The sequence below is a fragment of the Rhodococcus sp. PSi06 genome, assembly GCF_054960675.1.
This window is the reverse complement of sequence record NZ_JBHNYO010000006.1, coordinates 115344-172760: the sequence shown is the minus strand read 5'-3', so window position 1 is coordinate 172760 and position 57417 is coordinate 115344. Positions and strand designations below refer to the sequence as shown.

Genomic DNA, 57417 nt, shown 5'->3' with positions numbered 1-57417 from the left:
AGGGTCACCTAGTTCGGTGATCACCTTCAGCAGCTCGTCGTGAACCCCGGGTCCGGCCGCGAGCACCGACCTCGAGTCGACCGTCCAGGGTTCGCCCGCGAGATCGGTCACGATTCCACCGGCCGCGCGCACCAGCAACGCACCGGCAGCGTTGTCCCAGGCCCGATGACCGAAGACCACCGCACCGCCGAGTACACCGCTGGCCGTGTACGCCAGATCCACTCCGGTGGCACCGTGCATCCGTAGTCGGGAGGAGTGCATGGACAACTCTTCGAGAATACGGAACCTGAACCGCCCGGGCAGAGCGCCGCGACTGGCGACGTTGAAGGCACCGAAGCCGATCATGGACTCGCGCAATCCCTTCGGCTGCAGCGCCGGCAGCGGAACACCGTTCAACAGCAGCGGGCCACCTGCCACGGCAGCGAATCGCTGATCCACCAGCGGCAGCCACGTGAGCCCGAGGACGGGTTCCCCATCGGCGAGCAGCGCCAACAACGTTCCCGCCGATGGCAATCCAGACGAATAGTTGAACGTGCCGTCGATGGGGTCGAGCACCCAGACGAGGCCGGCGTTCAGATCCGGTCCGCCGAATTCCTCACCGTGAACGGCAATCCCGGTCGAATCGAACAGCTCCGCACCCAGCCGACGTTCGAGTTCGAGATCAACCGCGGTGGCGAAATCGTCCGGTCCCTTCTGCACTGCGCTCGGTGCGCCGACGCCCGCGACGAACCGATCGTGGATGCCGTCGAGCAATCCACCGGCGATCTCGAGCAGACGAGTCGGTTCCTCGGGGAGGGTCATTCGTTGTTACCGAGACACCGCAGCGAGGGCATCGGGCAGCGTGAAACGTCCGGCGTACAACGCCTTTCCGACGATGGACCCTTCCACGCCGCGATCGACCAGTCCTGCGATCGCCTCGAGGTCGGCAATGGTGGACACGCCGCCCGACGCGATCACGGGCTTGTCGGTCTTGGCGCACACGTCCGCCAGCAGTTCCAGATTGGGCCCCGTCAACGTGCCGTCCTTGGTCACGTCCGTCACCACGTAACGCGAGCACCCGTCGCGCTCGAGCCGTTCGAGCACCTCCCACAGGTCACCGCCGTCGCTGACCCAGCCGCGGCCGCGGAGTCGCGGAGCTCCATCGACGATGAGCACGTCCAGGCCCACTGCGACACGATCACCGAACTCGCCGATCGCACGGGAGCACCACTGCGGATCCTCGAGGGCTGCGGTGCCGAGATTGACTCGCGCACAACCGGTCGCCAACGCCGCGCGCAGCGACTCGTCGTCACGGATGCCGCCAGACAACTCGACCTTCACATCGAGTTCGCCGACGACCGAGGCGAGCAGATCACGATTGGACCCCCGCCCGAACGCGGCGTCGAGATCCACGAGATGAACCCACTCCGCGCCGTCGTTCTGCCACGCCAGGGCAGCATCACGAGGCGACCCGTACTTCGTCTCGCTCCCGGCTTCTCCTTGAACGAGACGAACAGCTTCGCCGCCTGCGACATCGACAGCAGGCAATAAGACCAGGCTCACGTGCGAATATGCTACGGGCCGACTCGTACCGAATTCAAAACGGGTGCCCGCTGCCTCGTCCGCAGGCCGTCACGACGGCCGTCGGATATCGGGACCGAGTTCTTTGCGCGTCATGCGAGTGGACACCACTGCCATTGCTGCGATCGCGCCGACCACGCCGGCCAAGGCTATGCACAGAGCCACGCCGGCGCTCGGCTGCACGGTAGCGATCAAGGCGGTGGCGATTGCCAGCACCGCGACGGCAGCACCGAGTGATCGAAAGGCCAGCCGGCCGAGCGAGAACTCGCGCTCGCTCACACCGACCGAACCCAATTCTCGAGCAACGCGGCACCGGCGTCTCCAGATTTCTCCGGGTGGAACTGCGTGGCCGAGAGCGCGCCGTTCTCCACGGCGGCGAGAAAGCGGCCGCCGTGATCGGCCCAGGTGAGCAACGGCGCGGCGATGGTATCGCCGGGTGCTAGTTCCCATTGTTGCGCGGCGTAGGAATGGACGAAGTAGAACCGGGTCTCGGGATCGATGCCGTCGAACAGCACGCTTTTCTCCGGTGCCTCGACGGTGTTCCATCCCATGTGGGGCAGCACGTCGGCTTGTAGCCGCTCGACCGTTCCCGGCCACTCCCCACACCCATCGGCCTCGACGCCGAACTCGACCCCGCGGTCGAACAGGATCTGCATTCCGACACAGATGCCCAGGACAGGACGTCCACCGGCCAAACGACGCCCGATGATGCGGTCGCCCCTCACTGCCGACAGACCTTCCATGCATGCGGCGAACGCGCCGACACCGGGAACGACGAGGGCCTCGGCATCGAGCGCTTCGTCGAAGTCCGACGTCACGGTCACATCGGCACCGACCCGGGCGAGCGCCCTCTTCGCCGAGTGCAGATTGCCCGAGCCGTAATCGAGCAACACCACAGAAGTCATGTGGCAAGTCTATCGGGGCGCGGTCTGGCGATGAGTGCCACCGCCGCGACGACGACCACCGTGGCAGCGGCAGCGGTGAATCCCGCGGTGTAGCCCACACTCGTCGCCAGGACACCGAGGGCCAGGGCACCCGCCCCGGTGCCCGCGTCGAAGCTGATGTTCCAGACGGCGCTCGCGCTGCTGTAGCGGGCGGGACCGGCTGCGTCGAACGCCATCACGAGACTGTCGTTCTGGCATGCGCCGTAGCCGATTCCGAACAGGACGGCCGCGACGAAGAACAGCGCCGCGGACATGCCGCCGAGTGCAGCGATCGCGAACAGAGCGATGCCGATCGCCGACGACACCAGCGCCGGAAACACCGATCGTCCGATTCCGATTCGGTCGGCCACCGACCCCGCGGTGTAACGCCCGACGAGCATCGAGGCACTGACGACGGCCAGTGCGAGTCCGATCATCGCGGCTCGGTTCGATTCGGCGATGGGCAGCAGACTGGTGATTCCACCGTAGGCCGCGGACACCGAGGCCACGACGAGGCACGGCACGAGGAACTGACGCACGTCCAGGCGCAGCCGCTCGAGCGGCTGCGGCTGCGGCGCGGGTCGGGTGGGCGGCAACAGCGCCACCCCGATCAGGCCTGCTGCGGGCACCAGTGCACCGAGTACGAACACAGCCGTCGGATTCGCCGCAAAAATCACCAGACCCAGTGGCAGCGTGACCATCTGAGCCAAAGCGACGGCAATGCCCTGCGCGCCCGTTGCCCGGCCGAGCAACGCTGTCGGAGCGAGTTCGGCGACGATGGCGGCACCGGCGACCGTCAACATCCCGAATCCGGTGCCGCGCAGCGCGGATACCGCCAGCGCCGGTACGGACTCCACCGAGACGATGAACAGCAGTGCAGGTAACCCGAGGAGCAGACACCCGGCAGCCAGAACCGCGCGGTGCCCGACTCGCATCAGCATGCGCGGCACGAACAGCTGAGTGATCACCGTCGTCGCCATGAAGATCGCGGTGCTGGCCGCGGCCACCGCGTCGGACGCCCCCGACTGGGACACAGCGAGTGGAACGACGGGGAGCAGCAAACCCCAGCCGCCGAACGCTGCCGCACCCATGGCCATTGCGGCGGGAAGGCCACGGATCGAGCTCAGACCACTCAAGACACGAGCACCGGTCGACCGGTCACAGACTTCCCTTGGTGGACAGAATTCCGGTCACACGCGGGTCGTACTCGGTGGCCTGCCGTAGCGCCCGCGCGACGGCCTTGAACTCGGCCTCGGTGATGTGGTGCTGGTCGCGGCCGTAGATCACTCGCACGTGCAGGGCGATGCGAGCGTTGGACGCCAGCGTCTCGAACACGTGCTTGTTGATCACTGTGGAATACGGAACGCCCGGGTAGCCGCCGATGACCGAGTGCACCATGTAATCGGGCTCGCCGGTGTGCACACAGTACGGACGACCGGACACGTCGACGGCCGCGTGCACCAGCGTTTCGTCCATCGGGATGAACGAGTCGCCGAACCTGGTGATGCCGGACTTGTCACCGAGAGCCTGACCGAGGGCCTGCCCGAGCACGATCGCGGTGTCCTCGACGGTGTGATGTGCCTCGATCTCGATGTCGCCCTTCGCCCGAACCGTCAGATCGAAACGCGCATGAGTACCGAGCGCAGTGAGCATGTGATCGTAGAAGGGAACACCGGTGGAGATGTCGACGATGCCGGTGCCGTCGAGGTTGAGCTCCACCGAAATGTCGGATTCCTTGGTGGTGCGTTCGATCTTGGCGATGCGGGGAGCGGGTGTGGTCACTTCGAGGCCTCTGCTGTTTCGGTCGATGCGAGTGCTGCGCTGACGGTGAGGAATCGGTCGTTCTCGTGCGCCAGTCCGATGGTGACGCGTAGATATCCGGGAATGCCCACGTCTCGGATGAGGACGCCGTCGTCGAGGTACCGCTGCCAGGTTGCCGGCGCATCGAAGAACCGTCCGAAGAGCAGGAAGTTGGCGTCGGACGACACCACGTGATAGCCCTGGCTGCCGAGTGCCTCGGCCACCCGATCGCGTTCGGCAGACAGTTCCGCCACGCTGCCGAGAGTGTCCGAGGCGTGCCGTAGCGCCGCCCGCGCAGCTGCCTGCGTGACTACCGAGAGGTGATAGGGCAAGCGCACCAACAACATTGCGTCGACGACGGCCGGGGCAGCCACCAGATATCCCAGCCGACCGCCGGCGAACGCGAACGCCTTGCTCATGGTTCGACTGACCACAACCTTGCTCGGGTAGCTCTCGATCAGTCCGATCGCGCTGGGCGCAGAGGAGAACTCGGCGTAGGCCTCGTCGACCACGACGATTCCCGGTGCGGCGTCGAGGATTCGGCGCAGATCCTCCTCGGCGATGCTGTGGCCCGTCGGATTGTTCGGGCTGGTGACGAACACGACGTCGGGCTTACGCTCCTCGATCGCCTGCACCGCGTAATCGACGTCGAGCGAGAAGTCTTCCCGACGCTTCGCGGGAATCCATTCGGTCTGAGTCCCCGAGGAAATGATCGGGTGCATGGAGTACGACGGCACGAACCCCAGAGCAGTGCGATCCGGTCCGCCGAATGCCTGCAGAAGCTGCTGCAGAATCTCGTTCGAGCCGTTGGCCGCCCACACATTGGCGGTCTCGACTGGAAAGCCCGTCTGGTCGGTCAGGTAGCGCGCCAGGTCGGCGCGCAACTCCTCGGCATCGCGATCCGGGTAGCGGTGCAGTTGCCCAGCGGCGACGCGAACCGAGTCCGCAACGTCGTCGATCAAGGCCTGCGTCGGCGGGTGTGGATTCTCGTTGGTGTTGAGCTGGACCGGCACCGTGAGCTGCGGCGCGCCGTACGGCGACTTGCCGATGAGTGCCTCACGCAGGGGGAGGTCGTTCAGTGAAATCGACTGCCCCAGAGCATCACTCATGACGTAGCACCGGAAGGCAAGCCCTCGAAGCGAAGCCGAACGGCTTCGCCGTGGGCCGGCAGATCCTCCGCGTTGGCCAGTGCAATCACATGCGCTGCAACATCTTTCAGTGCAGCTTCGCTGTAGTCCACCACGTGGATGCCGCGCAGGAATGTCTGCACGCTCAGACCGGACGAGTGCCGAGCGCACCCGGCCGTCGGAAGCACGTGATTGGACCCGGCGCAGTAGTCACCGAGGCTGACCGGCGACCAGGCTCCGACGAACACGGCACCGGCGCTCCGCACCCGAGCTGCGACGTCGGAGGCGTCTTTCGTCTGGATCTCGAGGTGTTCGGCCGCATACGCGTTGACCACTGCCAACCCTTGCGTGATGTCGTCGACGAGAACGATGCCGGATTGGCTACCGTTCAGTGCCGTTGCGACGCGTTCCGCATGCCGAGTGGAGGCCATCTGTGCGTTCACGGCCTCATCGACCGCGTCGGCGAGCTCGAGGCTGTCGGTTACCAACACACTGGCGGCCATGACGTCGTGCTCGGCTTGGCTGATCAGATCTGCCGCCACGTGGATGGGGTCTGCGGTGGCGTCGGCGAGAATTCCGATCTCTGTGGGGCCCGCCTCGGAGTCGATTCCGACGAGTGACCGGCACAGCCGCTTCGCAGCGGTGACGTAGATATTGCCGGGACCGGTGATGAGATCGACCGGAGCAAGTTCACCACCGTCGGTGTCGACACCGCCGTAGGTGAGCAACGCAACGCCCTGACCTCCGCCGACAGCCCACACCTCGTCGACGCCGAGTAGCTGAGCTGCAGCCAGAATCGTCGGGTGCGGCAAGCCGCCGAAATTCTTCTGCGGCGGTGAGGCCACAACCAGGGACCCGACGCCGGCAATCTGTGCAGGCACCACATTCATCACGACCGACGACGGGTACACGGCGTTGCCGCCGGGGACGTAGAGCCCGACGCGATCGACGGGAATCCAGCGCTCGGTCACGGTGCCGCCGGGCACCACCTGGGTGGTGTGGTCGGTTCGGCGCTGATCCGAATGCACCAGCCGAGTTCGCTCGATCGCTACCTCGAGCGCAGCCCGAACCGCCGGATCCAGCTCGTCGAGTGCGCGCACCAACTCCTGCTGCGGAACTCGAATGCGGTCCGGTCGAACGCCGTCGAACTTCTCGCTGAACTCGAGGGCAGCCTCGGCACCGCGGTCCTTGACGGCGTCGACGACGGGGCGGACCTGATGTAGCACCGAATCGACATCCACTCCGCCTCGGGGAAGTGCGCCGCGTAGTTCGGCGGTGGATGGAGTTCGTCCGCGTAGATCGACGCGGGCGAGCTCGATGCGGGCAGGCATAGTGGGCCCCTTCGTGGAGTCGGTTCGGTGCCGGGGTTCGGTCGAATCAATGTTGTCCGAGCTCCCAGGATAGTTCCACCGAATTCGGCTCAGCCCCGCACGTCCCACAGATGATGAATCGGATCATGGATGTAGTAGGCGGCAAGTGACTCGACGGAGAAGTTCGACCCGTCGCTGCGTCGACCCGTTCGGTGCCGCTGCCCGGGCGGCACGGCCGCGAAATCGTCGGCGAGCACGCGCGCGGCTTCGCCCAATTCGGCTGCCACCGACGAAGGGTCCTGGTCGTTGTAGTTTTCGGACACCGCGGTGGAGTCCTGATCCCAGTTCGCGAACTCCGGATTGTCCTCGGTGAGCACCAACTCGAGTCGGGTACGAAAGATCCGATGCGCGTCGCGAACATGTGCGGCGTATTCCAGCGCAGACCACGTCGACTCATCGGGTCGCACAGATACGTTGTCACGCTGAAGGACGGCCGTCCACCGGTCGATGTCGGCGCGGATCAGATCGGGAATGGCGTCGTATTCGACGCTGCTCGAGTCGAACCCGCAGTCCGGGCACTCTCGCTCGAGTACCCAGGTCCAGTTCTTGGTGTCGGGATCGATCGGCATGCGGGTGAGGATAGATCACATCGACTCAGCTCAGTGTCCACAATTCGCGTCGCGACATGTAATTTCCGCATCGGACGCGAATTGTGGACAGGGAGCACTGCTGCCGATGCTGTCAGGCGTAGCGCGCAGCCAGGTTGTGCAGCGTGCTCTTGATTCCCTGCGCGTTCTTCTGCGGCATCTTGAACAGCTCCAACATCTTCGGCACCTTCGCGGTGCCGTACTTGAAGCTCTCGGTGACCGTGGTCAGGCCCGGCTGCTTCTCCTCGAACTCCCAGCGCCAGCTGTGCCCCATCGGATGCTGCCACTCGACGACCTTGTGCCGATCGGCCTCGATGAACTCGGTGACCGTGCTGGTGATCTTGTAGGGCACGCCGTACTGCTTCATTCCTACCGAGAACTTGGCTCCGGTGCTGAGGCGATCGGGACCCCGTACGGTGTCCTTGACCGTGCCCGACCCATCCAGTTCACCGTGCCGGGTGGGATCGGCGACGATGTCGAACAATTCGGCTGCCGATGCGCGAACCTCTGTCTGCCGGGTGACCTGCTGAGGACCTGTGTCGATGGTTCTGATGTCTGCCATGTGTAGCGGTTACCCCGCGAACCCAGGATCGACACTCGACCGCCGAACGGCATGCGAGTTGACGCACGTAGTTCAATGAGTGCATGTCCTGGTCAGTGTGGCTTGCGTTTCTGGGTGCGAGCATCGTCATCAGCCTGTCCCCCGGTGCCGGTGCCATCGCATCGATGTCCACCGGCCTTCGATACGGCCTACGCCGCGGCTACTGGAACATCTTCGGGCTGCAGATCGGCCTGCTCCTGCAGATCGGCATCGTTTCTGTCGGGCTGGGTGCAGTCCTCGCCAGCTCTGCACTCGCGTTCACGGCAATCAAGTGGTTCGGTGTTGCGTACCTGGTTTACCTGGGTGTTCGTCAGTGGCGCGCAGCTCCTACCGACGTCGCCGACGCCCCCGCGGTGGCCGATCGGGGACCGACCATGCTGGCACGAGGCTTCCTGGTCAACGCCAGTAACCCGAAGGCCGTCGTGTTCATGGTCGCCGTCCTGCCCCAGTTCCTCGATCCGGCACGGCCACTGCTCACTCAATACCTCGTCATTGCAGCCACGATGGTTGCGGTCGACATGCTGGTGATGACCGGATACACCTCGCTGGCATCTCGGGTACTGCGACTGATGCGCTCGCAGCGCCAACAAAAGACGATGAACCGCACGTTTGCCGGCATGTTCTTCGCTGCCGCAACGTTTCTCGCGACCGTTCGTCGGGTGACACCATGAGGAAGTACCGCGTGATCATGAAGAACGCGCTCGGCGGAGACCCGATTCCGTTGGGACTGTTCGACACTCTCCTCGAGGCAAACACGTGGATACAGGATGTCGGTAAGCGGGACGAGCACGAACTCGGCACGTACACAGTGGAAGTGGAAGCAGCAGAGTGAGCAGTCGGTGTCCGTGCTCGAGCGGGGACACGTTCGACGCATGCTGTGAGCCGTACCTGCGCGGCGATGCGAGCGCGCCAACGGCCGAGAAGCTGATGCGATCTCGATTCACTGCGTTCGCCGTCGGCGATGCGACTTACCTACGCGCGTCGTGGCATCCCGCCACCGTGCCGTCCGAGGTGGATCTCGATCCCGATCAGCGGTGGTACCGACTCGATATTGTCTCGACCGACGCGGGCGGACTGTTCGACGACGCGGGAACCGTCGAGTTCCGAGCGCACTACAAGCACCCCGAGGGTTCGGGCACGATGACCGAGCACAGCCGATTCGCCCGCGTTGGTGGCCGCTGGCTCTACCTCGACGGGATTGTCTCTCCCTAGAGGTTGCGCAGCTTGGTCGGCCGGTTTCCCGCGGTGCGACGCGCTTCCTGCTTCTCTTTGATACGTTCGGCATCCTTGCGAACCTGGATCTGCGTGCGGCGCTCACGAACGAGCCACTGCGGCGGGCTGGCGATGAGCTCGTCGATGGCGTCGGTGGTCAACGCCTCGGTGACACCACCGCGAGCAAGGCCCGCGATGGACACGCCCAGCTTTTTCGCGATGACATCGCGGGGAAAGGGCCCGTTGGTCTGCAAGTCGGTCAACCACTGCGGGGGATCGTTACGCAAAGCCTCCAGGTCGGACCTGCTCACCATCGAGTTCTGAAACTCTTCGGGCGCTGCGGGAAGGTAGATGCCGAGCTTGTTCGCCGCGGTCAAGGGCTTCATGGTCTGCTGTTTGTTCTCCGGGCTCACCGGACCAGCTTATCCGGCATTCTGCCGTCTCGACGCCACCGTCCTGCACGCTGCGCGCCGTCCCATAGGCTCGACACCGTGAATATCGATGTGCAGACACTGCGCTGGTACGCCGCTGTAGCGCAACAACTGCATTTCGCCCGCGCCGCTCAGTCGCTCGGAATCTCGCGAATCCGCCTGAGCAAGACCGTCGTGGAACTCGAAGAGCAGCTCGGTGTCGACCTCTTCGTGCCAGGGGTCTCCCCCACCGAACTCACCGCGGACGGACGCGCACTGCTCGAGCGGGCTCTGACGGAGATTGCCGAAGACGACCGGTTGGCCGAGCTCGCTCAGGTTGCTGCCGCCGAGCCGACGACGTTCACCATCGGATACGCCGAAGGTGTGACGCTGACGAAGTGGACACGCATCTGGGCGGATCGATTCCCGGATGTCACGCTGTCCGTCACTGCGACCACGCCTGAAACACAGGTATCTGCCCTGCACGACGGAACGGTGGATGTGAGCTTCGTTCGACCGCCGATCGATCGCGAAGGCCTCAACGCCATCGGTCTGTATCAGGAAGTCCAGGTTGTGGTGGTCCCGAAAGACCACGCCGTCGCAGCTTTCGATTCCGTCACCGCCAGCGATCTTGCCGACGAACATTTGCTTGCCGATCCTTTGACAGTGCCCGAATGGGCTGCTGTAGCAACGGAACTGGAATCCGACAATCGTCCTGCCCTGCCCCCCATGAACAGCGTTGCGGAGACATTCGAGTACGTGGCTGCCGGACTGGGGGTGGCGATAGTGCCGCATTCGGTAGCCCGTTTCAACGCGCGCAAGGATCTCGTCTACCGACCGGTGACCGACGTCGAGCAGTCCCAGATCGCGCTGGCCTGGGTCGCCGAACACGAAGACGACCGCATCGAGGAGTTCATCGGCATAGTCCGAGGACGGTCGACCCGCAGTTCACGAGGCTCGGCCGACGACGCACCGGTCAAGAAGAAGAAAGCACACCCGTCCAAGCCTGCTCGTCCGGTTGCCAAGACGAAGACGAACACCCGCCGGAGCGGCAAGCGTCGCTGAGCCGGGGATCACCGCCCTTGGCAAGTACGAACGTGCGTTCGAATACTTGTCGGTGGGTCGCGGTAGATTTCGGTCATGCTTTCGGGGGACGGCGGATCAGGGGTGGACGGCATCGAGACGGTGCCGCCCGCCCCCGACGTGTCCGATCCGGACTTGGCGGTGTTGGTCGATGCGGTCGAGTCTGCGGTCGCCGCGTTGGCCGGCCAGGCATCGGCGGCATGGAGCAACGCCGATCGCCGTGCAGTCATCCAACGGATGGAGTCCGTGTCGCGGTCGCTGCCGGCGCATTCGCACACCTGGCTCAACGAGTTGATCGCTCAGCACGGTCTCGATGTGTATCCGGGGTCGGTGCCGTGCTCGGTGGCATGGATGCTGCGCATCACCCCACGCGCAGCCGGTGCTCGGGTGCGTCTGGCGGCGGAGTTGGGTGACCGCACTGCCTTGTCCGGTGAACACCTGCCGCCGTTGCTGCCGCACACCGCGGACGCGGTGCGGGCGGGGTTGCTCGATACCAAGCATGTGCAGATGATCCGCGAATTCTTCAAGCATCTGCCCTCGAGTGTGGACCCGCAAACCCGCGATCTCGCCGAGCAGCAGTTGGTCGGGTTCGCCTGCACCCGGCGGCCCGACGACTTCGCGCCGTTGGTGGCGAACCTGGATGCGATCTTGAACCCCGACGGCGACTTCGACGAGGACGAGGACGAGGACGGTAAGCCGCGGCCGCGGAAGCGGCGGGATGCGTTCTTCTACCTCGGTGAGCAGGGTGCCGACGGGATGTCGGAAGGCAACTTCTGCGTCGACTCCGAACTACGGGCCTACCTCGAAGCATTGTTCTCCAAAGCTGCGAAGCCGGGAGTGAACAATCCTGCCGACCCCACATCGGTGGTCCACAACGAGGGCGACGAGACCAGCAGCGACGACGAGGGCGGCTGGAGCGGCAGTGCCACAGCGCCGAAGCCCGAGCCGACCACCCACGAAGCAGGTGCCAGCGATGCCGGCTCCAGTAATGAAGGTCTGTGGGATGGAACGAACAGCGACAGTGACGACGACTGCGGTGACTGCGAAGGTGCCGACCCTGGTTGCGGCACAGCACCCGACGACACAGCTGCAGCTGACGGCAGTCCCGAACCAGGCGACACAACCGACGCAGCCGATACCGACGACGACACCGACGACGACACCGACGGATTCGATTCCGATACCGATACCGACACTGCTGCACGCGACGCTGCCGCTGCGCGTGATCGACGGACCCAGAACGAACGCCGACACGACGCCCTGAAAATGGCACTCCGGCACACCCTCGCCTCCGGGACCCTCGGCACCCACCGCGGACTGCCCGTAACCGCGATCGTCACCATGAGCTTGAAAGACCTCGAATCGGGCTGCGGCTACGCCATGACCGGCACCGGATCCCGCGTCTCGATCCGCGATGCGATCCGCATGGCCTCGCATGCGCGCCACTACCTGACCATCTTCGACGACAACGGCAGAGCCCTCTACCTCGGCCGATCCAAACGCATCGCCTCCGCCGACCAACGCATCGTCCTCATCGCCCGCGACCGCGGCTGCAGCTTCCCCTCCTGCACCCGCCCCGCCACCTGGTGCCAAACCCACCACCTCGACGACTGGACCGACGGCGGCCCCACCGACATCGACTCACTCACCTTCGCCTGCGACATGCACCACGCACTCGTCGGCACCGGCCCCGGCAAGTGGGCAACCACCAAAACCACAGCAACACACAGATATCCAGGCCGCACCCACTGGCACCCACCCACCGCAATGGACCCACGCAGGCGTGGCCTGATCAATCACGCACACCACCCCGAGGAAGTGCTCTACCCACCCGACCACCACAACGACACAGGCGACACCGGCGACGAGGAACCACGACAACCCGCATGACGACCCACACCAGCGTCAGGGCACAGCCCTGCCCATGCAGGTATTCGCGTACCTCAGCGAATCGGGCGGTGCTGTCGACTGCGCACCAGAACTGCAATTCCAAGTGCCACCAATATCAACAGAAGCGGTGAGGCAACGACGAGAGACGCGTCGACCGCCAGAAACAAGATGAGCAACAACGCTGCTGCCACGAAGTACACAGCTGCGAAACGTGGGTTCCACAGAACGGTGTCCACAGTGCATCTCCTTGCGCGTGACGGCTACTGGTCGTTACCAAAGGCAACGGAAGGAAGCCAGCTGCGCTAGAGACCCAAGCCCCGCAGCCGATCGATCTCGCGCCTGTCCCGCTTGGTCGGTCTGCCAGCTCCTCGATCACGACGTGGTACGGAGGCGAGAACTTCCTTCGGAGGCGGCGGCGGACTGCGGTCGATCAAGCACTCGGGGACGACAGCCGCACCGACACGTTTGGTGATCGCCCGGACGACCACGACGATTTTCTCCACGCCGTCGACCCGGAGCCGAACCTCGTCGTTCGGGCCGATTCGCAGACCGGGCTTGGCGGGGGTTCCGTTGACGCGGACGTGCCCGCCCCTGCAGGCAGCGGCTGCCGCGGAACGCGTCTTGAACAACCGCACCGCCCAGATCCAGCTGTCGAGGCGGGCACTCTGCGCTTCCATCTTTCGGAGAATCCTCACATCGCGGGGGCTCGACTACATGTCCAGGCCGAGATCGAGCACTGTCACCGAGTGTGTCAGACCGCCCACGGCAAGGAAGTCGACCCCCGTCCGCGCGTAATCTCGGGCCACGTCGACCGTCAGCCCACCAGAGGATTCCAGCTTGGTCTCGGGTGCGAACTTGTCGCGACGCTGCACCGCCATCTGTGTCTGCCACAGCGCGAAGTTGTCCAGCAGAACCAGTTCCACGTTCTCGGCGAGCACCTGGTCGAGTTGTTCCAGGCTGTCGACCTCCACTTCGCAGGCGATGTTCGGCGCAGCAGCCCGCACCGCGTTCAATGCCGCGACGACCGAACCGGCGGCAGCCACGTGATTGTCTTTGATGAGCGCGGCGTCGCCCAATCCCATTCGATGATTGACACCGCCTCCGGCACGCACGGCGTATTTCTGCAACGAACGCAAGCCCGGCAACGTCTTTCGACTGTCCCTGATCTTGCACTCGGTGTCTGCCACCTCCGCTACCCAGCCGGCCGTCGCGGTGGCGATTCCCGAGAGGTGACAGACGATGTTGAGCATCGTGCGCTCGGCCGTGAGCAACCCCCGAGTCGGGGCCTGCACCGTCAGAACGGCCTGTCCCGGTTCCACACTCGTGCCGTCCTCGACACGATGGACGACCGTGTATCCCTCGGGACCGATCACCTCGTCGAGGACCAGCAGGCCGACGTCGAGGCCGGCGATCGTGCCGAACTGGCGTGACACCACCGAGGCCGTTGCCACAGCGTCCTCGGAAACCGTTGCCGTGGTGGTGATGTCGGGCCCGTATCGCAAGTCCTCGTCCAGCGCGGTCCGAATCAGTGCGAGCACCTCGGCTCGGTCGACGCCAGGATTCACCTCGGTCGAGATATCGGTCATGTCAGCGTGCTCCCGTCATCACGTCGTCGTTCACGATTACCAGTTGCCCCTCGGGATCTCGACCGATCTGCAGGCTTCGACGTTGCGCCGGTGCACTGTCGGGAAAGTCGCGTCGGGTGTGGCATCCTCTGCTTTCGCGGCGGTGGGTCGCGGCCAGAACGATCACCTCGGCCGCCGCAGTCAACGCAGCATCCTCGACAGCACCCGCATCGACCGGTGGTTCCGAGACCACACCGTGAGCCAGGACGCGTTGCGCCGCAGCGAGCCCCGCTGCATCGCGAACCACACCGACATCGGCCGTCATCGTGCGCTGCAGCAGACCGCGATCGATGCGTCGATAAGTGGGCAACGTGAGGTCCGCAACCTCGACGGTCCGGCCGACCCGTTCGCCGGCAACCAACGCCGCACGCTCGCCGACGACGAGACCTTCCAGCAGACTGTTCGATGCCAACCTGTTCGCGCCGTGCAAGCCCGTGCGCGCCACTTCACCCGCGGCGAGCAGACCCGGAACCGAGGTGCGGCCGGCCGTATCCGTCACCACTCCGCCGCACGAGTAGTGCGCCGCAGGTGCCACCGGTATCAGCTCCGTAGCCGGATCGATGCCGGCCTCGAGACACGAGGCGGTCACGGTCGGGAATCGCTCGTGGAGATGCTCCACGAGGCGAGCGTCCAGCAGCACGTGCTCGTCGCCGCTGTCGTAGAGCAGCTCGGCGATGGCCCGGGAGACCACGTCACGCGGCGCAAGATCACCGAGCGGGTGCACTTCGGCCATGAAGGCACGGCCGGCGACATCGACGAGGTGGGCACCTTCGCCACGCACCGCTTCACTGATCAACGGGCGACGGCCCGTCGTATCCGGAGCGAAAAGCACCGTCGGGTGGAACTGCACGAATTCGAGATCGGCCACGCGGGCACCTGCATCGAGGGCGAGCGCGATGCCGTCGGCAGTTGCGCCGGCGGGGTTGGTGCTGCACGAGAACAGCTGTCCCAGTCCGCCGGTGGCCAGCAGAACCGTCGGGCAATGAACCACACCGAGTCCGTCGGGCCCGCGGACGAGGAGACCGGCAACCTCGCCGCCAGTGGTCAGCACGCGCAGCGCGGTCGTGTCGAAATGCACCGTCGGCACTGCGCCGTCGAGTGTGCGCTGCACCTCGGCACCGGTGGCATCGCCGCCGGCATGAATGATGCGGCGCACACTGTGGCCGCCTTCCCTGGTGCGTGCGACGGAGCCGTCGGCAGCGCGATCGAACTCCGCACCCGCAGCCTCGAGCGAGGCGATGGCCGCGCGCCCACCGGCAACGATGGAGCGCACGGCGGCCTCGTCGCACAATCCGGCACCAGCGACACATGTATCGGCGACGTGCGACTCGATCGAGTCGCCCAATTCTGCTCCGACGACGGCAATCCCGCCCTGGGCGTACTGCGTCGCGGTGTCGGTGGAGCTCCCCTTGCTCACGGTCAGCACCCGGAGTCCGCGGGCGGCAGCGGTACGAGCCGCAGTGAGTCCGGCGATACCTCCGCCGACAACGACCAGATCAGCTCCGGTCTCCCACGCGAACGACGGATTCACTCGCCGCCGCCGGGGGTGCCGATTTCGATCATCCGCTGCACCGACTTGCTGGCGATGTTCGCCGTCTCGAGGTCGACATGGACCTCGTCCCGTCCTTCGACGAGGCAGCGGAGCAGCGCGGCAGGAGTGATCATCTTCATGTATCCGCAGGACGCGCGGTCGTTGACGGCCAGGAAATCGACATCGGGTGCCGCCATCCGCAGTTGGTGCAGCATGCCGATCTCGGTGGCGACCAGAACCTGCTTCGAGGCGGTGGTGCGGGCAGCGTCGAGCATCCCGCCGGTGGAGAGGATCTTGACCTTGTCGGCCGGCACGAACCCTTCGCCGGCGAGGTAGAGAGCCGATGTGGCGCAACCGCATTCGGGGTGCACGTACAGCTCTGCATCGGGGTGGGTGCGAGACTTCTCGGCCAACTCGTCGCCGTTGATGCCCGCGTGCACGTGGCATTCTCCGGCCCAGATGTGCAGGTTCTCGCGCTGGGTGACGCGCTTGACGTGCGCACCGAGGAACTGATCGGGCAGGAACAGGATGTCGCGGCTCGGGTCGATGGACTGCACGACCTCCACGGCGTTGGACGACGTGCAGCAGATATCGGTCAGTGCCTTGATCTCGGCGGTGGTGTTGACGTACGAGACCACCACGGCGTCGGGAAAGTCTGCCTTCCACTCACGCAGTTGATCGGCGGTGATCGAATCGGCCAACGAGCAGCCGGCGCGCTGGTCCGGAATGAGGATCGTTTTCTGGGGGCTCAGAATCTTGGCCGTCTCGGCCATGAAATGAACTCCGCAGAACACGATCGTGTCCTCGGAGACCTCGGCGGCCATACGCGAGAGTGCGAGCGAATCGCCCACATGGTCGGCAACGTCCTGAATCGCAGGCAGCTGGTAGTTGTGTGCGAGCAGCGTCGCGCCGCGCAGATCGGCGAGCCGTCGCACCTCGGCCGCCCACTCCGGAGTTGCTTCCACTCCCCCGTAGCCACCTGCTCCGTCGACGATGTCGCGGACTCCGGCGAATGCCGAGTCCAAGATGTTCACCCGGGTAGCGCTGCTGGTCATGACGGTTCTCCTTCACCGATCATCCGGCCGTCGGTGACCGAATTTCCTCCGAGGGGGTTTTCGACCTATGATCGAAAACATGATTCATCGTAGCACCGTCCACGAAGTACTCATCGCGGTGTTCCAAGTTCGAGCATTTTCCGACCCGGACGTCCCCGAACTGGCGGTGCTGCTGTGGCAGCGAGCTCTGGACCCCGAGGCCGGCACGTGGTCGCTTCCGGGCGGCACCCTGCGTGACGACGAGAATCTCGCCACGTCGGCACGCCGTCAGCTCGCCGAAAAGGTCGACGTGCGCTCGGTCGCGCACCTCGAACAGCTGTCCGTCTTCAGCGAACCCGAGCGCGTGCCGGGAGATCGGCGGATCGCATCGACGTTCCTCGGCCTCGTACCGATATCGGCCGAACCGACGCTCCCCTCGGACACCGCATGGCACCCGGTGTCGGCACTGCCCGACATGTCGTTCGATCACGGAACCGTCGTCGCCCACGCCCGGCATCGCCTGGTTGCCAAACTGTCCTACACGAACATCGGGTTCGCGCTCGCTCCGGTCGACTTCGCGATCTCGTCACTGCGCGAAATCTACGGTGCGGCACTGGGGTATCAGGTGGATGCCACCAACCTGCAGCGAGTGCTGAGCCGTCGCGGCGTCATCGAACCCACCGGCCGCCGCGCACCCTCGGGCAAAGCCGGCGGCAGGCCACCGGCGCTGTTTCGCTTTGCGGACAACAGCATTCGCGTCACGGACGAATTCGCCGCGTTGCGTCCTCCGCAGGGGTGAACCCGGCCTCCGTCAATCGGCCCGATTCGAGTCGAACGACGGCGGAGGCGGGGGAAGATCGATATCCACGTCCTCCGGTTCCGGATCGGTATGTTGCAGATCGTCGTTGGGGTTCATCGCTGCCAACAGCAGAATGATCAGCGACGCCGTCAGCGCCTGGACGATCAGAACCAAGGGCGTGTCGATATTCGGTGCCACCGCGACAACAGAGCCGACCGCAGGGTCGGCCGCCTTCGGAAACCGAAGCGAGGCGATCGCATTGCCGACCACGAGGGCCACGACCGAACCGGCGAGCGCACCCACGAAGATTGCCGCGAACAGGCGCGGACCTCGTTCCGACTTCCACAGCCACCAACCGACCGGAAGTAGGAGACCGAGGGCGAACGAGACGAGGGAGAAGATCGCCAAGGCGTCGAATCGGTGCAGACTCTCACCGGTCAGTGCCGCCCCCCGGTCCTGAGCCACCACGAGCAACTGCTGCGCGGGTGCGATAAGACCCCACAGCATGCCGCCCAGCGCGGACAGTGCCACCGATATCGCTGTCACCACCGTCAGCACCCGACGGGTGCTGGGCCGCGGCGAGTCCTCGCGCAGTTCCGACATAGACACCTAACGCCTGCCCGTCGCCGTCGAGTCGATCAGACCGTGCCGCGAGCACACCGAAGACCACCCGTCGGGAACTATCTGCACCACCGTTCGGCGTCCACATACAGCGCAGAAGCGTGGGGGTTCGAGCCCGAGCCGGACGGCGAGCGACAGCGAATCGGTACCTGCTGCCGCGTCGGACGTGACAGGCCGACCGGTGTGCGGGTCGAAGTGGGTCTCGCTCGTCATTCGACCCACCCTAATACTCGCATCAGATAGTCGAGTTCAGCGCTTTGATCGGCATCTGCAGTCGACCGAGAAGATCGAGGTCCTTCTCTGCCGGACGGCCGAGCGTCGTCAGATAGTTTCCGACGATGATGGCATTGATCCCGCCGAGTATTCCCCGCTCGGCACCGAGATCACCCAACGTGATCTCGCGGCCACCGGCGAATCGCAGAATCGTCCGCGGCAGCGCGAGACGAAAGGCAGCAACGGCTCGCAGAGCATCGGACGCCGACAACACCTCCAGATCTCCGAACGGGGTCCCCGGTCTCGGATTGAGGAAGTTCAAGGGCACCTCGTCGGGCTCGAGTGCGGCGAGATCGGCTGCGAACTCGGCCCGCTGCTCGAGCGTCTCCCCCATCCCGAGGATGCCGCCACAGCACACCTCCATGCCTGCCTCCCGCACCATCCGAAGTGTGTTCCACCGTTCCTCCCAGGTGTGGGTGGTCACCACGTTGGGAAAATACGACCGCGACGTCTCGAGGTTGTGGTTGTAGCGATGCACACCCATCGCCGCCAGCTGATCGACTTGATCTTGGTCGAGCATCCCCAACGAACATGCGATGTCGATGTCCACCTCGCTGCGAATGGCTTCGATTCCCGCTGCGACCTGCGCGAGCAGTCGGGCGTCGGGGCCACGGACCGCTGCGACGATGCAGAACTCGGTGGCTCCGGTCTTCGCGGTCTGCTTGGCCGCCTCGACCAGTGACGGGATGTCGAGCCACGCAGCGCGTACCGGGGACGCGAAAAGACCTGATTGCGAGCAGAAGTGGCAGTCCTCGGGGCATCCACCGGTTTTGAGGCTGACGATTCCTTCCACCTCGACCTCGGGTCCGCACCACTTCATCCGCACCTCGTGCGCCAGCAGCATCGTTTCCTCGAGACGGTCGTCACCGAGCTCGAGGATCTCGAGAACCTGAGATCCGTCCAGCGCAATTCCGTCGTCGCGCACCTGAGCACGAGCCCTACGCACAATGTCCATACCGATCCCCTCATAGTCGAACACAGTCACAATTGAACACCGTTCAAGTTGAACGGTGTTCACGTTAGGCATCGTTCTCGACTACTGTCAAAGCGAGTACGCGTCGATCGGTGGGGAGCAGCAGTGCAACTACGCAGGCAGGATGTCCTGGACGGCGCTATCGCCATTCTCGACGAGTACGGCCTGGCAGACCTGACCATGCGACGGCTCGCAACATCCCTGCACGTGCAACCGGGTGCGTTGTACTGGCATTTTCCCAACAAACAAACTCTTCTCGGCGCGATCGCCGACCATCTGTTGTCCGCTGCCGATGCACCGCCGGCCGAAGCCCGGTGGGATACGCAGATCGAGCAGATCGCGCACAGACTGCGCGACGCGCTTCTCTCCCGTCGAGACGGGGCCGAACTGGTCGCTGCGACCTACGCATCGAGGTTGACCACCAACCACATTCGCGAACGCATTGCCGCCGTCTGCATTCGCGCAGGATTACCCCGACAGGACGCGGAACTGACCGCCGACACCCTGCTGTACTACATACTCGGCCAGACAGTGGACGAACAGGCACGGCTACAGATGGACTCCGCCGGAGCCCTCACTGCCGAAGCGTCCCCGATGTTCGAAAGCCCCGATCCTACGAGCAGATTCGATTTCGGACTGAGACTCTTCGTCGACGGAGTCCGCCACACTGCAGCGGACCGCATCCGCCGCTGATCGATCAGTGCTCCACGAAGACGATCCGCTCACTTCCGTTGTCCAGGGTCATGGTGCCGTCGTCTCGAGACCACCGCGGCGTGGACGACAGGAACGACGTGAGCCACGCATCTTGATCCATCAGTGCCTGCGGGCACGCCATCCGAGTCGAACCCAGAGAATCGGTGGTTATTCTGCCCTGCGAGGTATCCACCGTGCCGAACAATCTGTTGCATCCGGCCTCGGCCGAAATTCTGTCGTCGGCGAACTCGAGCCGTATCGTCGTTCCGTCCACCGGCACGTACGAGTCGGGAGCGCCGATGGACGAGTAGGTCTTGTCGGCGGGGAACTCACCGTATGAGTCGGCGCAACCACAGGCCAACACGCTCGCTCCGAACGCGAGAGCGACCAGCGCGCGACCCGCGTCAGCCACCGAAGATCGGCCCCAGACCGGCAGCGCCGGCGTTCCCGCGAGACGCGAACGGGTTGTCGTGCACCATGTATGTCCACGTCGACGTCGGACGGCGTAGCCCGGCGTCGTCGAGATCGATTCCTTCCGACGTGATGTCTGCCGATTCGAAGGTGGCGTGTGAGAGATCCATCGCCTTCGAGGCCACCGTCTTGAACGCCTCGACGGCGATGCGGTGATACTCGTCCAGCGGATTCTCTCGGCCCAGGGCGCGCAGATGGATACTTTCACGCACATCTGCCAGGTGCGCGAGATAGTCGGACCATGATCGATCGAGGTGGTACAGGACTATCTGGCGGGCAACCTCGACCAGAGTCTCCTCGGACACGGTCTCGCGCAGCTCCTTCGACCGTTTAGGTGACTGCTGCTCGAGCAGAGTCAACGCCTCGTCCGAGTCCAGCAACGTGGCCCGGCGGCGATCGAGGATCTCACGATGTTGAGCGGTCAGCTGGTTGTAACGCCATGTCCGCGAATGAATTTCGAGCATCTGACCTTCGGCGATGCGTTGAGCATGATCGACGCGGTCGGCCGCAGTGGACGAGGTGAACATCCCGCTCTCGTCGATGCCCTTCGGTGCATCCTTGTCGCCGATGTTGTTCTTGACGACGTCGTCTTCCCAACTACCGAAGAACAACGAACGACCTGGATCTCCTTGCCGCCCGGCGCGGCCGCGGAGCTGGTTGTCGAGTCGCTGCGTGGTGTGGCGACCGGTACCCAGAACGAACAGTCCGCCGAGCTCTGCAATCCGCTCGCGATCGGCACCGTCCGGCCCGCCGAGCTTGATATCGGTTCCGCGGCCGGCGATCTGAGTGGATACCGTCACCGCGCCGTGCACTCCGGCCGCGGCGATGACCGCTGCTTCCTCGGCGTCGTTCTTGGCATTGAGGACCACCACGTCCACGCCCGACGCGGAGAGAGCCTCGGCCAATGCCTCGGACTCGGCCACGTCATGGGTTCCGATGAGGATCGGCTGGCCGGTCTCGTGTATCTCCTTGACCTGCAACGCGATCGCAGCGTTCTTGTGTTCGAGTGTGTCGTACACACGATCCTCTTCGTCGACGCGTGCCGTCGGCACGTTCGGCTCGATGACCGAGACACCGAGGCTGTAGAACGTGCGCAGCTGCTCCCCCGCCGCCATCGCCGTACCGGTCATGCCGCACACCGTGGCGTACCGATTGATCAACGCCTGCACGGTGATCGTGTCGAGAATTTCGCCGGTCTCGGTGGGAGCAAGCCCCTCCTTGATCTCGACGGCCGCCTGAAGCCCGTCCGGCCAGCGCTGAAGCTCGGCGACGCGGCCACGGGAGGCGTTGATCAGCTGAACCCGTCCGTCCCGAACGATGTAGTCGACGTCGCGCTGCACCAGCACCTGCGCGTGCAGGGCCACGTTGACCGCCACGAGCGTCGACCCGACGTGCTGCTCGGAGTACAGATCGATTCCACCGAGCTCCTTCTCGAGCCGCAATGCACCCTCGTCGGTGAGAAACACGTTCCTTCCCTCGGCATCGGTGTCGTAGTGGACGCCCTTGTCCAACAGTCGGACTGCATCCATCACCGTCGAGGTCGAGACATCGCCCGACACGGAACCGGCCAACACCAGCGGGACCAGCGCCTCGTCCACCAGCACGGAATCGGCCTCGTCGATCAGAGCCACGTCGGGGACGGGCGAGACCAGATCTTGTCGATCGTTCACCAGGTGATCTCGCAGGACGTCGAAACCGATCTCGTTGACCGACGCGTACGTGATGTCGCAGCCGTAGGCGGTGCGTCGTTCCTGCGCGGTCGACGCCTCACCGATGGAACCCACCGTGATGCCCAAGGCCTCGAACAACGGCTTCATCCATTGCGCGTCGCGCTGCGCGAGGAAGTCGTTGACCGAGATGACATGCACCGTCCGTCCGGACAGCACGTGCCCGACGGCGGCGATGGCTCCGGCCAATGTCTTGCCCTCACCGGTCGCCATCTCCACGACGTCTCCGGCCAGAAGTCGGACGGCACCGTGCAGCTGTACATCGAACGGCCGCATGGACAGGGTTCGATCACTCGCCTCACGCACCAGCGCCAGGTACCGCGGAACGTCGAGCTTCGATACGTTGTCGACCCGGAGGGCGGTCGCCTCTGCAGCGAGGTCGCTGTCCTTCAGAGCGGACGCCCACTCGGCATGATCCTGGGCCCGATCGACGCGTTGACGGGACGTGCTCTGTGCCTTCTGCGCGGAGCGTCCGAGTACACGCCAGAATCGGTCGGAGCCCAAAGCCATGTGTGCAATCCCTACCTGAGAAAGAAAGAACGTTCCTTTCCACAGTACCGAGTGCGGTGTCGTCCTCGGCGGTTCATCATCGATCGACCGTGTACTCGTTCACCACTACCCCTGACTCGAAGGACTCACTGGCGACGAGTCGACTCCGGGTCGGCGAGTACGCACGCTCGGCGAACAGACGCTTACCGGAGCCCAGGAGAACCGGATTCACTTTCAGAATCATTCTGTCGATTTCGCCCACCAATGCCGATGCCAGAATTCCTCCACCGGCCAACCAGATTCCGCTTCCCTTCGCGCGCTTCAGCTTTCGCACGAGTCCGACAGGATCTTCATCGATCAGGTTCACTGCCGGTTCGACGCCTGTGTGATTGCGCGAGAAGACGTACTGCCTCAAATGTCCGTACGGGCCGTCCGGGGGATGGATACCGCCTGCCTTGTAGGTGTTCCACCCCATCACCACTGTGTCGAAACGACTCAGATCGGGAGTCAGCCCGGTCGCCCGAAGGCCCAGCGTGGGAATGGTGTCGGTGTATTCACGCAGGATCATCTCGATGTGGTCGCCCTGCATCGGGAAGTCCGCGAAGGTGTCGTCAGGGGCTGCGATGTAGCCGTCGAGACTGACGGCAACGTAGTAGACGAGTTCACGCATGGAATTTCTCCAATCACGACCGGTGTAGTGGTTGGAAGTAGACTACGACATCCGTAGTGGTTCCGCTAGGGTATCGACATGGCTCGCAACCCACTCCGACGATCCGAACTGGCCGATGCCGGACTCCGCTTGCTCGCCGCGGAGGGAGCTCGGGGATTGACCCATCGTGCGATCGACGAGGAAGCATCGGTGCCTAAGGGCACGGCATCGAACTATTTCAAGACCCGAGCCGATGTCATTGCCGGACTGATCGAACGCATCGGAGAAAGACTCGCTCCCGACGCACAGGTCCACCGACCTCTCGCTGCGCAGCCCCCGGGCCCCGACCTCTTCGCCGCGTACATCCGCGACATCGTCGCCCGGCTCCTTGCCAACCGCGACGTGACCCTGGCCTTGTTCGAGTTGCGGCTCGAGGCTTCGCGACGACCGGAGATCAGGGAGATACTCGGCAACTGGCAGCGCTCCAACTTCGCCGCCGACGTCGAGTTCAACCTGGCTGCGGGACTACCTGGAGGTCGCAGAGAAGTGGCGCTGTTCCACTACGCGATCGACGGCCTGCTACTCGACCGCTTGACTTTCCCGATCGATCCGGACACCAGGACGGACGAGGTCGTCGACGCGCTCGTTGCGGGCCTTCTGCAGTCGTGAGTGCATGCCGAACCCGTCTGGGATGGGCGTCTGCACTGCATTCGTCCAATTTTTGGATCAGGCATCGAGCGGCGTCGTCACCGCGATCCGTCGAGTGCCGTCCTCGGCCGTCACCACCTGATAGGCATTGCGCTCGGTTCCGACCGGCGAGCCTTCGGAGTCGAGATTCTCCAGAAGCAGATGACCGACCCACACCCCCGGCACCTCGATCTCGGTGACGATGTCGCGTGCGCGCACGCCCTGTATTCCACGAGATCGGTAGTAGGCCTGACCCTGCTCGAAGAATTCTCGGGTTTGCTGCGGTTCGGCTATCGCCGCACAGCCCCGCGCGGTCACAGCCAAGGCCGGATAGTTGTAGATCTCGGCCAAACTATCGAGATCACCCGAGGTCAGATAACCCGTGTAGCGAGCGAAGAAGCCGGCAATCGTTTCGGTTCCTTGGGTCATACCGAGAACAGTACGACCGATTCCCGTCACGCCTGCGAATTCTCGTCGACCCTCTGACCGAACACTGACCGCGGATCCTGGACAAACAGATACGTCCCCATTACCGTCTTCCACTAATCAACTAGTGAAAAGGTTCTGATGATCGCCTACCGTATCGATCGTCAGTCCGGCATCCCCACCTACGTCCAGCTGATATTGCAGACCAAACAGGCTCTGCGCCTCGGATCACTCACTGTCGGCGACAAACTCCCGACGGCAAAAGACGTGGTCACCGCACTCGCCATCAACCCGAACACCGTGCTCAAGGCCTACCGCGAACTCGAACGAGAAGGACTGGTGGAACCGCGGACCGGATCGGGAACCTTCGTCGTCGCCTCCCTGGCGAAACCCGGCATGGCCGAACGATCGGCCCTCGAGAACGAACTGGGTCGTTGGATTCGACATTGCCTGGCAGCGGGACTGGACAGACCGGACCTCGAGGCCATCGTCACCGCGGCTCTCGACACCCGATTCGACCGACCGGACGGAGACCGATCATGACCGACGCAGTTCTCACCATGGACGAGGTGGTCAAGTCGTTCCGCCGGAAGACTGTCCTCGACCGATGCTCGTTCACCGTCGAAAGAGGAAGCGTCACAGCGTTGGTCGGCTCCAACGGCGCAGGCAAGTCGACTTTGATGTCGTTGGCCGTCGGACTGCTCACACCGGACTTCGGCACCATCCGAGTACTGGGCGAGGCCGTGGGTCAACGCGGCATCTCCCCCGGCCTGTCCTACCTCGCTCAGCACAAACCCCTGTATCCCCACTTCACCGTGGCCGACATCCTCCGTTTCGGCCGAAACACCAACGCGCACTGAGACGAGGCCTATGCGACAGAACTCGTCGACGCAGCGGGCATTGCCGTGTCGGCGCGCGTCAAGGCACTGTCCCCCGGCCACCGCACCCGCGTCGCGCTGGCCTTGGCCCTCGGTCGGCGGCCGGAAGTACTGCTGCTCGACGAGCCTCTCGCCGACCTGGATCCTGTGGCCCGTCGCGCGGTGGCCCGGACTCTCATGCGCGACGCGGCGGAGAACGGCACGACCATCGTGCTGTCGTCGCACGTGTTGTCCGAGCTCGTCGACGTCGCCGACCGACTACTCCTGTTGCGCGACGGCCGGATTCGACTGGACGGGGAACTGGACACCATCACCGCCGAGCACTACCTGCTCGTCGGAAGCGCTGATATTGCACCGACCGTCGACGACGGCACAATCGTGTCCGAAGTATCCGGTTCGGGTGCGCCGGTATTCGTGGTCCACGGCACCCGACCCGCCACGCCGATCGCGGGATAGAGCGTCGAAGACGCCACCGTGGACGACGTAGTACTCGCATACCTCGGTTCGGAGGCGATTGCATGATCTGGGTGACGTGGCGACAATTTCGCGCAACGATTCTGTTCGGTGTGCTGACCCCACTTCTGTTGGCGGCGATCACCATTGCCATCACCGTGTACGACGGTGGCGTCTTCCCCACAGCGTCTCTGAGTGGATGTCTGTCGTTCGAGGCCACGGAGTGCAGGGCGGAAACCGCACAGACCGTTGCAGTCATGCTCACCGTTGCACTACCAGTGGTGCTGGGTGCCTTCGTCGGCGTCACCGTGTTCTCCCGGGACCTCGAACGTCGAACGCACGTCTTGGGTTTGAGCCAGTCGGTCAGCCGACGGCGGTGGTACACGACCCGAGTGGCCGTGGTGTTCGTACCCACGGTCCTCGCCATGACACTGCTCGGCTGCTGCGTGTACTGGGCCAAGTACGAGACCACGCCCGACGAGTTCGCTGTCGGGTTCGGTGGATACGACTCGGCCCTCGAGTTTCCGATTTTCGGGTCGACAGGATTCGTCGCAGGTGGGTACACCGCCGTCGGACTGATGCTCGGCGCGGCTCTCGCATTGGTTCTACGAAACACGGTGGCCGCGATGGTGGGGACCATGATCGCTACGTCACTGGTGATCGCAGTCTTTCCCACCCAGATTCGGGAGCACTATGCGGCGGCGTCCATCGACAAGCTGACCCTGGAACAGAAGAGCAACGAAATGTACGGCGGCGGTACGGCCGACTTCTTCTTGCCACTCGACTCGGGTGAGCTCTTTCATGCGCGTTGGGTTTTCTCCTCCGACTATGTCGATTCCGAAGGACGACCCGTGGCGATCGACTGGCAACAATGCGCCCAACTCGAGAACCGTCGAGACATCAGCGAATTCGAGACGGTCGCGGAGTACGAGGAGTACTCGAATGCGCTCCTCGAACGGGTCAAGGGGCTACAACTCGACTGTCTCCGTGCTCAGGGTGCCGATGCGTTCGAGACGAGTTACCACGAAGATCGACTGTTCTGGCGGTTCCAGGCCATCGAGACAGCTCTGACATTGCTGATCGCCGGTCTCCTCGGTGGACTGTCGCTGCTGTCGGTCAGGAGACTGCGGCCGTGAGGTCGGCGCACCAGCCGAAGCGACAGTAGGTTTCGTCGATCACAGCTGGGCAACGAGAGCAGGCAGTCCCACCGCTGCGGTGGTGCGCCACCGGTGATCGGCCATGTCCGAGACCTCGGTCTCGACCGGGTTGATCTCGACGACCGTGGCTCCCGCGCTGCGAGCGATCGCCGGCAGTCCCGCGAACGGGTAGACCACTCCGGACGTGCCGACCACGAGTACGAGGTCGGCACGTCGAACCGCGTCCTCGGCCGCCTCCCACGCGGCCGCGGGCAGCGATTCGCCGAACCACACCGCGCCCGGCCGAATCAGCCCGCCGCACAACGGACATTCCGGCGGCGGAACTCTCTGGTCCGCCTCGGCCGATTCATCGGGTGCATCGGAGTCCAGTGTTGCGCGGGTCCCACAGTCGCTGCAGTACGGCTCGAACAAGCTGCCGTGTACATGCGCGAGAACCGTAGCCCCCGCTCGCTCGTGAAGGTCGTCGACATTCTGGGTCGCGATGTCGACGTGCGACTGCTGCTGCCACTGGGCAAGTGCCACATGTCCGGCGTTGGGCTCCGAGCGCCGCACCAATTCTGCGCGCCATCGATACCAGCCCCACACCAGATCACTGTCCGCCATCCAGCCCTCGGGGCTGGCGAGGTCCTTGGGATCGAAGTCCTTCCACAACCCGGTCTGGGCATCCCGGAACGTTGCGATCCCCGACTCGGCCGACATGCCCGCACCCGTGAGGACTGCGGTACGTCGAGATTCGACGGCCGCATCGAGGATGCTCGAGGGTACGTCGACGGGCTGCTCGAGATGGCTCACGTCGCCATTGTGTCACCGGACGATCTCAGGGGCAGCTGTCTCGTCTTCGAAGAACACGCGGAAAACCGACTGGGCGGTTACGGTCGGAGGACGTTCGCCCCATCGGACTCGATGGCGGCGAAGACTGATACGACTACGCGCGTGAGGAGCCATACGCCGTGACAATTCCTGTGTCGTCCACCGCTGCCGAGTATTGGAGATCCCGCAACACGATCGTAGGTGCCTTTTGGGACAGCGACTTTCGGCTCTTCGATGCTCTCCTATGCGCGCAGGACGCCATGGGCGTCACCGGCGATTTACTCGAGATCGGAGCCCTATACGGCAAGAGCGCGATCCTGCTAGGTGTCCTTGCCGGCATCGAGGACACTGTCCACGTGTGCGACGTGTTCGAGCAGGACACCGACGACACTGCAAATCAAGCCGAGAACAACTCGTCTTATCCCGGCCTGGCACGCGAGAAGTTCGAGGCCAACTACCGAGCATTCGTCGATCGAGACCCGCACGTCATCGCAGAACTGTCGAACTCGATAAAGAGCCACGTCGACGCCGAATCCGTTCGATTCGCACATGTCGACGGCGGACATCTTTACGAGAATGTCGCTGAGGATCTGCGGAATGTGAAGCCATTACTCGGTCCGCGGGGCATCATCGTGCTCGACGACATCAGAGCACTGCACACCCCAGGCATTGCCGCTGCGGCGTGGGCAGAGGTGGTGGGCGGTGACCTTGTTCCATTCGCCCTCTCGGAGCAGAAGCTGTATGCCACTTGGGGTCCGGTGGAGGACTATGCCCGGTGCCTCGATACGTGGCTTGCCGGGAACTCCGACGTCACCAACCACGGCTACCAGAGCATCGCCGGCCACTCGGTACTGATCGTCGAGAATCCCAAGCCGGAGCGGACCACGAGGGACCGAATCTGGAGCTGGCTACCCATACTTCCGCCTGCAGTGCAGGCAATCATGATGCGCGAGCAGCAGCCCGGCCCGCACCTCGGTGCGCACGACCGTTCGTGACTGCTTTCGAGGCCGTGGGCATCCGGGGACACAATCTCGCCGAAACGAGATCCGGGCGACGTCGCGCTACCGTGGTCGCATGAGCATCGACACCAGCGCGCGCACTCGACGACGGTGGCCTGTGTGGGCGGCAGCCTGCACGGCTGTCGTCGTGGTCGCGGTGGTCGGTGTGCTGTGGCTGGCCCCGAGCCGATATTTCCCGTGGGACACCGAGGCCTTTCCCGAGGTGAACACCGGTGAACTGACCGCCGATCAGACCCGGGTGGTGGAACTGTTGCGAACTGAGCACGAGCAGCAGCGTCCGGGGACGTTCTACGCCGAAGGTGTGGACGAGTCCTGGTGTGCCGACTTCGTCAGCTGGATCATGAAGGAAGCCGATATGCCGCTGTCGAACCCCAATTCGGGCTCGTGGCGCATACCCGGTGTCTACACCCTGCAGGAGTACTACCAGGAGCAGGGTCGATTCGAGGCTGTCGGTAGCTACACGCCGTCGGTGGGCGACGTGGTGCTCTACGACAACACCAGCTGGATCGGCCAGCACACCAACGTGATCGTGGCGGTCGACGGCGACGAAGCCATCACCGTCGGCGGAAACGAAGCGGGCAAGATCAGAGTCCACACGCTGCACTACGAATCCGACTCGGGCGTGGTCGGATTCGGACGACTGGACAGCTGACGCTCGGTCGCTTCATCCGAAGGAGGTCGAGCCGTGACGTCGACGGCCGGGCTCGGCGTCGCACCCGGTGAGATCTTGACCTTGACGTAGCGTCAAGGTCCACACTGAACGCATGAGAATCGGATCTCTGGCGGAGGCCGTCGGAACGACGCCTCGAACAGTGCGTCACTACCACCGTCTCGGCTTGCTGGACGAGCCACGCCGTCTCCCCAACGGATACCGCGAATACACGATCGACGATGTGGTTCGTCTGATGAGAATCCGCTGGCTTGCCGACTGTGGGATGCCACTGGGCGAGATAGAGGCCGCACTCGACGAGTCCCCGCCGGGTGAGACCGATGTGGTCGCCGATCTCCGAGCGTTGCTGGACGGCATAGAACAGCAGCAGTCAGCGCTCGCGCGCAAGCACAGCCGCCTGTCGACTCTGCTCGACGACGCAATCCAGCATCGCCAGCTGACCGCACTCCCGCGCGAGCTGGCCGACGCCTTGACCGCCTTGATCGACGCGTCCGTCGAGACGGACCGAGAAGCGCTGATCAGAGAACGCGATCTGCTCGAGGTGATGGCGATATCGGGCACAGTCCCCGCATCGTTCTTCGAGACGGTGACTGCAACACTCGGTGATCACGACCTGCGTCGGAGATACCTCGCGCTACTCCGTGAATTCGGTGCCCTCGAAGGCCGAGATCCGGTCGAGGCCGAGAGCGATATCGACACGCTCGCAGCAGAACTGGCGTCCATGTTGGATCTCGATTCGCTGGCCCCGGGTCCACCCGAACCTGCTGTGAACACCGGTCGGATCGAATCGCTCGATATCGACGACATCCTGCCGGATCCGGCCCAACGCGCCGTGATCGTGCGCGCCACCGCGCGACTGCAGACCAGCATCCAACCGTCGACCGGTGGCACGCGATGACGGCCGACACTCCCGTCCAGCTCGGAAGGTCGCACGCGTTGCTGCTGTGGATCCGAGGTCGGTCGGCACCCGTTCCCGCACATTCGACGGTGTTCACTGCCCAGCGAGGAACGCTCGGACTACCCCTGATGTTCGGTGCGGCAACCGTGATCGAGATGGTCGTTCTACACCTGCTGATTCCGTGGCTGTGGCTCAGCGCCTTGGTCGCAGCACTGTCGGTCGCGTCACTGGTGTTGCTTGCGTCCTCGGTCGCCCTGGCTCGCGTGCACCCGCACATTCTCTCGCCGACGACACTCACTCTGCGAACCTCCGGGAAGGTCGTCGCGACGGTGGACCGAGCGAGCATTCTCGCGGCTCGAATCCACCGGCGCTACGGCGTCGTGTCGCCTGCTCTCGACGGCGGCCGCCTCGTCCTACCGAGCCAGGACGGCACCTCGGTCGATATCGAGCTGACCGGTGCGGTCGACGTGGCCCTTCCGGCACTCCTGCAGCGACAGCGGGTATCCGGCTGCGCGCACTCGTTCAGCGTTCAGGTGGACGATCCCGCTGCGCTGGTCGCCGAGCTCACCCGGCTCGCCGAGCCACCCGTGGTGCAGCGTTCCAGCAGCCGGACGGTGAACGACACCACCACCGACGCGAGCACGGCTCTCGATCCCTCCGAACTGTGACCAGGACCTCGAACCGGACTCCAGGAAGTGTTTCACCCCGTGTACACGTATTGTTTGCTCGGTATCGCACATCCGACCGAGTAGTCGATCGACAGCCGGAGCTATTTCTCCTTCATGCATGTACACCCGACCGACAGCACCTCGGCCACCGATTTCGCGGCACCGATCCAGGACGCCACCGTGTCGGTACCCGGCACACCGGCTCGGTCACCGCAACGACGAGATCTCAACGGCCTGCGCGGCGTCGCTATCGCCCTCGTCGTCGTGTTCCACATCTGGATGGGTCGCGTATCGGGAGGCGTCGACGTCTTCCTGACTCTCTCCGGGTTCTTCTTCACCGCATCCCTACTGCGTTCGGCCGAGGCCGGTGCAAGCCTGAATCCGATCACCCGCATCACGCGCGTGCTGCGCAGACTCGGTCCGCCGCTGCTGATCACGCTGCTCGCAGTAGCCGTCGCGTCGGTGTTCCTGCTGCCGCGCACCCGTTGGGCGGACCTGGGCGATCAACTCGTATCCGGTGTCTTCTACTACGTGAACTGGCAGCTGGCGACCACGGCGAACGACTACTTGGCGGCCGATCCCTCGGTGAGCCCCGTTCAGCATCTGTGGTCGGTCGCCGTGCAGTTCCAGTTCTATCTGTTCGCGATCGCCGTCGTGTTCGGCCTCGCGTTCATACGGCGTTCCATCCGCCCGGATGGACCGCGAAGTCTGCGCCCACGCACTTTTTCGGTGATCTTCACCGTGATCGCCGTGGTGTCCTTCGTCTACGCGGCAGACGGTGTCCGACGGCATCAGGCATGGAACTACTACGACACCGGCGCACGACTGTGGGAGATCATGCTCGGTGCCGCACTGGCGGCACTGCTCGCCGCGCGAACCAGCAGTATCGAGACCGCGGCCGAGCCTCGACGTGCTCGGCTGTCGTCGACCGCGCGCGGAGTCCTTGCGGCCCTCGGTATGACCGTGATCGTCCTGTGCGGTTTCGTCGTCGACGGCGTGACGGCGTTCCCAGGTCCGCTGGCTCTGATTCCGGTGCTCGCCACCCTTGCGTTGATCGTCTCCGGCTCCGAGACCGCCGTCGCGGCCACACTCTCGAACAGGTTCTTCGCCTGGGTCGGATCGATCGCATTCCCGCTGTATCTGTGGCACTGGCCGCTGCTGATCTTCTATCTCTCGGCCACCGGCAGATCGCATGCAGACGCAGTCGGTGGTCTCGGCATCATCGGGGCGTCGGTTGCACTGGCGTGGTTGACCGTGCGTCTGGTCGAGCGACCCGCGCAGTCGACCACGTTCACACCGGGACGCATCGCAGTCACGGCCTGCGCAGGGATCGCCGCGCTCGCCGTCACGGCCGGTTCGATCGGCTGGAACGTCTACATCGACCGCTCGATCACGGCTGTGCAAGCCGACGAATCGGTCGACGAACTGACTCACCCGGGCGCACTGGAACTGACCGACGGGGTTCGAGCCGAGCCGGCCGCCGTCAGACCCCCGCTGTACTCGGCACCCGAGGATCTCCCCATCAGCACCCTCGAAGGCTGCATCGCCGACTTCGAGACACGCGACGCGGTCTCGTGCACCTACGGCGACCTCGATGCGAGCCGAACCATCGTGCTGGCGGGCAGCTCGCACGCCGAGCATTGGCTGACCGCCCTCGACGCGCTCGGGATCCAGCACGGGTTCAAGGTCGTCACGTTCTTGAAGATGGGCTGCCCGCTGAGCGCCGACACGATGCCGATGCTCGGTGCCAACGAATATCCGGACTGTCTCGACTGGACGCAGACCGTGCTCGCCGACGTCGCCACGATGAATCCTGACTACGTCTTCACCACCAGTACGCGCCCGCGGGAGGACTTTCCCGGCGACTACACCCCCGCCTGGTACACCTCGGTGTGGCGGGAACTCGCCGCCGAGGGTGTCGGAATTCTCGGTATTCGGGACACCCCGTGGCTTGCGTATCGGGCGATCGATTGCCTGGCCGACGGCGGGGATGCCACGTCGTGCGGCATTCCCAGAGGCGAGGCACTCGACCCCGTCAATCCGGCGTTGGCGGCGTCGTTCCAGTTTCCCGGGTTCTCCTCTCTCGACCTGTCCGATGCCGTGTGCGACGACACTGTGTGCCGCGTCGAGCAGGGCAACGTCTTGATCTACCGTGACGAACACCATCTCACTGCAACCTATGTGCGAACCCTGACCACCGAACTCGGCCGGCAGGTCGGATCGGCTACCGGCTGGTGGGCCGGACCATGAGCAGAGCACCGCGCGCTCGGTAAGCCCAGGCCCATCCGCCACAGTAGGGTTGATACATGCTGCACGAACCCTCCGCCGACACGCCTGCCATTCCCGTATGGCCGGGATCCGCTTATCCGCTGGGAGCGACCTACGACGGAGCAGGAACCAACTTCGCCCTGTTCTCCGAGGTCGCAGAGGCAGTCGACCTGTGCCTGATCGCCGAGGACGGCACCGAGACTCGCATTCGTTTCGAGGAGTCGGACGGCTACGTCTGGCATGCCTATCTCCCCACCGTGGTTCCGGGCCAGCGTTACGGGTATCGCGTTCACGGGCCCTGGGATCCGGCCGCCGGACACCGTTGCGATCCCAGCAAGTTGCTGGTCGATCCGTACGGCAAAGCCTTCGAGGGTTCGTTCGACGGAGACCGATCCTTGTTCTCGTACAACATGGATGCTCCGGCTGTCGAGACCGAACCCGAGACCGTGATACCGACCGACGAGGTATCCACGGATCCACTCGAGGCCGAGGCCCCCTTCGAGGATGCTGCCGACCTCGCAGATCCCGACGAAGCCATCATCGACGACGCTCCCATCGCGCACGACGACGTTCCCAACGACGATTTCCCGCAACATGATTCGCTCGGACACACCATGACCACCGTGGTGATCAATCCGTTCTTCGATTGGCAGGCCGATCGCGCCCCCAAGCGCCCGTATCACGAAACAGTGATCTACGAGGCGCACGTCAAGGGCATGACGATCAACCATCCCGAGATTCCCGAGGCCGAGCGCGGCACGTACGCCGGCTTGGCGCATCCGGTGATCATCGACCACCTCAAGCATCTCGGCGTGACGGCGATCGAATTGATGCCGGTCCACCAGTTCATGCAGGATCAGGTTCTGTTGGACAAAGGTCTACGAAACTACTGGGGATACAACACATTCGGCTTCCTGGCCCCGCACGCGGAGTACTCCTCCCACCAGTCGCCCGGTGCTGCTGTGACGGAATTCAAGGCCATGGTTCGCGCATTCCACGCGGCGGACATCGAGGTGATTCTCGACGTGGTCTACAACCACACGGCCGAGGGAAACCACATGGGCCCGACGATCAGCTTCCGCGGTATCGACAACGCCGCGTACTACCGACTCGTCGACGGCGACCTCGAGCATTACATGGACTACACCGGTACCGGCAACAGTCTCAATGCGAGACATCCTCACACCCTCCAACTGATCATGGACTCGCTGCGTTACTGGGTCACCGAGATGCACGTCGACGGATTCCGCTTCGACCTGGCATCGACGCTGGCTCGCGAACTTCACGACGTCGATCGGCTCAGCGCGTTCTTCGATCTGGTTCAGCAGGACCCGATCGTCAGCCAGGTCAAGCTGATCGCCGAACCGTGGGACGTCGGTGAGGGCGGCTACCAGGTCGGTAACTTCCCCGGCCTGTGGACCGAATGGAACGGCAAGTACCGCGACACCGTGCGCGATTACTGGCGCGGCGAACCCGCAACACTCGGGGAGTTCGCGTCGAGACTGACCGGGTCGTCGGATCTCTACGAAGCCACCGGCCGTCGCCCGGGCGCGAGCATCAACTTCGTCATCGCGCACGACGGGTTCACCCTCAACGACCTGGTGTCCTACAACGACAAGCACAACGAGGCCAACGGCGAGGACAACAAAGACGGCGAGAGCCACAATCGCTCGTGGAACTGCGGCGTCGAAGGCCCGACGGACGACCCGGAAATTCTGGATCTACGTGCCCGTCAGATTCGCAACATCATGGCAACGTTGCTCCTCAGTCAGGGCACACCGATGATCGCGCACGGCGACGAGATGGCGCGAACTCAGCAGGGCAACAACAACGTCTACTGCCAGGATTCGGAACTGGCGTGGATGGACTGGTCGTTGGCCGAGACCAATGCCGAATTGATCGAGTTCACTCGCAACGCCATTGCGCTGCGAGCCGAGCACCCCGTCTTTCGTCGTCGTCGATTCTTCGAGGGCCGTCCCATCCGCACCGGCGAGCAGGCACGTGACATCGCCTGGCTGACGCCCGCAGGCGAAGAGATGACTCCCGAGGACTGGGACAGCGGCTTCGGCAAATCGCTCACCGTGTTCCTCAACGGCGAGGGAATTCCCGAACCGAACCAGCGCGGCGAGCGAGTGGTGGACGACTCGTTCCTGTTGTGCTTCAACGCACATCACGAAGCCCTCGAGTTCGTCACCCCGGACGGGAACTACGCCAAGGAATGGACGGTCGCCCTGGATACGGCCGCGCGCACAGGAGCGGGTGAGAAATCGATAGAAGCGGGTACACCGGTGGAAGTCACCGCCCGTTCCCTGCTCGTACTACGAAAGACTGCCTGACACATGCCGCTGCCCACCAGCACATACCGGTTACAACTGCGGGGCGATGCCTTCACCCTGGCCGACGCCTCCGACGTGGTCGACTACCTGCACGACCTCGGGGTAACCCACCTGTATCTGTCACCGATCCTGACTGCGACGGATGGCTCGACCCACGGATACGACGTCACCGTCACCGCCACCGTCTCGGCCGCTCTGGGGGGTCGAGAAGCGTTGTTACAATTGCATTCTCGTGCCTCCGAACGGGGCATGGGCATCATCGTCGACATCGTTCCCAACCACGTCGGCGTCGAGGACCCGCGTCAGAATGCGTGGTGGTGGGATGTGTTGGAACGTGGCCGCGACTCCGAGTACGCGACGTATTTCGACATCGATTTCGGGGCCGACAACGGTGTCGACGGCAAAATCGCCATTCCTGTCCTCGGTAGCGCAGACGACGTGGATGCGTTGACCGTCGACCGTTCCGAGGGACGCCCGCTGCTGGCGTTCTACGAGCACCGCTTTCCCATCGCCGACGGTACCGACGGCGACGACGCCCAAGCCGTGCACGACCGTCAGGCCTACCGCCTGGTGAGTTGGTCGGCCGGGCTGATCGGCTACCGACGCTTCTTCTCGGTGAACGGCCTGGCCGGGATTCGGCAGGAAGACCTCGACGTCTTCACCGACTCGCATCGCCAGGTTGCGAGCTGGATCGAAGACGGGCTGATAGACGGCCTCCGCGTCGATCACCCCGATGGTCTGGCCGATCCCGCTGGATATCTCACCGAACTACGCGGGCTGCTCGGTCCCGATCGCTGGCTGGTGATCGAGAAGATCCTGGCCGACGGTGAACCCCTCGACGAATCGCTTCCCGTCGACGGGACCACCGGATACGACGCGTTGGCCGCTGTGGGCGGGGTGTTCGTCGACCCGGACGGCGCACCGGCATTGACCGCACTCTCGCAGGTGCGCTCGGGCATTGCCTACGACGAAGAGACGCTGCACGAGACGGAGTTGGATCTCAAGACCGCTGTTGCACGCGGCGACCTGTCCCCCGAGGTGCGACGCCTGGCCCGCGCAGTCGTTCGGGAATCGGGCACCTCCACCGATCTCGAGTCCGTCATCGACGCCATCGTTGCTGTCGTCGCGGCCGTCCCGGTGTACCGAACCGACTACGCGCCGCTCGCCGGTGTGCTTCCGGGCGTGATCGCTGCCGTCGGCGAGGAGCAGCCGGAATTGGCCGGCGGTCTGACCGCGTTGGCCACTGCCCTCGTCACCGGTGCCGAATCGCCGGTCCGCTTCGACCAGGTGTGCGGGGCCGTCACGGCCAAGGGCGTCGAGGACTGCCTGTTCTACCGCGCCAACCGGTTGATCTCGCTGCAGGAGGTAGGCGGTGATCCTTCTCGGTTCGGTTGCAGCCCAGCGTACTTCCATGTGAAGAACGCCGACCGCGCGAAGCGCTGGCCCGCAGCGATGACCACACTGTCCACCCACGACACCAAACGCGGTGAAGACGTACGGGCACGGATAGGTGTGCTCTCGCAAACACCGGAACTGTGGGCCCGATGCATCACCGACTGGGAGGAATTGGCCCCCAGCCCGGACGGCACAACCGGAATGTTTTTGTGGCAGAACCTGTTCGGAGTCTGGCCGGTCGACGGGGTGGTCACCTCCACTCTCCGTGAACGTGTACATGCGTACGCCGAGAAGGCCATCCGCGAGGCCGCGCTTCGGACCACGTGGACCGATCCGGACGAAGAGTTCGAGACTGCCGTACATACCTGGCTCGACGCGATCTTCGATGGTCCCGTCGCTCGCTCGATGACGATGCTCGTCGAAAAGCTTTCTCCCCACGGCCGTTCCGACGCACTCGGACAGAAGTTGTTGACCCTCGCCGGTCCCGGTATCCCCGATGTCTATCAGGGCACCGAATTGTGGGAGGACTCGCTCGTCGACCCCGACAACCGCAGACCGGTCGACTACTCGGTCCGACGATCGATGCTGGCAGCCACCACCACCGGACCGCCGTCCGTGGACACCGGCGCGGCCAAGTTGGCCGTGGTTCGCTCCGCATTGCACGTACGACGCGAGCGGCCGGAGAGCTTCGTCGGCGGCACCTACACGCCCATCGTCGCGGTCGGATCCGCTGCCGAGCACCTCGTCGGCTTCGCGCGCGGCCCGGTTCCCGGCGCTGGCGACGTGATCGCATTGGCGACAAGACTGTCACTCGGCGTCTCCGAGAAGGGCTGGGGCGAGACAACGGTGACGCTGCCGGACGGCCGATGGCGCGATCGCATCACCGACGCCGAACACACGGGCACCGTCTCGGTGGCCGAAGTGTTGGCATCACTCCCGGTTGCACTTCTGGTGCGCGACAACGAAGGAGAGTCCGCGACATGACACCCTCGACCGCTACGTCTCCCGCCTCGTCACGCGAATTCGCCGTGTGGGCACCGTCCCCCGAGAAGGTGCGGTTGCAGCTGGACGACTCCATACACGACATGCAGCGATCCTCGGACGGCTGGTGGCGAGTGACGGTGGCTGCCGCGGCGGACAGTCGGTACGGATTCCTGATCGACGACGCCGAGAAAGCGCTGCCGGATCCACGCTCGCCTCGGCAACCCGACGGTGTGCACGAATTGTCCCAGGTGTTCGAGGTCGATCCGTCGCTGTGGACCGACTCGTCCTGGACCGGACGGCAACTTCCCGGTTCGTCGATCTACGAACTCCACATCGGCACCTTCACCCGTGAAGGAACGTTCGACGCGGCGATAGGCAAACTGGATCACCTCGTCGATCTGGGCGTGACGTTCATCGAGATCATGCCGGTGAACGGATTCAACGGGGTCCACAACTGGGGCTACGACGGCGTTCTCTGGTACACCGTTCACGAGGCGTACGGCGGGCCGGAAGGGTTGCAGCGCTTGGTCGATGCGTGCCACGGGCGCGGAATCGGTGTGGTGCTCGACGTGGTGTACAACCACCTCGGTCCATCCGGCAATTATCTCGAACGCTTCGGTCCGTACATGACCGAAGGGGCGAACAGCTGGGGCCAGGCGATCAATTACGCCGACGCAGACTCGGGCGAGGTGCGGCGGTACGCCCTGGACAACGCATTGCGCTGGTTCTCCGAATTCCACATCGACGCGTTACGCCTCGACGCGGTGCACGCGATCGTCGACCACACCGCAGTGCATCTGCTCGAACAGCTGTCGATCGAAACACGAAGCCTGTCCGCGCATGTGGGTCGGCCGTTGACGTTGATAGCCGAGAGCGACCTCAACGATCCTTCGCTCATCACGGCGCGGTCGGGTGGTGGCTACGGCCTCGACGCGCAATGGGACGACGACATCCATCACGCGATCCACGCGGCCGTTTCGGGTGAGCGGCAGGGATACTACGGCGATTTCGGCTCCCTGCAAGGGTTGGCGAACACGCTGCGGCAGGGGTTCTTTCACGCCGGAACGTACTCGAGCTTCCGCGGTCGAATACACGGTCGACCGTTGGATACGCGCCGAATTCCGGCCAGTTCTCTGGTGACGTACACGACCACTCACGATCAGGTCGGTAACCGGGCGATCGGTGACCGCCCCGGTTTCTACCTGTCCCCCGGCCAGCTGGCAATCAAAGCAGCGCTCGTTCTGACGTCGCCGTACACACCGATGCTGTTCATGGGCGAGGAATGGGGAGCATCGACACCGTTCCAGTTCTTCACCTCGCACCCCGAACCAGAACTCGGCAAGGCCACCGCAGAGGGGCGCAAAGCCGAATTCGCCGAGCACGGTTGGGACAAGAGCGACATCCCCGACCCACAGGATCCCGACACGTTCACGCGGTCGAAGTTGGACTGGTCCGAGCTGGGAACCGGAGATCACGCACGACTGCTGGCGGTGTACCGCGACCTGCTGGCCCTACGCCGAGACCGGACCGAGCTGACCGATCCCTGGCTCGATCATGTGAAGGTCGAGTACGACGAGGACGCCCACTGGATCGCGATTCGTCGCGGCCACCTGAGTGTGGTGTGCAATCTGTCCGACACCGCTGTGACGGTGCCGATCGGCGGCTCCCCACTGCTCGAGTGGGAGCCGACGACCTCGAACGACACCGGCTCGGCCACAACGGTTCCCGGTCACTCCTTCGCGGTGCTCGAATCCTGACGGTGTCGTAGATTCACCAGCACGAACACAGCGGTGACCGCCAGAACAACCGCGGTGGCGACGGCCGCAACGTGCATACCCGAGACGAACGCGGTGTGTGCGGAGTCCAGCAGGACCGTCGCCACCGAATCGGGTACCTCACGGGCGACCGCGTCCGCGCCGCCGAGAGTTTCGGCGGCTCTGGCACCGAGTTCGGGTGTGAGCTGCGAGGTGTCGATCCCGCGTCGGAAGATCGCCATGACTACGGTGCCGAGGATCGCGACTCCCAGCGCGATACCCAGCTCGTACGCGGTTTCCGACACGGCGGACGCGGCTCCGGCTCGCTCGGGTTCGACGGCGCTGACCACCAGATCGGACGTCAGGGTCAGCGCGAAACCGACGCCGGCACCCACCAGCACGAAGCCCGCGATGAACAGAGTGGGACTGCTGTCCGTTCCGAGACCGACGAGAACTCCTGCGCCCGCGGCGGCCGCGAACATACCCGCACCGAGCACCGTGCCGACGGAGACGTACCGAACGAACACCGCGGCGAGCAGCGAGGTCAGGATGCTGGCGGCCGTGCCCGGCAGCAGCAGCAAACCGGCCTCGAGCGGGCTGCTACCGAGCACGAGCTGTAGGTACTGCGAGCCGAAGAACAACACGCCGGCGAGGGCGAAAACGGACAGGAAGTTAGTCGCCACGCCCGTCGAGAACGCACGATTGGCGAACAGCCGAACATCGATCATCGGGGCGTCCAGAGTCCGCTGCCGCCGGATGAACAACACGCCGGCGATGACCCCGACGATCGCCGACACCACGTAGGCCGGATGGACACCGTGTGCGGCGATTTCCTTGACGGCGAAGACCATCGGCACGATGGCGAGCATCGACAGCGCCGAGCTGGGCAGATCGAACCGACCCGGGTTCGGATCCTTGGACTCGGGAATCACGACCGGACCCAGTGCAATCAGCGCGATCATGACCGGAATGTTGATCAGAAACACCGAGCCCCACCAGAAGTGCTCGAGGAGGTAGCCGCCCACCAAAGGGCCGGCGGCCGCACCACCGCCTGCCATCGCACCCCAGACGCCGATCGCGGCCACCCGCTGGCGCGGGTCGAGGAAGATCGTACGAATCAACCCGAGTGTTGCGGGCATCAGCGTCGCACCGGAAATGCCCTGCAGCACCCGAGCCGCGATGAGCATCTCCGCGCTGGTCGACACCGCTGCGACGAGAGAGGCGATACCGAAGCCCACAGCTCCGATCAGCAGCAGCCTGCGACGACCGATGCGGTCGCCGAGCGTGCCCATCGTGATGAGCAGTCCGGCGAGCACGAACGAGTACACATCGATGATCCACAGCAATTGATTGCTCGTCGGAGCCAGATCGGCGCTGATGAACGGCAAGGCCAGATCGAGCACCGTTCCGTCGACCGCAATCAGAAGCACGGCGAACGCGAGCACCACCAGCCCGATCCAGTCCCGGGTGGTAGCCCTGGGGGCAGATCCGCCGTCGATCTCGTGCACCGCTCCGGTACGCACGTCAGTCACCATGTCTCCGTTTCACAGGCCCGGCTCGACGCCGAGCATGATTCCGATACCAACCGTCCAGCCGGTACAGCTCTTGACGTTACCGCGAACCGTCCAGCCGGTAAAGTGAGTTGTATGTCATCGGACACTCGCGACCGAATTCTCGACGCGCTCGAGACCATTCTGCTTCAACACGGCATGACGAAAGTCACCCTGGACAGCGTCGCCGCGGCTGCTGGAGTCTCGAAGGGCGGTTTGCTGTATCACTTCAGGACCAAGGACGCTCTTGTTGCTGCCATGGTTCGACGGCTCGCCGTCGAAGCCGATCAGCAGCGCGCCCGCGCAGGCGAAGGTGGCACCTCGGTAGCAGAGTGGTACCTGCAACCACCCGATTGCATTTCGGAGAAGGAAATTGCGCTGTATCGCTCGACGTTGGCGGCACTGCGCAGCATCGACGGCAACTCGGGCGAGGTACAAGACGCCGTCACGGACATGATGCAGCAGTGGGACGAGGGACTGCGAACGGAAATCGACGATCCGGTGCAGGCCGAGATCATCCGACTCGTCGGCGACGGAATCTACCTCGGGGCCGTCCTCGACCTGCCCGCCGTCGACCCCGAGTTACACAGACAAGTCGTCGACCGTTTGCTCGGCCGATAGATGATCTCGGTGGATCAGGTCAGGTAGCGGTACACCGGAGAGTCGGGTTCGAGCTGCTCGACGTGCAGATGCGAATCGCGCATCCGTTCGAGCAACGGGTCGAGCCCGCTCGCTGCCCCGAGTTCGATACCGACCAACGCGGCACCGGTTTCGCGGTTGTTGCGCTTGACGTACTCGAACAACGTGACGTCGTCCTCCGGCCCGAGCACCTCGTCGAGGAAACGACGCAGTGCGCCCGGCTCCTGCGGAAAGTCCACGAGGAAGTAGTGCTTGAGGCCGAGGTGAACGAGCGAACGCTCGAGAATTTCGCCGTACCGTGAGACATCGTTGTTCCCGCCGGACACCAAGCACACAACGGTACTTCCGGGCGCGATGTCGAGGTGATCCAACGCGCCCACCGCGAGCGCGCCGGCAGGCTCGGCGATGACGCCTTCGTTCTGGTAGAGCGCCAACATCGCGGTACAGACGGCACCCTCGTCGAGCTGCGTGATCAGAAACGCTCCCGGCTCATCGCCGTCGAGGACCGGCGCGGCTTTCGAGGGTACGGAAGCGTGCAATACAACCGTTGCACCCAAGGACGTCAAGGCCGCGTACGGAACGTCACCGATGCGCCGGACCGCTGCGCCGTCCACGAACGGATCGATGTCCGCCAGCGTCACCGGCTCGCCGGCGATCAACGCCGCGGTCATCGACGCAGCGCCCGAGGGCTCGACGCCGACCAACGACGTTTGCGGAGCCCGCTCACGCAGGTAACTGGAAATTCCCGCGATGCAGCCACCCCCGCCCACGGGCATCACCACGAGATCGGGAGCCCGGCCGAGCTGATCGACGATTTCCTTCGCAATAGTGCCCTGGCCCGCCACCGTGCGCGGATCGTCGAACGGGGGAACCATGGTGGCACCGGTACGGGCCACGTCCTCGGCAGCCGCCGCAGCCGCCGCGTCGAACGTGTCGCCGATGACGATGAGCTCGACGAACTCACCTCCGTGCACCCTGATTCGGTCGCGTTTCTGCTTGGGGGTGTTCGCCGGAACGTAGATCCGGCCCCGCACCTGCATGGACCGACACGCGAACGCCACACCCTGGGCGTGGTTACCGGCACTCGCAGTGACCACGCCGACGCGGCGTTCGGCATCGGTCAACTGATCCATCAGGTTGTACGCGCCGCGGATCTTGTACGAGCGAACGATCTGCAGGTCTTCGCGTTTGAGGTACACCGTCGCGCCCGTTTCCGCCGACAGTCGCTCGCACAACTGAAGGGGTGTCGAGGCGACCACCGAGGAAATTCGCATCGCGGCCGCATCGATGTCGGCAGCGGTGACGGCTACCGACGACGGGCGCTGGGAGGCGAGCTCAGGTGATGAAGACACCAGGACATGCTGCCACCAGCGTGGAACGGTCACCCACTCGGGACCGTTCCACGAGCCGACGGTTCTCTGTCAGGCGCGGCTGAGGACGAAGACCGGGATCTCGCGGTCTGTCTTCTTCTGGTACTCCGCGTAATCGGGGTAGGCCGCGACCGAGCGCTCCCACCACACGGCCTTCTCGTCGCCGGTCACTTCACGCGCGACGTAGTCGTGCTTCTCGGTGCCGTCCTGCAACTCGACGAGCGGCTCGGCTTTGACGTTGTGGTACCAGACGGGGTGTTTGGGTGCACCGCCCAGCGAGGCGACGATGGCGTACTCGCCGTCGTGCTCGACCTTCATCAACGGCGACTTGCGGAGCTTGCCGCTCTTGTTGCCCTTGGTCGTCAGCAGTACGACCGGCATGCCGTTCATCTCCGTACCTTCGGTTCCGCCGGAGTTCTCGTACAGCTCGGCCTGCTTGCGGGCCCAGTCGGATGAACTCGGTTCGTATTCTCCTGTCAATGGCATGTTTTCAGTCAACACCTCTCGCGGATCCGACGCCACGCTATCGACCACATTGCCTGGTCCGGACGCCAAGTTCGGTGGACCGAATCTTCCCGTGGGTATAGTCTGAACTTCGCCCGCCGGGTAGCCGAACCGCTACTGCACCGGGCGCAGCAGAGGAGAACGCGATGACCGTCACGAACACTCGGGTGAGCCATCGATCCAGCGCTGCCCTGCGCAGCGTCGATGTCGCAGGCATCGCGTGGCCGGCCTACAAACTCGAAGCTCTCGGGCTGGGTTCACTCGTGTTCGTCGCCATGCTCGTCGTCGCCGGCTCGCTGCACGCCGCGGTACTCGCCGGTGCCGCAATTGCCGTCGCGGCCTGGTGGACATTGCGCCTCACCGAGCTGTACCCATCCGCGCCTGCGTCACCCCGTCAGGCAGCCGGGCCCCAGTAGCGCCTTCAGGTCCCCCATCAACGCCGACGTCGGCGTGACACGCAGGCTGTCGTCCAGCTTCATCGTGGTGATCTTGTCGCCGCTCACCAAACGAAGGTGGACATCCGACGTTCCGGGGTGACTGGACAGGACTCGTTTGAGGGCACCGACCTTGTCCACGGTGCACAGCCGCGTCGGCAGACTGACCGCAAGAGGCTTGTCGATCCCGACCATCGACAGATCGGGTACCGCCAGATCGTTGGCGATGAGTGAGACCCGATCGTCACGCACCGATACCCGACCCTTGACCAGCACCACCGAGTCCTCGGTGACGTCGGCACCGAACACCGAGTACGCCTGCGGGAAGAACAGCACCTCGATTCCACCGGCCAGATCCTCGAGCTGAGCCGACGCCCACGTCAGACCGTTCTTATTGATTCGGCGGTTGACCGAGGCCAGAATTCCGCCGACGGTGACCTGAGTGCCGTCCTTGATGTCGCCTTCGAGAATGGTCGGAATGTTGCAGTCGGACTTCGCGGCCAACATGTGTTCGACGCCCAGAAGCGGGTGGCCCGAGACGTAGAGGCCGAGCATCTCGCGTTCGAGAGCGAGCCGGTGCTTGGATTCCCACTCCTCGTCCGGCACCCGAACGTTGAACACGGCGGAGATGGACTCGTCTGCATCCTCACCGCCGAACAGATCGAACTGTCCGATTGCCTCGGCTTTCTTGGTGCCCATCACCGCGTCGATCGCGTCGGCGTGAATGAGCATCAGACCCTTGCGTGGATGATCGAGTGAGTCGAAAGCGCCTGCCTTGATGAGGGATTCGGTGACCTTCTTGCTGCACGCGATGGCGTCGATCTTGCCAAGGTAATCCGAGAAATCGGTGTACTTCGACTTCTCCGACCGAGCCCTGATGATCGACGCGACCACGTTGGTGCCCACGTTGCGCACCGCGCCGAGGCCGAACCTGATGTCCTTGCCGACCGACGCGAAGTTCAGTTCGGATTCGTTGACGTCGGGCGGCAGCACGGTGATGCCGAGCTTGCGGCAGTCGGCGAGATAGATAGCGGCCTTGTCCTTGTCGTCACCGACGCTGGTGAGCAGGCCGGCCATGTACTCGGCCGGGTAGTTCGCCTTGAGATACGCCGTCCAGTACGACACCAGGCCGTATCCGGCCGAGTGCGACTTGTTGAACGCGTAGCCGGCGAACGGCAGCACGGTGTCCCACAGCGCCTTGATCGCGGCCTCGGAGAAGCCGTTGTCCAACATGCCCTGCCGGAACCCGGCGTACGCCTTCTCGAGCTCGGAGAGCTTCTTCTTACCCATGGCGCGACGCAGCAGGTCGGCCTGGCCAAGGGTGTACCCGGCGACCTTCTGCGCGAGCTGCATGATCTGCTCCTGGTAGACCACCAGGCCGTACGTCTCGCCGAGAATCACCTTCAGTGGCTCTTCGAGCTCGGGGTGAATCGGCTTGACCTCTTGCCGCCCGTTCTTGCGGTCGGCATAGTCGTTGTGCGAGTTCATGCCCATCGGACCCGGGCGGTACAGAGCGAGCACGGCGACGATGTCCTCGAAGCCGGTGGGTTGCATGCGGCGCAGCAGATCTCGCATGGCGCTTCCGTCGAGCTGGAACACGCCGAGTGTGTCGCCGCGAGACAGCAGATCGAACGTGGCCGGATCGTCGAGCGGCAGTGCGTCGAGATCGATGTCGATTCCGCGGTTGGCCTTGATGTTGTCGATCGCGTCGCCGATGACGGTGAGGTTGCGCAGACCGAGGAAGTCCATCTTGAGCAGGCCGATGGCCTCGCACGACGGGTAGTCCCAGCCGGTGATGATCGCACCGTCCTGCGCACGCTTCCACACCGGAATGGCATCGGTGAGCGGCTCCGAGGACATGATGACCGCGCAGGCATGCACGCCGGCGTTACGGATCAGGCCTTCGAGTCCCTTGGCCGTCTTGTAGATCGTGGCGACGTCGGGATTGGAATCGATGAGCGCTCGAACCTCGACGGCCTCCTTGTAGCGCTCGTGCGCCGGATCGGTGATGCCGGCAACCGAGATGTCCTTGGCCATGATGGGCGGCGGCAGAGCCTTGGTGATCTGATCGGCGATGCCGAAGCCCGGCTGACCGAACTGCACCCTCGCCGAGTCCTTGATCGCCGCTTTGGTCTTGATGGTGCCGAAAGTGATCACCTGAGCAACGCGGTCGCTGCCCCATTTCTCGGTGGCGTAGCGAACCATTTCGCCGCGGCGACGATCGTCGAAGTCGATATCGATATCGGGCATCGACACGCGCTCGGGGTTGAGGAATCGCTCGAACAGCAGACCGTGCGGCAGCGGATCGATGTTGGTGATACCCATGGCGTAGGCCACCAGCGATCCGGCCGCCGAGCCACGGCCCGGTCCGACCCGGATCCCAACGGCCTTGGCGTGGTTGATCAGGTCGCCGACCACCAGGAAGTACGCCGGAAAGCCCATCTCCAGGATGACCTTGATCTCGTACTCGGCCCGCGCAAGGTAATCCTCGGCCGGGCCGTCGGGGAATCGGCGCTCGAGCCCGGTCATGACCTCGTGGCGCAGCCAGGTGCCCTGCGTGTGTCCCTCGGGAACCGGGAAGATGGGCATCCGGTCTCGGTGCGCCCACACCTCGTCGTAGGGCTGGACTCGCTCGGCGATGAGCAGAGTGCTGTCGCAGGCACCGGGCACCTGGTCGTCCCACAGTGCGCGCATCTCGGCGGCCGACTTCAGGTAGTAACCGTCGCCGTCGAACTTGAAGCGAGTGGGGTCACTGAGAGTCTTACCGGTCTGAATGCACAGCAGCGCCTCGTGGTTCTCGGCGGCATCTTTGGTGACGTAATGGCAGTCGTTGGTGGCCAGCGGCGGGATGGAGAGCTTCTTGCCGATATCGAGCAGACCCTCACGGACGCGTCGCTCGATGGACAGACCGTGGTCCATCAACTCGAGGAAGAAGTTGTCCGGCCCCCAGATCTCCTGCCACTTGGCCGCAGCTTCGAGTGCTTCACGGTCCTGGCCCAGGCGTAGCCGCGTCTGAACCTCACCGGACGGACACCCGGTGGTGGCGATGATGCCCTCCGCGTGCGACGCAATGATCTCCTCGTCCATGCGCGCCCATTTACCGAGTTGACCTTCGATCGACGCAAGCGAGGACAACTTGAACAGGTTCCGGACGCCGGTGGCGTTCTCGGCGACCATCGTCATGTGCGTGTACGCACCACTACCGGAGACGTCGTCGGACTTCTGGCTGCGATCGCCCCACAGCACGCGCTTCTTGTTGAACCTGGACTCCGGCGCGATGTAGGCCTCGATGCCGATGATCGGTTTGATACCGGCCTTCTTGGCCTCGTTGTAGAACTCGCTGGCTCCGTACATGTTGCCGTGGTCGGTCATGCCGACCGCCGTCATCTCCAACCGCGCCGCCTCGGCGAACATTGCCCCGATCTTGGCGGCACCGTCGAGCATCGAATATTCGGTGTGGTTGTGCAGATGAACGAACGAATCGGCCACGAAGGTTCTCTCCTGAAGGTCGTGCGTTTTCGAAAATACGAGCCGCGAATGCACTCACTCTAGGCGGTGGAACCGACAGATTATTCAGGCCGACGGTGTGTCCTGGGAGGACGTGACGGGTGTGACGAACGAGACTGAAGTTGCCTTATTCGGCCGGGACTTGCCCGTCGTCCGGCAGCGGCCCCACGACGTCGACGTACTCCGGAAGCAATGGCTCGATTGCGAACTTCCCGGACACCGCGTCGGGCGGAAGCGCCTCCACCGCCCGCACTTCCGCGCGTCCGGCCACCTCGCTCAACTCGGCCGAGGTACCCCGCACCACCAGCGTCACCACGCAGGCGCATCCGGCCAGCAGCCGGCGCTGCGACACTGCCGCAACCTGTGCTTGCCGGTCATCTGCGGAGGATTGTTCCGGTATCCGGCCCGCCGCCCGCGCCGGCGAGTTCAGCACCGATCGTTCACTGCCAGGGACACCCACGGTGAGTATCGGTGTCTGCACGCGATCGAGCGGTACGCGCAGGAGCACCTGCGAGATACGTACGCCGTTCACGGCGGCGTAGGCCTGTTCGGCAGTCAGTTCTCTATCGAACGACACCGAGCCCCAGCGGGGTTCGGCTCCCTCGGTACGCAGGCTCGTCTCCGCCCGGGCCAGGTAGTCGGTGACCTGCTCCCCGCTGTCCGGGCCGAGCCGGTCGGTGGCGATACCCAGCTGCCGCTGCGGGTTCAGGTGCCCGACGACGGCCAGGCCGCCGAACAGCAGCGCGGCTGCCACCACGACACCGACCACACCCGAGTATCCGCGCATCAGGCCTTCCGAAGAACCTCGAGTGCATGTTCGAGGTCGGCCGGGTACTTGCTCTCGATCTCCACCCAGCGGCCGTCGGACGGATGCGCGAAGCCGAGCGAACGTGCGTGCAGCCACTGGCGTTCGAGGCCCAACCGTTCGGCCAGGCGCGGATCGGCCCCGTACGTCAGATCCCCGCAACACGGATGGCGGAGCGCCGAGAAATGCACTCGAATCTGGTGGGTGCGACCGGTCTCCAAATGCACGTCCAGCAGGCTCGCCGCCTGGAACGCCTCGACCGTGTCGTAGTGGGTCACGCTGGGCTTGCCATCCGCGCGCACGGCGAACTTCCAGTCGTTGCTTCCGTGGCGTCCGATCGGCGCATCGATGGTTCCGCTGCTGGGATCCGGATGTCCCTGCACCAGAGCGTGATAGCGCTTGTCGATGGTCCGCGCCTTGAACGCGCGCTTGAGCACCGTGTACGCCCGCTCCGACGTGGCGACCACCATCACCCCGGACGTTCCGACGTCGAGACGGTGCACGATTCCCTGACGCTCGTGCGCGCCGGAGGTAGAAATCCGGAACCCCGCGGCAGCGAGACCGCCGATCACGGTCGGGCCGGTCCAGCCCACGCTGGCATGGGCAGCCACACCGACGGGCTTGTCCACGGCTACGACGTCGTCGTCGGCGTAGAGAATCTCCATGCCTTCGACCGGTTCTGCTTCGATGGTCAGCTCACGAGCGGGCTCGGGCAGGGTCACTTCGAGCCACGAACCTGCCGACAAACGGTCGGACTTTCCCACCGCACTGTGGTCGACCAGCACCGAACCCTCTTCGGCCAGTGCGGCGGCGACGGTACGGGAGAGCCCCAGCAACCGGGCGAGCCCGGCATCGACGCGCATGCCGTCCAAACCGTCGGGCACCGGCATGGAACGCGATTCCCTCACGAGTCGGATCCCGTCGAGGCACCGGAGTCGAGCTTGGTCACCCGTTCGCCGTTGGGCTCGAAACCGAACAGGCTCAGCGCAACCAGCAGAATTGCCCCGCACACGATGGACGAGTCGGCGACGTTGAACACCGGCCACCAGCCCACCGACACGAAATCGACCACATGGCCCTGGAACGGTCCGGGAGCGCGAAAGAAGCGGTCGATCAAGTTGCCCAGCGCGCCGCCGAGGACCAGGCCCAAGCCCAACGCCCACCACGGTGATCGCAGCGTCCGGCCAATCTTGATCACACCGATGACGACCGCGACGGCCACCACCGTCAGCAACCACGTCATTCCGGTGGCCATGGAGAATGCCGCGCCGGGATTACGTACCAACCGCAGCGCCACCACGTCTCCGACGATCTCGATCGGATTCCCGGGCTTCACGAAATGCACGACGAGAATCTTGGTCACCAGATCGAAGAGCAGGATCACCGCGGCGATGGCGATCAGCAATCGAGTCTTCAGTGGCTTGACGTTCTCTGCAACAGCACTGCTGCCCCCGGTCACCTCCGGGTCCGCGGTCTCTTTCGATGCAGGAACACCGCTGGTCTCGGGTATCGGGTCGTCGGTGCGGTCTTCACTCACCAGTCCATCATGGCGTATCGGCGGCGGTGCATCCTCATCCGTGTCGCGCGGTACCGGCTACCGGCAGGGCTGTCAGTAGCCTGGTGGCCGTGAAGTCGACCGATCGCGCCAGCACCGTCCCCCGCCCAGTCCGCACCGGGTTTCTCGCCGCATGCTGCGCAGTGGCTCTGATCGCGGGGTGTTCGAGTGCCGACACCGAGCCCGCAGCCGAGCCAACGGCACCCACGAACGAGGTGACGATCGCGGTGCCGCCGACGACCACCACGGTCGTCGACCCGGGAACCGAGCCACGCCGCGTGCTGACCTTCGATACGGCCGATACGGATGCGCAGAACGTCGACCTCACGACCACCTCCACCGTGCAACAGCAGATCGACAACGGAGCGCCCCAAGACTTCTCCAGTCCCGAACTGACGCTGCCTCTGAGCGCATCGACAGCCGACACAGGAGTGGAGCCTGCGGAACGACCCGACAGGGCCGTCGACGAGGACGACGCCTCGACCGGGGCGACGCGATCGATCGACCTGACCATCGGGGCCGCCACGTCACCGGACGAGAGCCTGACCGACGCACTGTCCGCGTCGGAAGGCTCCACCGCTCGGCTGGCAACCACCGATTCCGGTGCGATCACCGCGCTGCACATCACCCCGGCCGAGGCCGCTCTCGACACCGCCAGGGCGGCGATCGAACGCTCGTTCAACGCCGCGGTGTACCGCTCGCTCCAGTTCCCCGAGGACGAAGTGGGCGTCGGCGCGGTGTGGACCGTCGATCAACAGGTGGTCAGCGGAATCACACTGAACCAGCGCACGACCGTCACGCTGCGCGCACTCGACGGCGACCGAGCGACCGTGGACGTCGCGATCACGCAGACCCCCGAGTCACCGGTGTGGAACCTTCCCGACAATGCCGGGACGCTGAACATCGCGTCGTACACCTACACCGGCGCGGGATCTCTCGACATCGATCTCACCCTGCCGCTGCCCGTGGCCGGGTCGATCACCGCCGGCGGCGAGCAGATGTACACCGATCCCGACAGCACTACCGTGCTGCGGCAGACGGTCGGCGATTCGATTGCATGGGGCGACCGATGACACGAACCACTACTCGTGCATTGGCCGGGCTCTCACTGATCGGCCTCGCCGCAGCAGCGGGATGCAGCTCGGCCGAGCCGTCGCAGGCCACTGCGCCGGTACCCACCGTCGTTGCCGCTCCCGATCCCCTGCTCGGCGGGCCCATCACCGACAGCGGCGTTCTGACGTCGTCGATGCTGGGTCTCGGCGACTTGCCGGACGGCTTCTCCACGATTGCGGATCCGGTTCGAGATCTGGGATTGGATCCGGCCCCCGACTACGACTCACCCGACAAGTCCAGTACCGACCCGGCCGGATGCGCTGCCGTACTGGCCCCGGTGTCGGATCAACTCGGCGGCGCGGCATCGTCGGCGGTGGTTCGCTTCTCGGGCCCGAACTTCTCGTCGATAGACGAGGACGCGGCGAGCTACACCGGGACCGAGGCAGCTGAGGCGTTCGAATCGGTGCAGCAGGCGTGGGCCGGGTGCGCCGAGTTCAGCGGCACGGACGCGGACGGGGTGAGCGTGGAGTACGCGTTGGCCGGCCGGGAGCAGCCGCAGATCGGTGATGCGTCGGCCTCGATTCGATTGACCACCAGCAGTGCAGGATTCACGTTGATCTCCGACGTCGTGGTGGCCGTGGTCGACTCCACCGTCGTGCAGATCGTCGTGTCCGATCAGGGCGGACTCGAATCCGAGACGGTCACCGCTGTGGCCCAAGCCGCAGCCGACCGTATCCGAACGGCCACGCCGAGCACCTGAGCAGCATCGAGGCAATGAAAAAACTGCCGGTGACAGCTCCCCGAGAGGAGGTGTCACCGGCAGTTCAGGTGCGGTCAGAGACGATCGGCAGGACTCAGGGTGCGGGGCACGCCGGGCTGGTCAGCTGCGCGAGCGAAACGATGCCGCAGGCGTTCTCCTTGGAGAGCTTCCAGACGCCGTCCTCGGGGACGAACTGGAACGTGCCGGGGTTGGCCTGCCCGTTGAGGGTGATGGTGATGCCCGCGTTGAGGACTCCGGTGCCGAGATCGTCGATGCTGGTGATCTCGATCTGAGCGTTGTTGGCAACGGCAGCCGCGGCGACCTGGTTGATCAGATCCGGGTCCTCGGACGCGCCCTGGATCAGGGCCGCCTTCTCCTCGACCGGGACGTTGGGATCCAGTCCGCGCATGAGCTGGGTGTTGAGCTCCTCGACCGTGGGTGCCGGCGGGTAAGCGCCGCCCTCGGGAGCAGCGACCGCGGAGGTCGTCGTGGCGGCTGTGGTGGTAGTCGTCGTGCCACCGTCGTCGGAACTGCAGGCGGTCATGGTGAGGGCTGCGGCGATGGCGATACCGGCAACCATTGCCCGTCGGGTGTTGCGAACCTTCAAGTGCTTGTCCTTTTCACTCTGAGCCACGTCTCGATCGTTCTGTGACTCGTCGGTCGTCTGGGTAGTGGTCGTCTCGGACCGGAGTCCACTATGTCAGCTCGGATCGGTCGAGGCACAACCCGTCACGGCTACCTGTGAAACCTCACAGAGTTTCCTCAGCTCTGCCACAACTCACTTCAGGCTGTCGAGAACATCGGCGACGACCAGGTTCTCGTCCGATTCGGCGAAGGTCCGCGCAATTCCTGGCCCGGTGGTTCGGGTCTCGAATCGCACGGTCACCACTGCATGCCCGGCACCCTGCACCCAGCCGTGACCGAATTCGGGATGCCGGACGTCCAGGCCGGGCTGCCAGCGCGGACCACTCGGGACGAGTACATCGGAGGCGGCATCGACCGGCAACGCCGACTCCTCCGTCGCATCGGTCGCATCGGTCGCATCGGTCGCATGGGTCGCAGCCACGACCTGTTCGTGTTCGAGCTCGGGGAACAACGATCCCTGCCGAACTGCCGACAACCCGGCCAACCCGACCCCCACCAGCCGGATCGGCCCCACATCCACCGGGTCGACAGCCAACCGCTGTGCGGTGGCCGCGATGGTCTGTTTGTCCACGGTTGCGTAGGGCAACGTCGCGGATCGGGTGATGATGCTCATGTCGGACTTGCGCAGTTTGAGCACTACCGTTCTGGCACCCCGACCGTCCTTCAGAAGTCTGCGATGCGTCGACTCGACGATGGACTCGATGGCCGGGCGCAGCTGCGTGAGGGACATCAGATCCTGTGCGAACGTGGTTTCGGCGCTCACCTGCTTGGCCTCGGCGCGCTCGGCCACCACTCGGTTGTCGATGCCCCGCGCCAGCTGATGCAGGCTCGGCCCCATGGTTGCACCGAGGATCGAGGCCACCTCGGACTCGGGGGTGGCCACGAACTTGCCGATGGTGTCGATGCCCAAGCGGCGCAACCGTTCTCCCGCTACCGGACCGATCCCCCAGAGCTTCCGCACCGGCAGGGCCGCCATCAGCTCGGCCTGTATTTGCGGAGCGACGACGGTAATTCCGTCGGGCTTGGCCAGGCCCGACGCGATCTTGGCGATCTGTTTTCCCGATCCGGCACCGATCGACGCGACCAAACCGGTCTCGGCGAGTACCAGCTCGCGCAAACCCGCGCAGAACTGCTTCACCTCGCCCACCGTTGCACCGGCCAGTTCCGCCGGCTCCCCGAACGCCTCGTCGATCGAGAGTTGCTCGAGGACGGGCATGCGCACCCGCAGCGCCTCGAACCCCCGCCGACTCAGCTCGGAGTACAACGGGAACCTCGGCGGCAGCACCACTGCACTCGCACCGACCAGTCGGCGTGCCTGATGCATCGGCATCGCCGATCGGGCACCGAACGCGCGGGCCTGATAGCTGCACCCGGCCACCACACCTCGCCCGCCCGCTCCCCCGACGAGAACGGGCCGGCCTCGCAGCGTGGGCCTGGTCAGTTGCTCGGCGGAGGCGAAGAACGCATCCATGTCCAGGTGCAGCACCCATCGGCGACTCCGCAGAGTGTCGTCGGCGATGTTCGGCACGATCAGCGCGGATCGACGGTGAAACCGAGCGCCCGAGCAGCGCGTTCGGGTGTCGGATCGGACCACAGCTCACCGTAGGTCTCGGTCGTGGTCAACGATCGGGTGTGCGCGGTGTCGATGTAGAGCGTTCCGCCGAGATGGTCGGTCTCGTGGGCCACGATTCGGGCCGGCCAGCCGTGGAGCACCTCATCGATCTCGCTACCCGATTCGTCGACACACTCCAGCCTCACCGAGGCTGCGCGGGTCACCACGGCTTGGTAGCCGGGAACGCTGAGGCATCCCTCGTAGAAGGAGGCCGTCCTCGATCCCACCGCGGTGTATCGAGGATTGACCAGCACGCGAAACGGCACCGGGGTTCGCTCCCGCTCGCGTGCGACAGCCGCGCCGACGTCGAACAGGTCCTCGATCACCGCAATCTGCAGCGGAATTCCGATCTGCGGGGCGGCAAGCCCGACGCCGGGTGCGGCGTGCATGGTCGCCCGCATCACCTCGATCAACTCCGACAACGTGTCGGTATCGAGTTGCCCGTCGTACTCGCTTGCCCGCGAACGGAGAACCGGATCGCCCGCGGCCACGATGGGTACGACGCCGCCGCGAGCTACCGACAGCACCTCGCGGACGGCATCGACGGATATACCGTCGTCGGTCACATCATCGTCCGTCACGACGACTTCGTGATCGCTGCCCGAACTCCTTCACCGAGATCGCTGCCGTCGTCCCCGACGCGTCCATCGACCAGCGAGAGTGCGAGCACCTCACGTGAGATCAGATCCCGGTGCGCATCCAGCCACGCCTGCCGGTGCTCGGGCACCTCGATCACGATGTCGATGCGATCGGACACGTCGAGTCCGTGATTGCGACGCGCGTCCTGCAGCTCGCGGATGCGGTCCTTGGCCCAGCCTTCTGCTTCGAGTTCTTCGGTGACGGCGGAATCGAGCACTACCAGGCCACCGTTTCCGGGCAGAGGTGCCGTCGACTCCGGCTCGGCGGCAACGAGTTTGCGGGTGTACTCCTCGGGCAGCAGAGCGATTCCTGCTGCGCTGACGACGCCGTCGGCATCCTCGGACCAGTCACCGGCCTTGACCGCCTTGATGACTTTCTGGACATCCTTGCCGATCCGGGGTCCGGCAGCGCGCGCGTTGACGACGAGCTCGAACTTTCCGTGCACGGCAACATCTTCGGTGAGATCGACCTTCTTGACGTTGACCTCGTCGGCGATGATGTCGAGGAACGGACGCAGGCGTTCGGCGTCGGCAGCGGCGACGGTGACCTCGGGCAGCGGCAGCCGAACCCGAAGGTTCTGAGCCTTCCGCAAACCGAGGACCGTGGAGCACACGGTACGGACCTCGTCCATGCTGTCGACAAGCTCCGGATCCGACGGCAACTCGTCGGCCGTGGGCCACTCCGTCAAATGCACCGACCTGCCGCCGGTCAAGCCCCGCCACACCACCTCGGTGATCAGCGGCAGCAACGGAGCCGCAATGCGCGTGAGCACCTCGAGGACGGTGTGCAAGGTATCGATCGCGTCGGAATCTTCGCTCCAGAAGCGCGAGCGAGACCGTCGCACATACCAATTGGTCAACGCATCGCAGAACGTCCGCAGTTCGTCGCAGGCACCGGCGATGTCGTTGCCCTCGAGCGCATCGGTGATCGCGTCCCGGGTGGCCGCGAGCTTGGCGAGAACGTAACGATCGAGCACGTGCGGCGAATCGGTACGCCACCGACCGGGCGTCGAGGCGTAGAGCTGCAGGAAGCTCCACGCATTCCAGATCGGCAGCAGTGCCTGCCGCACGCCTTCGCGGATGCCCTGCTCGGTGACGATCAGGTTGCCGCCGCGCAGGATGGGGGACGACATCAGGAACCACCGCATGGCGTCTGAGCCGTCGCGGTCGAAGACCTCCTTGACGTCCGGGTAGTTCCCCTTCGACTTGCTCATCTTCAGACCGTCGTCGCCCAGCACGATGCCGTGTGCAGCAACGGTTTTGAACGCGGGTCGATCGAAGAGCGCGGTCGCCAGCACGTGCAGCGTGTAGAACCAGCCACGGGTCTGCCCGTTGTACTCGACGATGAAGTCACCCGGGTTGTGCGTGGAGAACCATTCCTCGTTCTCGAACGGGAAGTGCACCTGCGCATACGGCATCGAACCGGACTCGAACCAGCAGTCCAGCACCTCGGGAACCCTGCGCATCGTGGACTTTCCGGTCGGGTCGTCCGGGTTCGGTCGCGTCAGATCGTCGATGTACGGACGATGCAGGTCCGTCGGGCGCACACCGAAATCACGCTCGAGCTCGTCCAGGCTGCCGTAGACGTCCAGTCGTGGATAGGCGGGGTCGTCGGACGTCCACGCCGGGATAGGGCTGCCCCAGTAGCGGTTTCGACTGATATTCCAGTCGCGAGCACCTTCGAGCCACTTGCCGAACTGGCCGTCCTTGATGTGCTCGGGCACCCAGGTGATCTCCTGGTTGAGCTCGACCATCCGATCGCGGAACTTCGTCACCGCGACGAACCACGACGGCACCGCCATGTAGATCAGCGGCTGACCACTGCGCCAGCTGTGCGGGTACGAGTGCTCGATGGTCTCGTGCCGCAGCAGACGACCGGACGCTTTGAGGTCCTTGATGATCACCGGATTCGCGTCGAACACCATCAGGCCCTCGTACGGCGGCACCAACGAGGTGAACTTGCCGCCGGCATCGAGCGGTTGCACGACCTCGATCCCGTTCGCAGTGGCGACGTCCATGTCCTCTTCACCGAATGCCGGTGCGAGGTGGACGATTCCGGTGCCGGAGTCGGTGGTGACGTAGTCGGCTTGCAACACACGGTGGGCGTTCTCGTGGCCGAGGAAGAAGTCGTAGGGCGGCGCGTAGCCGAGCCCGACCAACTCGGTGCCGGTGTGCTCCGAGAGCACCTCCGGCTCCTCCCCCAATTCCTTCGCGTAGTGATCGAGACGCGCAGCGGCCAGTACGTAACGCTCTCCGTCCGTCCCTCGCACCTGCACGTAGTGCACGCCGGGGTTGACCGCGATCGCCAGATTGGAGGGCAGTGTCCACGGAGTGGTGGTCCAGATCAGCGCGTTCGCGCCGTCCAGCGGCGAGTCAGGGGCCGTCAACGGCATCGTGACGGTGACCGCGGGATCCTGACGCATCTTGTACGCGTCGTCCAGGCGGGTTTCCTGATTGGACAACGGTGTCTGCTCGTACCAGCTGTACGGCAACA

Annotated in this window: 57 protein-coding genes and 1 pseudogene (2 of these 58 running past the window's edge); 23 read left to right on the top strand and 35 right to left on the bottom strand. The window is 64.5% G+C overall.

Annotated features, from left to right (window positions below):
* The 10 genes from ACFI9K_RS10285 to ACFI9K_RS10240 form a co-directional block, all read right to left on the bottom strand.
* A protein-coding gene (locus ACFI9K_RS10285) for an inositol monophosphatase family protein (RefSeq protein WP_462663398.1) crosses the window boundary here: on the bottom strand, positions 1–801 show its 5' portion. 30 nt of this gene lie to the left of the window's left edge; 801 of the gene's 831 nt are visible here — the first part of the coding sequence; the start codon lies at positions 799–801; its stop codon lies beyond the left edge, outside the window.
* 6 nt (positions 802–807) lie between these two features.
* Positions 808–1542, bottom strand: a complete 735-nt coding sequence (gene priA, locus ACFI9K_RS10280; RefSeq protein ID WP_222095790.1) for a bifunctional 1-(5-phosphoribosyl)-5-((5-phosphoribosylamino)methylideneamino)imidazole-4-carboxamide isomerase/phosphoribosylanthranilate isomerase PriA — start codon at positions 1540–1542, stop codon at positions 808–810.
* A gap of 69 nt (positions 1543–1611) precedes the next feature.
* Entirely contained in the window at positions 1612–1839 is a 228-nt protein-coding gene (locus ACFI9K_RS10275) for a hypothetical protein (RefSeq protein WP_462663397.1), read from the bottom strand.
* A complete protein-coding gene (hisH, locus tag ACFI9K_RS10270) occupies positions 1836–2465 on the bottom strand; it encodes an imidazole glycerol phosphate synthase subunit HisH (protein ID WP_462663396.1) in 630 nt (209 codons plus the stop codon). The genes ACFI9K_RS10275 and hisH overlap by 4 nt, the downstream gene beginning before the upstream one ends.
* Positions 2462–3580 (bottom strand): MFS transporter, encoded by a 1119-nt coding sequence (locus tag ACFI9K_RS10265; protein ID WP_462663456.1) that lies wholly within the window; start codon positions 3578–3580, stop codon positions 2462–2464. Before ACFI9K_RS10265 ends, hisH begins: the two co-directional genes overlap by 4 nt.
* 61 nt (positions 3581–3641) lie before the next feature.
* Positions 3642–4265, bottom strand: a complete 624-nt coding sequence (hisB, locus tag ACFI9K_RS10260; protein WP_027497292.1) for an imidazoleglycerol-phosphate dehydratase HisB — start codon at positions 4263–4265, stop codon at positions 3642–3644.
* Positions 4262–5392 carry a histidinol-phosphate transaminase gene (locus ACFI9K_RS10255; RefSeq protein WP_462663395.1) on the bottom strand — a complete coding sequence of 377 codons (1131 nt, stop codon included), beginning with the start codon at positions 5390–5392 and terminating at the stop codon, positions 4262–4264. The genes hisB and ACFI9K_RS10255 overlap by 4 nt, the downstream gene beginning before the upstream one ends.
* Complete coding sequence (gene hisD / locus ACFI9K_RS10250) at positions 5389–6741, bottom strand: histidinol dehydrogenase (protein ID WP_462663394.1); 1353 nt, start codon at positions 6739–6741, stop codon at positions 5389–5391. Before hisD ends, ACFI9K_RS10255 begins: the two co-directional genes overlap by 4 nt.
* 89 nt (positions 6742–6830) lie before the next feature.
* Entirely contained in the window at positions 6831–7349 is a 519-nt protein-coding gene (locus ACFI9K_RS10245; RefSeq protein ID WP_462663393.1) for a DinB family protein, read from the bottom strand.
* Positions 7350–7461: 112 nt separating this feature from the next.
* Positions 7462–7929: an SRPBCC family protein gene (locus tag ACFI9K_RS10240; RefSeq protein WP_462663392.1), complete on the bottom strand. Its 468-nt coding sequence runs from the start codon at positions 7927–7929 to the stop codon at positions 7462–7464.
* 83 nt (positions 7930–8012) lie between these two features.
* Here ACFI9K_RS10240 and rhtB point away from each other — a divergent pair, with 83 nt between their 5' ends.
* Genes rhtB through ACFI9K_RS10225 form a run of 3 tightly spaced genes read left to right on the top strand, consistent with a single transcriptional unit; the run spans position 8013 to position 9180 of the window.
* Positions 8013–8639 carry a homoserine/homoserine lactone efflux protein gene (gene rhtB / locus ACFI9K_RS10235; protein ID WP_462663391.1) on the top strand — a complete coding sequence of 209 codons (627 nt, stop codon included), beginning with the start codon at positions 8013–8015 and terminating at the stop codon, positions 8637–8639.
* A complete protein-coding gene (locus tag ACFI9K_RS10230) occupies positions 8636–8800 on the top strand; it encodes a hypothetical protein (RefSeq protein WP_462663390.1) in 165 nt (54 codons plus the stop codon). The genes rhtB and ACFI9K_RS10230 overlap by 4 nt, the downstream gene beginning before the upstream one ends.
* Positions 8797–9180 carry a YchJ family protein gene (locus ACFI9K_RS10225; RefSeq protein WP_462663389.1) on the top strand — a complete coding sequence of 128 codons (384 nt, stop codon included), beginning with the start codon at positions 8797–8799 and terminating at the stop codon, positions 9178–9180. Before ACFI9K_RS10230 ends, ACFI9K_RS10225 begins: the two co-directional genes overlap by 4 nt.
* Here the strand turns inward: ACFI9K_RS10225 and ACFI9K_RS10220 are convergent.
* On the bottom strand, positions 9177–9593 hold the full coding sequence (locus tag ACFI9K_RS10220; RefSeq protein ID WP_462663388.1) for a DUF5997 family protein: 417 nt from the start codon (positions 9591–9593) through the stop codon (positions 9177–9179). The genes ACFI9K_RS10225 and ACFI9K_RS10220 overlap by 4 nt on opposite strands.
* Positions 9594–9671: 78 nt before the next feature.
* Between ACFI9K_RS10220 and ACFI9K_RS10215 the strand changes: the two genes are divergently transcribed.
* Both ACFI9K_RS10215 and ACFI9K_RS10210 read left to right on the top strand, forming a co-directional pair.
* Positions 9672–10655, top strand: a complete 984-nt coding sequence (locus ACFI9K_RS10215) for a LysR family transcriptional regulator (protein WP_462663387.1) — start codon at positions 9672–9674, stop codon at positions 10653–10655.
* A 75-nt stretch (positions 10656–10730) separates the two neighbouring features.
* A complete protein-coding gene (locus tag ACFI9K_RS10210) occupies positions 10731–12563 on the top strand; it encodes an HNH endonuclease signature motif containing protein (protein WP_462663386.1) in 1833 nt (610 codons plus the stop codon).
* Between the two features lie 53 nt (positions 12564–12616).
* Here the strand turns inward: ACFI9K_RS10210 and ACFI9K_RS10205 are convergent, their stop codons facing one another.
* From ACFI9K_RS10205 to nadA, 5 genes are all read right to left on the bottom strand, one after another.
* Positions 12617–12799, bottom strand: a complete 183-nt coding sequence (locus ACFI9K_RS10205) for a hypothetical protein (RefSeq protein WP_462663385.1) — start codon at positions 12797–12799, stop codon at positions 12617–12619.
* A gap of 66 nt (positions 12800–12865) precedes the next feature.
* Entirely contained in the window at positions 12866–13240 is a 375-nt protein-coding gene (locus ACFI9K_RS10200; RefSeq protein WP_222094151.1) for an RNA-binding S4 domain-containing protein, read from the bottom strand.
* A 33-nt stretch (positions 13241–13273) separates the two neighbouring features.
* Positions 13274–14149: a carboxylating nicotinate-nucleotide diphosphorylase gene (nadC, locus tag ACFI9K_RS10195; RefSeq protein WP_462663384.1), complete on the bottom strand. Its 876-nt coding sequence runs from the start codon at positions 14147–14149 to the stop codon at positions 13274–13276.
* A 1-nt stretch (position 14150) separates the two neighbouring features.
* Positions 14151–15719 (bottom strand): L-aspartate oxidase, encoded by a 1569-nt coding sequence (locus ACFI9K_RS10190; RefSeq protein ID WP_462663383.1) that lies wholly within the window; start codon positions 15717–15719, stop codon positions 14151–14153.
* Positions 15716–16774: a quinolinate synthase NadA gene (gene nadA, locus ACFI9K_RS10185; protein ID WP_462663382.1), complete on the bottom strand. Its 1059-nt coding sequence runs from the start codon at positions 16772–16774 to the stop codon at positions 15716–15718. Before nadA ends, ACFI9K_RS10190 begins: the two co-directional genes overlap by 4 nt.
* 79 nt (positions 16775–16853) lie before the next feature.
* Between nadA and ACFI9K_RS10180 the strand changes: the two genes are divergently transcribed.
* On the top strand, positions 16854–17552 hold the full coding sequence (locus tag ACFI9K_RS10180; RefSeq protein ID WP_462663381.1) for an NUDIX hydrolase: 699 nt from the start codon (positions 16854–16856) through the stop codon (positions 17550–17552).
* 12 nt (positions 17553–17564) lie between these two features.
* On the opposite strand, the gene ACFI9K_RS10175 is transcribed toward ACFI9K_RS10180, so the two are convergent.
* The 3 genes from ACFI9K_RS10175 to bioB are packed head-to-tail and all read right to left on the bottom strand — an operon-like array spanning position 17565 to position 19401.
* Positions 17565–18155, bottom strand: coding sequence for a DUF2567 domain-containing protein (locus tag ACFI9K_RS10175; RefSeq protein WP_462663380.1), 591 nt, complete (start codon positions 18153–18155; stop codon positions 17565–17567).
* A gap of 6 nt (positions 18156–18161) precedes the next feature.
* Positions 18162–18386 carry a biotin synthase auxiliary protein BsaP gene (bsaP, locus tag ACFI9K_RS10170; protein WP_462663379.1) on the bottom strand — a complete coding sequence of 75 codons (225 nt, stop codon included), beginning with the start codon at positions 18384–18386 and terminating at the stop codon, positions 18162–18164.
* Between the two features lie 22 nt (positions 18387–18408).
* Complete coding sequence (bioB, locus tag ACFI9K_RS10165) at positions 18409–19401, bottom strand: biotin synthase BioB (protein WP_462663378.1); 993 nt, start codon at positions 19399–19401, stop codon at positions 18409–18411.
* A 123-nt stretch (positions 19402–19524) separates the two neighbouring features.
* On the opposite strand from bioB, the gene ACFI9K_RS10160 reads away from it, so the two are divergent.
* Positions 19525–20112: a TetR/AcrR family transcriptional regulator C-terminal domain-containing protein gene (locus ACFI9K_RS10160; RefSeq protein ID WP_462663377.1), complete on the top strand. Its 588-nt coding sequence runs from the start codon at positions 19525–19527 to the stop codon at positions 20110–20112.
* A gap of 4 nt (positions 20113–20116) precedes the next feature.
* Here the strand turns inward: ACFI9K_RS10160 and ACFI9K_RS10155 are convergent, their stop codons facing one another.
* The 3 genes from ACFI9K_RS10155 to ACFI9K_RS10145 all read right to left on the bottom strand — a co-directional run bounded on the left by ACFI9K_RS10155 (position 20117) and on the right by ACFI9K_RS10145 (position 23469).
* Positions 20117–20524, bottom strand: coding sequence for an META domain-containing protein (locus tag ACFI9K_RS10155; protein WP_462663376.1), 408 nt, complete (start codon positions 20522–20524; stop codon positions 20117–20119).
* Positions 20517–22820, bottom strand: a complete 2304-nt coding sequence (gene secA2 / locus ACFI9K_RS10150) for an accessory Sec system translocase SecA2 (protein ID WP_462663375.1) — start codon at positions 22818–22820, stop codon at positions 20517–20519. The genes ACFI9K_RS10155 and secA2 overlap by 8 nt, the downstream gene beginning before the upstream one ends.
* Positions 22821–22896: 76 nt before the next feature.
* Positions 22897–23469, bottom strand: a complete 573-nt coding sequence (locus ACFI9K_RS10145) for a dihydrofolate reductase family protein (RefSeq protein WP_462663374.1) — start codon at positions 23467–23469, stop codon at positions 22897–22899.
* A 78-nt stretch (positions 23470–23547) separates the two neighbouring features.
* Here ACFI9K_RS10145 and ACFI9K_RS10140 point away from each other — a divergent pair, with 78 nt between their 5' ends.
* On the top strand, positions 23548–24117 hold the full coding sequence (locus ACFI9K_RS10140; RefSeq protein WP_462663373.1) for a TetR/AcrR family transcriptional regulator: 570 nt from the start codon (positions 23548–23550) through the stop codon (positions 24115–24117).
* A 57-nt stretch (positions 24118–24174) separates the two neighbouring features.
* Here ACFI9K_RS10140 and ACFI9K_RS10135 read toward each other — a convergent pair whose 3' ends face one another.
* Positions 24175–24564, bottom strand: coding sequence for a hypothetical protein (locus ACFI9K_RS10135; RefSeq protein WP_462663372.1), 390 nt, complete (start codon positions 24562–24564; stop codon positions 24175–24177).
* A 138-nt stretch (positions 24565–24702) separates the two neighbouring features.
* Between ACFI9K_RS10135 and ACFI9K_RS10130 the strand changes: the two genes are divergently transcribed.
* The 3 genes and pseudogenes from ACFI9K_RS10130 to ACFI9K_RS10120 all read left to right on the top strand — a co-directional run bounded on the left by ACFI9K_RS10130 (position 24703) and on the right by ACFI9K_RS10120 (position 27028).
* Positions 24703–25104 (top strand): GntR family transcriptional regulator, encoded by a 402-nt coding sequence (locus ACFI9K_RS10130; protein ID WP_462663371.1) that lies wholly within the window; start codon positions 24703–24705, stop codon positions 25102–25104.
* A pseudogene (locus ACFI9K_RS10125) lies at positions 25101–25895 on the top strand (ABC transporter ATP-binding protein). Before ACFI9K_RS10130 ends, ACFI9K_RS10125 begins: the two are co-directional and overlap by 4 nt.
* 62 nt (positions 25896–25957) lie before the next feature.
* The gene (locus ACFI9K_RS10120) at positions 25958–27028 is read left to right on the top strand and encodes an ABC transporter permease (protein WP_462663370.1); all 1071 of its coding nucleotides are present in this window, start codon (positions 25958–25960) and stop codon (positions 27026–27028) included.
* Between the two features lie 39 nt (positions 27029–27067).
* Here the strand turns inward: ACFI9K_RS10120 and ACFI9K_RS10115 are convergent, their stop codons facing one another.
* The gene (locus tag ACFI9K_RS10115; RefSeq protein WP_462663455.1) at positions 27068–27802 is read right to left on the bottom strand and encodes an SIR2 family NAD-dependent protein deacylase; all 735 of its coding nucleotides are present in this window, start codon (positions 27800–27802) and stop codon (positions 27068–27070) included.
* Between the two features lie 197 nt (positions 27803–27999).
* Here ACFI9K_RS10115 and ACFI9K_RS10110 point away from each other — a divergent pair, with 197 nt between their 5' ends.
* The 8 genes from ACFI9K_RS10110 (at position 28000) to treZ (ending at position 39854) form a co-directional block, all read left to right on the top strand.
* A complete protein-coding gene (locus ACFI9K_RS10110) occupies positions 28000–28854 on the top strand; it encodes a class I SAM-dependent methyltransferase (RefSeq protein ID WP_462663369.1) in 855 nt (284 codons plus the stop codon).
* Between the two features lie 79 nt (positions 28855–28933).
* Positions 28934–29530, top strand: coding sequence for a CHAP domain-containing protein (locus ACFI9K_RS10105; protein ID WP_462663368.1), 597 nt, complete (start codon positions 28934–28936; stop codon positions 29528–29530).
* A 112-nt stretch (positions 29531–29642) separates the two neighbouring features.
* A complete protein-coding gene (locus ACFI9K_RS10100; RefSeq protein ID WP_462663367.1) occupies positions 29643–30446 on the top strand; it encodes a helix-turn-helix domain-containing protein in 804 nt (267 codons plus the stop codon).
* Positions 30443–31114, top strand: a complete 672-nt coding sequence (locus ACFI9K_RS10095; RefSeq protein WP_462663366.1) for a hypothetical protein — start codon at positions 30443–30445, stop codon at positions 31112–31114. The genes ACFI9K_RS10100 and ACFI9K_RS10095 overlap by 4 nt, the downstream gene beginning before the upstream one ends.
* Before the next feature lie 114 nt (positions 31115–31228).
* Positions 31229–33364 carry an acyltransferase family protein gene (locus ACFI9K_RS10090; RefSeq protein ID WP_462663365.1) on the top strand — a complete coding sequence of 712 codons (2136 nt, stop codon included), beginning with the start codon at positions 31229–31231 and terminating at the stop codon, positions 33362–33364.
* A gap of 56 nt (positions 33365–33420) precedes the next feature.
* Positions 33421–35718: a glycogen debranching protein GlgX gene (glgX, locus tag ACFI9K_RS10085; protein WP_462663364.1), complete on the top strand. Its 2298-nt coding sequence runs from the start codon at positions 33421–33423 to the stop codon at positions 35716–35718.
* A gap of 3 nt (positions 35719–35721) precedes the next feature.
* Positions 35722–38097 carry a malto-oligosyltrehalose synthase gene (treY, locus tag ACFI9K_RS10080; RefSeq protein WP_462663363.1) on the top strand — a complete coding sequence of 792 codons (2376 nt, stop codon included), beginning with the start codon at positions 35722–35724 and terminating at the stop codon, positions 38095–38097.
* Entirely contained in the window at positions 38094–39854 is a 1761-nt protein-coding gene (gene treZ / locus ACFI9K_RS10075) for a malto-oligosyltrehalose trehalohydrolase (RefSeq protein WP_462663362.1), read from the top strand. The genes treY and treZ overlap by 4 nt, the downstream gene beginning before the upstream one ends.
* Here the strand turns inward: treZ and ACFI9K_RS10070 are convergent.
* Positions 39827–41383 carry an MFS transporter gene (locus tag ACFI9K_RS10070; protein ID WP_462663361.1) on the bottom strand — a complete coding sequence of 519 codons (1557 nt, stop codon included), beginning with the start codon at positions 41381–41383 and terminating at the stop codon, positions 39827–39829. The genes treZ and ACFI9K_RS10070 overlap by 28 nt on opposite strands.
* Before the next feature lie 114 nt (positions 41384–41497).
* Here ACFI9K_RS10070 and ACFI9K_RS10065 point away from each other — a divergent pair, with 114 nt between their 5' ends.
* On the top strand, positions 41498–42022 hold the full coding sequence (locus ACFI9K_RS10065; protein WP_462663360.1) for a TetR/AcrR family transcriptional regulator: 525 nt from the start codon (positions 41498–41500) through the stop codon (positions 42020–42022).
* A 14-nt stretch (positions 42023–42036) separates the two neighbouring features.
* Here ACFI9K_RS10065 and ilvA read toward each other — a convergent pair whose 3' ends face one another.
* On the bottom strand, positions 42037–43392 hold the full coding sequence (gene ilvA / locus ACFI9K_RS10060; RefSeq protein ID WP_462663359.1) for a threonine ammonia-lyase IlvA: 1356 nt from the start codon (positions 43390–43392) through the stop codon (positions 42037–42039).
* A gap of 69 nt (positions 43393–43461) precedes the next feature.
* A complete protein-coding gene (locus ACFI9K_RS10055) occupies positions 43462–43896 on the bottom strand; it encodes a nitroreductase family deazaflavin-dependent oxidoreductase (protein WP_462663358.1) in 435 nt (144 codons plus the stop codon).
* A 164-nt stretch (positions 43897–44060) separates the two neighbouring features.
* On the opposite strand from ACFI9K_RS10055, the gene ACFI9K_RS10050 reads away from it, so the two are divergent.
* Positions 44061–44330, top strand: a complete 270-nt coding sequence (locus tag ACFI9K_RS10050; RefSeq protein WP_462663357.1) for a hypothetical protein — start codon at positions 44061–44063, stop codon at positions 44328–44330.
* On the opposite strand, the gene dnaE is transcribed toward ACFI9K_RS10050, so the two are convergent.
* The 4 genes from dnaE to lspA form a co-directional block, all read right to left on the bottom strand.
* Positions 44301–47837, bottom strand: coding sequence for a DNA polymerase III subunit alpha (gene dnaE / locus ACFI9K_RS10045; protein ID WP_462663356.1), 3537 nt, complete (start codon positions 47835–47837; stop codon positions 44301–44303). The two genes, ACFI9K_RS10050 and dnaE, sit on opposite strands and share 30 nt — an antisense overlap.
* 145 nt (positions 47838–47982) lie before the next feature.
* The gene (locus ACFI9K_RS10040; protein WP_462663355.1) at positions 47983–48642 is read right to left on the bottom strand and encodes a hypothetical protein; all 660 of its coding nucleotides are present in this window, start codon (positions 48640–48642) and stop codon (positions 47983–47985) included.
* A complete protein-coding gene (locus ACFI9K_RS10035) occupies positions 48642–49568 on the bottom strand; it encodes an RluA family pseudouridine synthase (protein ID WP_462663354.1) in 927 nt (308 codons plus the stop codon). Before ACFI9K_RS10035 ends, ACFI9K_RS10040 begins: the two co-directional genes overlap by 1 nt.
* Positions 49565–50197 (bottom strand): signal peptidase II, encoded by a 633-nt coding sequence (gene lspA, locus ACFI9K_RS10030; protein WP_462663353.1) that lies wholly within the window; start codon positions 50195–50197, stop codon positions 49565–49567. Before lspA ends, ACFI9K_RS10035 begins: the two co-directional genes overlap by 4 nt.
* Positions 50198–50286: 89 nt before the next feature.
* Here lspA and ACFI9K_RS10025 point away from each other — a divergent pair, with 89 nt between their 5' ends.
* Together ACFI9K_RS10025 and ACFI9K_RS10020 are read left to right on the top strand one after the other, a co-directional pair.
* Entirely contained in the window at positions 50287–51288 is a 1002-nt protein-coding gene (locus ACFI9K_RS10025) for a hypothetical protein (RefSeq protein WP_462663352.1), read from the top strand.
* On the top strand, positions 51285–52028 hold the full coding sequence (locus ACFI9K_RS10020) for a hypothetical protein (protein ID WP_462663351.1): 744 nt from the start codon (positions 51285–51287) through the stop codon (positions 52026–52028). Before ACFI9K_RS10025 ends, ACFI9K_RS10020 begins: the two co-directional genes overlap by 4 nt.
* Positions 52029–52122: 94 nt before the next feature.
* On the opposite strand, the gene ACFI9K_RS10015 is transcribed toward ACFI9K_RS10020, so the two are convergent.
* The 4 genes from ACFI9K_RS10015 to ileS form a co-directional block, all read right to left on the bottom strand.
* Positions 52123–52608: a WKL family lipoprotein gene (locus ACFI9K_RS10015; RefSeq protein WP_462663454.1), complete on the bottom strand. Its 486-nt coding sequence runs from the start codon at positions 52606–52608 to the stop codon at positions 52123–52125.
* A 198-nt stretch (positions 52609–52806) separates the two neighbouring features.
* Positions 52807–54144 carry a DNA polymerase IV gene (locus tag ACFI9K_RS10010; protein ID WP_462663453.1) on the bottom strand — a complete coding sequence of 446 codons (1338 nt, stop codon included), beginning with the start codon at positions 54142–54144 and terminating at the stop codon, positions 52807–52809.
* Positions 54145–54203: 59 nt separating this feature from the next.
* Positions 54204–54866, bottom strand: coding sequence for a peptide deformylase (locus tag ACFI9K_RS10005; RefSeq protein WP_462663350.1), 663 nt, complete (start codon positions 54864–54866; stop codon positions 54204–54206).
* On the bottom strand, positions 54863–57417 hold the 3' portion of the coding sequence (gene ileS / locus ACFI9K_RS10000) for an isoleucine--tRNA ligase (RefSeq protein WP_462663349.1). Its footprint extends 583 nt past the window's final position; the window shows 2555 of its 3138 coding nt (coding positions 584–3138); the start codon falls outside the window, past its right edge; the stop codon is at positions 54863–54865. The genes ACFI9K_RS10005 and ileS overlap by 4 nt, the downstream gene beginning before the upstream one ends.

Coding starts and splice junctions, on each gene's coding strand:
- ACFI9K_RS10010 (WP_462663453.1), bottom strand. CDS start 54,144: ATGGATGCGTTCTTCGCCTCCGCCGAGCAACTGACCAGGCCCACGCTG.
- ACFI9K_RS10050 (WP_462663357.1), top strand. CDS start 44,061: ATGACCGTCACGAACACTCGGGTGAGCCATCGATCCAGCGCTGCCCTG.
- treY (WP_462663363.1), top strand. CDS start 35,722: ATGCCGCTGCCCACCAGCACATACCGGTTACAACTGCGGGGCGATGCC.
- glgX (WP_462663364.1), top strand. CDS start 33,421: ATGCTGCACGAACCCTCCGCCGACACGCCTGCCATTCCCGTATGGCCG.
- ACFI9K_RS10140 (WP_462663373.1), top strand. CDS start 23,548: ATGGCTCGCAACCCACTCCGACGATCCGAACTGGCCGATGCCGGACTC.
- ACFI9K_RS10265 (WP_462663456.1), bottom strand. CDS start 3,580: ATGGCCATGGGTGCGGCAGCGTTCGGCGGCTGGGGTTTGCTGCTCCCC.
- ACFI9K_RS10255 (WP_462663395.1), bottom strand. CDS start 5,392: ATGAGTGATGCTCTGGGGCAGTCGATTTCACTGAACGACCTCCCCCTG.
- bsaP (WP_462663379.1), bottom strand. CDS start 18,386: ATGACGAGCGAGACCCACTTCGACCCGCACACCGGTCGGCCTGTCACG.
- ACFI9K_RS10245 (WP_462663393.1), bottom strand. CDS start 7,349: ATGCCGATCGATCCCGACACCAAGAACTGGACCTGGGTACTCGAGCGA.
- ACFI9K_RS10040 (WP_462663355.1), bottom strand. CDS start 48,642: ATGCGCGGATACTCGGGTGTGGTCGGTGTCGTGGTGGCAGCCGCGCTG.
- ACFI9K_RS10210 (WP_462663386.1), top strand. CDS start 10,731: ATGCTTTCGGGGGACGGCGGATCAGGGGTGGACGGCATCGAGACGGTG.
- bioB (WP_462663378.1), bottom strand. CDS start 19,401: ATGGACATTGTGCGTAGGGCTCGTGCTCAGGTGCGCGACGACGGAATT.
- ACFI9K_RS10095 (WP_462663366.1), top strand. CDS start 30,443: ATGACGGCCGACACTCCCGTCCAGCTCGGAAGGTCGCACGCGTTGCTG.
- ACFI9K_RS10230 (WP_462663390.1), top strand. CDS start 8,636: ATGAGGAAGTACCGCGTGATCATGAAGAACGCGCTCGGCGGAGACCCG.
- ACFI9K_RS10180 (WP_462663381.1), top strand. CDS start 16,854: ATGATTCATCGTAGCACCGTCCACGAAGTACTCATCGCGGTGTTCCAA.
- treZ (WP_462663362.1), top strand. CDS start 38,094: ATGACACCCTCGACCGCTACGTCTCCCGCCTCGTCACGCGAATTCGCC.
- ACFI9K_RS10135 (WP_462663372.1), bottom strand. CDS start 24,564: ATGACCCAAGGAACCGAAACGATTGCCGGCTTCTTCGCTCGCTACACG.
- ACFI9K_RS10240 (WP_462663392.1), bottom strand. CDS start 7,929: ATGGCAGACATCAGAACCATCGACACAGGTCCTCAGCAGGTCACCCGG.
- ACFI9K_RS10130 (WP_462663371.1), top strand. CDS start 24,703: ATGATCGCCTACCGTATCGATCGTCAGTCCGGCATCCCCACCTACGTC.
- ACFI9K_RS10100 (WP_462663367.1), top strand. CDS start 29,643: ATGAGAATCGGATCTCTGGCGGAGGCCGTCGGAACGACGCCTCGAACA.
- ACFI9K_RS10065 (WP_462663360.1), top strand. CDS start 41,498: ATGTCATCGGACACTCGCGACCGAATTCTCGACGCGCTCGAGACCATT.
- ACFI9K_RS10200 (WP_222094151.1), bottom strand. CDS start 13,240: ATGGAAGCGCAGAGTGCCCGCCTCGACAGCTGGATCTGGGCGGTGCGG.
- secA2 (WP_462663375.1), bottom strand. CDS start 22,820: ATGGCTTTGGGCTCCGACCGATTCTGGCGTGTACTCGGACGCTCCGCG.
- ACFI9K_RS10175 (WP_462663380.1), bottom strand. CDS start 18,155: ATGTCGGAACTGCGCGAGGACTCGCCGCGGCCCAGCACCCGTCGGGTG.
- rhtB (WP_462663391.1), top strand. CDS start 8,013: ATGTCCTGGTCAGTGTGGCTTGCGTTTCTGGGTGCGAGCATCGTCATC.
- ACFI9K_RS10145 (WP_462663374.1), bottom strand. CDS start 23,469: ATGCGTGAACTCGTCTACTACGTTGCCGTCAGTCTCGACGGCTACATC.
- ACFI9K_RS10105 (WP_462663368.1), top strand. CDS start 28,934: ATGAGCATCGACACCAGCGCGCGCACTCGACGACGGTGGCCTGTGTGG.
- ACFI9K_RS10015 (WP_462663454.1), bottom strand. CDS start 52,608: ATGGTTGCCGGTATCGCCATCGCCGCAGCCCTCACCATGACCGCCTGC.
- ACFI9K_RS10055 (WP_462663358.1), bottom strand. CDS start 43,896: ATGCCATTGACAGGAGAATACGAACCGAGTTCATCCGACTGGGCCCGC.
- hisH (WP_462663396.1), bottom strand. CDS start 2,465: ATGACTTCTGTGGTGTTGCTCGATTACGGCTCGGGCAATCTGCACTCG.
- nadC (WP_462663384.1), bottom strand. CDS start 14,149: ATGACCGATATCTCGACCGAGGTGAATCCTGGCGTCGACCGAGCCGAG.
- nadA (WP_462663382.1), bottom strand. CDS start 16,774: ATGACCAGCAGCGCTACCCGGGTGAACATCTTGGACTCGGCATTCGCC.
- hisD (WP_462663394.1), bottom strand. CDS start 6,741: ATGCCTGCCCGCATCGAGCTCGCCCGCGTCGATCTACGCGGACGAACT.
- ACFI9K_RS10120 (WP_462663370.1), top strand. CDS start 25,958: ATGATCTGGGTGACGTGGCGACAATTTCGCGCAACGATTCTGTTCGGT.
- ACFI9K_RS10020 (WP_462663351.1), top strand. CDS start 51,285: ATGACACGAACCACTACTCGTGCATTGGCCGGGCTCTCACTGATCGGC.
- ACFI9K_RS10090 (WP_462663365.1), top strand. CDS start 31,229: ATGCATGTACACCCGACCGACAGCACCTCGGCCACCGATTTCGCGGCA.